Origin of the sequence: Mycolicibacterium parafortuitum (assembly GCF_002086815.1) — a bacterium.
GTDB classification, from domain to species: domain Bacteria; phylum Actinomycetota; class Actinomycetes; order Mycobacteriales; family Mycobacteriaceae; genus Mycobacterium; species Mycobacterium parafortuitum.
On record NZ_MVID01000002.1, the window covers coordinates 114,291 to 171,006 of the forward strand.

Below are 56,716 nucleotides of genomic sequence, written 5' to 3' on the forward strand. Positions count from 1 at the left end.
GAGCGGCGATCCGCCCGCCGCGCGGATGCGAGACTGAATGCATGGCCCGACCGGTGGGAAGAAACGAGATGCCGCGACCGACAGCAGCGCGTGTGGAGACGGTGCGGGCTGCGCTTCGCAAGTCGGCGCGGGGCAGCCATCGCACCGAGCAGGTCGCCCGCGCCGCGGCAGACCTGTTCCAGGAGTTCGGATATCAGAACGTCAGCATCGATCGCATCGGTGCAGCCGTCGGACTGACGGGCCCGGCGGTGTACCGGCACTTCAAGGGCAAGCACGAGATCCTGGTGCATGCGTTGATGAGTCAGGTCCGCCTCGTCGAAGAGCTGAGCACCGTCGTCGCCGACGAAGGAACCACGCCCGAAGAGCACCTGCAGCTGCTGCTCGCCGGGTTCGGGGAACTCACGGTCAACGGCAACGAAGCGACCCTGTGGCGACGCGAGCAGCGACACCTGGAGCCGTCGGAGCGCGACGTGTTCCGCCGCCATTTCGCAAACACCTACGAACGCATCGCGGTGCGGATCCTGGCCGTCAAGCCCGAACTCGGCCGTCAGAAGGCCGACCTCCTCGGCTTCGCCGTGCTGGCGATGTTCTCCAACACCCCCGACATCCGGGGCAACCTGGCCGCCGACAGGCTGCAGGAGATCCAGACCGCGGTGGCGTGGGCCCTCATCGAGTGCGAGCTGCCCGAGACCGATCCCGAGGCCACCGCGCCGGTGGCTTCGGTGCGTCGTCAACCCGCGGGACGGCGGGAGCGCATCATCGACGCCGCGGCGCGCCTATTCAACGAGCAGGGCTTCTACAACGTGCACATCGACGACATCGCCCGCGAGTCAGGGATGTCGACGGCCACGCTGTACCAGCATGTCACGGGCAAGACCGAGGTGCTGCGCGCCGTCCTCGAACGGGGCGCCGAAGGGCTGCTCTATGTCACCGCGGATGCGCTGGCCTACGCGACCACTCCGCAACAGACCCTCGACGCCCTGATCGAGACCTACATCCGGCAGGCGGTAGGACCCTACGGCCGCATCATGCAGATCCTCGCCGCCGACCTGCTGTACCTGCCCGAGGAGGAGCAGCAGGCGCTGCGCGGTGCCCAACGCGAGTACATGGCCGAATGGGTGGAGGCGATCGAGGAACTGTCCGGCGGATTCTCCAAGGCCGACGCCCGCGCGCTCACCCAGGCCGCCATCGGTGTCGTCACTGACGTCACCCAGGACCCGCAGCTGCGTCAGCGTCCCCAACTTGCCGAGGAACTCACCGCTGTGGTGCGCGCCATGGTCCTGCCGCCCGGCCTCAAGCCCGTCTGAACGAGACGGTCAGCCCGGCAGTCCGGGCAGCAGACCCCGGGAGATCTCGACACGGATGTCCGCTGCGCTGAACTGCGCGACCGCGCTGACGACGGACGGGTCGGCGCCCTCGGCGTAGGCCCCGGCCAGCTTCTCGGCGATGGCGCGACGCTCGGCGGCAAGCGCGTCGATGCCGTCACCGGCCACCGTCGACTCCGCGCCGACGGCTGCGGCGAGATCGCGGGTGCGCGACACCGATTCCGACACACCGGCGCTGTCCCAGGACAATCGCGGGCTGAGGTTGTCGAGCATCTCGATCACCGCATGCAGCTCACCGCGCGCCGGCTCGGTGGCTACCGCCGGCAGCACCTGCTCGACCAGAGCCGCCCTGATCGTCTGGTGCACCTTGTCCAGATCCAGTGTGTACACCGTCATTTCACACTCCCCATTCTCCGTCGCGTAGCATCTGGTCGAGCCATCCCAGGCTGTAGTACGCGCTGTGGGCCATATTCGCGTAGCGCAGTTCGGGACGGTCGCCCCGCTCGTAGATCGCCACTGCCTGAAGGCATCCGATGGCGCTCTTGGCCAGCGACTGCACCGCCCACCACGTCACGGCCTCCGGCGCCGGGCGCCAGCCCGCCGCCTCGGCGTACTCGTCGAGGAAGTCGTCGACAGCCAGGACCTTGCACGCCAGCGGCGAGCGGCCCCTGGAGGTGCGCTGGAAGAACCATGCCAGATCCGCCACGGGATCGCTGAAATGTGCCGTCTCCCAGTCGAGGATCCCCACCAGGCTGCCGTCGTCGGGTGCCACCACGAGGTTTCCCACCCGGAAGTCGTTGTGCACCAGCGACACCCGACCCGAGACGTGATCGGCTCTGTGGTCCAGCCAGGCCAGCGCCAGATCCAGGATCGGAATGCGTACCGTCGCGACCTCTTCGTAGGTCTGCCGCCACAGCCCGTTCTCGACGCGCCCGGTGTCAGCCGCCGCCGGCGGCGGACCCAGCTCGGGCAGCGTCAGCGTCTCCGGAGCCGCGGCATGCAGGGTCGCCATCTCGCGGGCCACCCGCCGTCCCAGGGCGGCCCGGTGGCCGGGATCGGGGATCATCCGGGTCACGCTGTGCGGCATCGGAACGACGCCGAGAAGGCGCTCCATCACGAAGAACCCGCGGTTGCCCGGTTCACCGACCCGGTACGCGACGACGCCGGGAACCGGCAGTCCCAGTCCGTGCGCCGCGCGCAGCAGCGCGACTTCGCGCGCCACGTCGTAACTGCCCACGATCCCGCTCAGCGGTTCACGTTTGACGGCCAGGGATGCGGTCTGGTCGCCCCACGCCGCGGTGACCAGATAGGTCTCCCAGGAATTGCCCTCGCCGCGCTGGTCGACATCGACCAGTTGCACCGGGTGCCCGTCGGCGAGTTGGGTGCCGAGGACCTCGGCCAACTCGGTGAGGAACGCCGATGTGCCGTCGCCCATCGCGGTCTCCTCCGTCACTGTCACCGTCATGACGCTCTTCCTTCCGCGCTCAGACGACGCTGACCGGCCGGCCACCGCCGTCGACGGTGATCCGCTGCCCTGTCACGTATTCGGCATCGGCCGACACCAGGAACGCGACCGCGCCCGCGACGTCGGCCGGGGTGCAGACCCGGCCGAACGGATAGCGGGCGGCGATGTCCTCGATCGACCCGCCGCCGGTTGCTGCCCGGACCAGCCGACGCCCCATCTCGGTCTCCACCAGCCCGGGAGCGACGATGTTCGCGCGGATGTTGTGGGCCCGCTCCTCCTGGGCGAGGGTGCGCACGCACATCTCCATCGCGGCCTTGGCCATCGTGTACGGCGCCGAGAGCGCGGGCGCTTCACCGACGGTGCTGCTGGAGATCATCACCAGGTCGCCGCGGCCCGCGGCGCGCATATCGGGCAGCACCCGCTGTACCAGATGGATCGGGCCCAGCGTGTGCACCCGCAGCAGCGACAGGTAATCCGAACCCGGGGTGTCCCCCACGGTCTGGCCCTTGCTCGCGGTGCCGGCGTTGCTCACCACGATGTCGACCGGGCCGAGCTCGCTGCGCACGGCGTCGACCATCGCGTCCACCGCGGCTTCGTCGTCGATGGCCGCTCCGTAGGCCTTCGCCCGGCCGCCCGCGGCGACGATCTGCGCCACCACCTCGTCGGCGGCCTCGGCATCGCGCCGGTAGTTCACCGCGACTGCCGCTCCGTCGGCGGCCAGGCGCAGCGCGATTCCGCGGCCCACCCCCCGGGAGCTGCCGGTCACCACTGCCACACGTCCGTCCAATGTGGACATCAACCCACCACCGCTCGTCCGACGAGATCCTTCATAACCTCGTTCGCTCCGCCATAGATCCGCTGGATGCGTGCATCTCGCCACATCCGGGCGATCGGATACTCCTCCATGTAGCCGTAGCCACCGAACAGCTGCAGCACCCTGTCGAGGACATCCCACTGCAGTTCTGTCGCCTTGTATTTCGCGCCGGCAGCCTCGGCCGCGGTCAGCTCGCCGTCGTTGAGCGCCAGCACACAGCGGTCGACGTACTCCTGCAGCACGACGATGTCGGTGTGCATCTCGGCGATCTGGGTCCGCACCGACTGCAGCTGCGCCAGCGGGCCGCCGAATGCGTTGCGCTGGCGCGCATGGTCGAGGCCCAGCTCCAGTCCGTGGCGTGCCGACGCGACCGCCGCGACCGCGATCGAAAGCCGCTCGCGGGGCAGGTTGGCGATGGCACAACCGAATCCACGCCCCGGCTCACCGATGATGTTGGACACCGGAACGCGGCAGTCGTCGAAGAAGAGCTCGGCGGTGTCCTGCGCCTTGCGGCCGATCTTGTGCATCGGCCGGCCCCGCTCGAAGCCGGGTGTGCCGTTCTCGACGGCGACGAACGTCGTTCCGCGGCCGTCGCGTTCGCCGGTGCGCACCAGCACGATCGCGAGGTCACACGTCGCGCCGCTGGTGATGAACGTCTTCTGCCCGTTGAGGACCAGATGGTCGCCGTCGCGGCGTGCACTGGTCTTGATCGCGGCCAGATCCGATCCGGCGCCCGGTTCGGTCAGCCCGAGCGCGGTGACGCATTCGCCGCGGGTGAACGCGGGCAGCCACCGCTGCTGTTGTTCTTCGGTGGCCAGGTCACGCAGATAGGGCACGATGATGTCGTTCTGCATCGAGAACAGATCGCCGGCCATACCCGAGGCGACGACCTCTTCGGTCATCACCGCGTTGTACCGGAAGTCCTCGATGCCCAGCCCACCGAATTCCGGACCGAATTCGAAACCGAGGAAGCCGTTCTCGCCGGCCGCCCGGATGAAGTCGCGGTCGACGGTGCCGTTGAGCTCCCACGCGTCCACGTGAGGTACCGCTGCGTGATCGATGAACGCCCGGAACGCTTTCCGGAACGCCTCGTGCTCCTCGGTGTACAGCGTCCTACGCACGGGCCACGTCCTTCCAATACTCATCACGCAGTTGGCGTTTGTACAGTTTTCCGGTAGGCAGCCGGGGCATCTCGTCGATGAAATCGAACGAGCGCGGGCACTTGAACCGGGCCAGGTGCTCGGCGCAGAACTCGCTCAGACGTTGCGCCAACTCGGGGGTGCCGCCGTTCGGATCCAGCGGCTGAATGACCGCCTTGACCGCCTCGCCCATGTCCTCGTGCGGGACCCCGAAGACCGCGGCGTCCATGACCTCGGGATGGGTGATGAGGAGGTTCTCGATCTCCTGCGGATAGATGTTCACACCACCGGAGATGATGACGAACGCCTGCCGGTCGGTCAGGAACAGGTACCCGTCCTCGTTGAGGTAGCCGATGTCCCCGATCTTGGACATGGTTCCACTGGGATCCTGTGCCTCGGCGGTCTTCTCGGGATCGTTGAGGTATTCGAACGAGCTGTTGCCGCCGCGGAACCAGATGGTGCCGGGAACGCCGGCGGGTAGGTCGTTGCCGTCGTCGTCACGGATCACGATCTCGCCGAAGAAAGCTCGACCCACCGTCCCGGGGTTGGCCAGCCATTCCTGTGGTGTACATCCACAGGTGCCGTTGGCCTCGGTGCCGCCGTAGTACTCGTAGATCACCGGGCCCCACCAGTCCAGCATGTCCTGCTTGACCTGGCGTGGGCACGGTGCGGCTCCGTGCACCACGGCCTCCAGCGACGTGTAGTCGTAGCTGTCGCGAATCTCGCTGGGCAGCTTGAGCACCCGGGAGAACATGGTCGGGACCACCATGGTGTGGGTGACGCGGAACTCCTCGATCAGGGCCAGGAAGCCCTCGGTGTCGAAGCGTTCCATCACGATGATGGTCGCGCCCAGCCGCAGTCCGATCGAGATGCTGGACTGTGGGCCCGAGTGGTAGAGCGGCGCGGTCGACAGGAACGTCATGCCCTCACGCATCCGGAACAGCCGCCGGCCCATCGCCTCGATCCCGAGTTGTTCGTCCGGGGCCACATCGGGAAGCTGCCGTTTCACCGCCTTCGGCCGCCCCGTCGTGCCGGAGGAGTAGAACATCGGTGTGCCCAGCCGCTCGTGCGGCACCGGTGCCGGCGGGTACTGCTCGATGACCGCGGAGAACCCCTCGAACGGCGCGGCGGGTGCCTCCGCGCCGATCACGAGCCAGTACTCGACCTTCGGGCAGCGCTCGGGGAAGCCTTGCGCGACATCCATTTTGGCAGCCGTGGTGACCAGGAGCTGTGCACCGCAGTCATCGACGATATAGGCGGCTTCCTCGACGGACAGGAAGGAGTTGATAGGCGTGTAGTACAGCCCGCACCGCTCGGCCGCGGCCATCGTGACCACCATGTCGAGGTGGTTCTCGGTGAAGATCGCGATGTGGTCGGCCCGGCGCAGCCCGATGGCACGGAAGTAGTTGGCGACGCGGTTGGCCCGCTCGTCGAGCTGACGATAGGTCAGGCTGTCACGGCTGCCCGCCATGATCAGCGCAATGCGGTCGGGGTGTTCGCCGACGCGACGTCCGGGATACATCGGGTGCGGTTCCTATTTTGCCGGGAAAGCGATGGGGCGCAGGAACTCTGCGATCCCCCACCCGCCACGGCCGCCGGCGTACCGGACCGACATCTGTCCCATCCGCGCGGCGCGGTCGGCGGTGCGCTGTGTCACCGGGACGAAGTGGTTGATCGTGCCGTCGAGCACCAGCGACGGCAGCCCGTCGGCGGTGATCACAGCGGTATTGCGGCCGGAGTACGTGGCCTCGCCGGCATAGTCGGTGTAGACGGTGTAGTCCCGGATCGCGTGGAACACACCGTCCGGGGTGACGACCGTGCCACCGGACACCCGTTCGCCGGTGGGTTCGAACTCGCCGTACGCCGTGATCGCCGTGCCGTCGATCAGCCAGGCGGCCAACCACTCTCCGGTGTAGGACGCCCACTCCCTCGGCCCCCACGAGTGGTCGCGGAACGAGGTGGCCTTCTCGACGTGCCACGTGGTCGACCCCAGCCGGACCGAGCCGGTCACGTGACCGAACTGCTCATAGTGGTCGGTCGCGATCTGCGAGCTGCCCGGTGTGCAGTCGCCGCCCTCGGCGATGGTGAACATCGGCACCGACGCCTCGAACGTCAGCGAGATCTCACACTCGACCGACGGCGAGTTCTTCAGTGCCTGCCTCCCGCGGTCGGCCAGCAGCGACGGGGTGGCGATGACTGCGACGGTGTTGCGGTAGCTCACGTCCCAGGTGCGGGTCGCATCCCTCGGGGCGATCCGCAGACCCTGGGTGGACCACTCGTCGTTGGTCTCGTTGGCCGCCCGCCCGGCCCGCAGCGCGACCTTGCCGCCGGGCAGCGTCAGCTGCACGGTTGCCTCCGAGTACCCCATCGTGGGCCGGTTCCCGATGCGCATCAGCGCGCTGACCTCGCTGACCGGGTCGACGAAGTTGACGTAGACGCTTTCGTTGTAGTTGGCGATTCCCGCAGGGTCATGCGTGAATTCGGCATCTGCACCGTATTGGCATGCGGTGAAGGGGGCTGAGCGGTCCACGTGGTCCTCCGGGTTGCTGTGCTGGGTCAGAAGTAGTCGGCGGGGTCGGCGTCCAGGGGCGGGAACACCGCGGGGCGCCGCTCCAGGAACGACACCACCCCTTCGCGCACGTCGGCCGTGCGCAACCTGCTGGCATACACCCGTGACTCGTCCTCGGCGGCCGAGCGGGGCGTGGCGTGGCCCCAGCTACGGCCGAGCAGCCGGCGCGCCAGCGCCACCGATGTCGGTGAGGTGTCGGTGACGAACTGCCGGGCATAGGCCATCGCCTCGTCGAGCACCGCGTCCGGATCGACGACCCGGGTCAGCAGACCGGCTTCGTAGGCCTCGGCCGCGCCGAACACCCGCCCGCTGAGCACCCAGTCAGTCGCGCGGGTCAGACCCACCAGACGCGGCAGGAACCAGGACGACGCACTTTCGGGAACGACCCCGCGCCGGGTGAACACGAACCCGAAACGGGAAGTCTCCCCGGCGATCCGGATGTCGGTGGCGGCCATGATGGAAGCCCCGCCGCCGACGGCGTCTCCGTTGACAGCCGCGACGACGGGGGTGCGCATGTCGAAGAGCCGCTCACTGACCCGGCCGCCCGGCTCGCGGTAACCGGTCGGGGTGTGCCCCGGCCGGTCCTCTTCGAGAGCCTCGATCAGGGTGTCGGGCCCGGTCAGTTCCGCGCCGACACAGAAGTGTTTCCCCGCGCCGGTCAGCACGACGGCACGGACCTGCGGGTCGCGATCGGCGATGTCGAGCGCATCCCACAGGTCGCGCAACATCTGATTGCGCAACGCGTTTCGGCGGTGCGGTGCGTTGAACGCGATGACCGCGACACCGTCGTCGAAGCGGTAGTCGACTTCTTCGTAGACCGGCTGGGCCGGCTTCTGCTCGCTCACAGCCCGCCGCTGACCACCAGCGTCTGCGCGGTGATGTAGCTCGACTCGGGGGCGCACAGCAGGTACACGCCGCCCGCGGCCTCTTCCACGCTGCCGCCACGACCCAGAGCGATCTGGGTGGTCGCCGCCTCGTAGACGGCGGGGTTCACGCCGACCTTGATCTCGCGCCCGTCGACGTCGATCGTCTTCTCTTCGGTGGTCACCGTGGTCAGCCGGGTGTTGATCACGCCGTAGGCGATCGCGTTGACGGTGACGTTGTAGCGGCCCCATTCCTTGGCCAGCGTCTTGGTCATGCCGAGCAGACCGGCCTTGGCGGTCGAGTAGTTGACCTGCCCCGGGTTGCCCTGCATGCCGGAGGTCGAGGACGTGTTGACGATGGCGCGGCGCGATGCCTGCCCGTTCTCGGCTTTCTCCTTCTTGGCCAGTCCGGCGATGACGGGCTGCGCGGCGCGCAGGATGCGGAACGGCGCGGTGAGGTGCACGTCGATGATGTCGTTCCACTGCTGGTCGGTCATCTTCTGGATCACGCTGTCCCAGGTGTAGCCGGCGTTGTTGACGATGATGTCGAGCCCGCCGTAGGTGTCGACCGCCGTCGCGACGAAGCGCTCGGCGAAATCGGGCGCGGTGACACTGCCGACGCAGGAGGTCGCCTGTCCGCCGGCCGCCTCGATCGCGGCGACGACCTCTTTGGCCGGTTCTGCGTCGAGATCGTTGACGACGACGCGGGCGCCCTCGGCGGCCAGCTTCTCAGCGACCGCACGTCCGATTCCCCGACCCGATCCGGAGATCAGTGCCACCTTGCCGTCAAGCTTGCCTGCGCCCACGTCGGCGTCCTCTCATGTCGATCATCACAATGTGAAGTGAAGATTAACTTCAATGAGCGGCAGGGTCAACTGTGCTTTTTGCTGGGCTTATGACGCTTTGGTGAATGGAAAATATGGATTACAGGCATGTTCGGGGCGAGCTGGTCATCAGCCGTTAGCCAGCACCGCGACAGATCCGGTGTCCCTGAGCCAACGGTTCTGCAGCTCGACCAACGTGCCGTCGGCGCGTAGCGAATCCACCGCCCAGGACACGCAGCGGGTCAGCGGACTGTCGCGCGCCAACACGATGCCGAACTGCTCAACCTCGCCACCGGCGGATGGGAGTTGACCCAGCAGGACGCCGTCGCGGAGGTCCCCGGCCACGGCCAGCGCCGTCGGCAGATCGAGGACGATCGCGTCGATCTGCCGGTCGAGCAGCGCCATCTTGGCATCGATGAGGGTGCGGTAGGTCTGTACCGAGCCGGATCCGATCAGGTCGGCTGCGGCGGTGTGTCCGGTGCTGCCGACCTGCGTCCCCAGCGTGAGCCGGCTCAGCCCGGCGAGGGTGGTGACCCCGGCGGCCCGGGAGCCGCGCACGGTCACCACCGCCTGCGTGACGTCGAAGTACGGGCTGGAGAAGTCCACCGCCGCGCGGCGCTGTTCGGTGATGGAGAACTGGGAGAGGTTGACGTCGAAGGCCTTCGGCCCGGGTGCGAGGGCCGTGTTGAACGGCACCCGCACCCAACGCACATCGTCGGGGCCGTACTGCAGTTCGGCGGCGACGGCGTAGGCCAGCGCGGATTCGAAGCCTTCGCCGTTGGCAGGTTGGTCACCCTTGTACCAGGGCGGATAAACGGGCTGATCGGCGCCGAACGTCAGGATTCCGGGATACAGGGTGGCGAGCACACCCTTGCGGCATTTCGCGCCGTCGAGGGTCGGTGCGGTATCGGCGGTCGTGGGCGCGCACGCGGCGAGCACGACGGCCAGCGCCGCGAGGGCCGCCGTCCATCCCGACACCCAGGACGCCCGCATAGCCGAATCATCGCAGACTTTGCTCTTCCTGCAGTCTGGCGGCGGTACGGCGCGCGCGGCCACGTTCTCCGCGGTGCGTCGACAGGGCTTTCGGCGTCGTGGGCGCCGTGCAGAAATGGAGCGGCCCCCGAGCCGTCATTCCTGGTCGGACAAGACCAAGAGGCTCGGGGGCCGGGTGACTGCGGGGAATTCGCCAGCGCGCACAGGTGCGACAAGCGTCTCCCAGCGCTGCTAGCTCGCAGCCACCTCACATGTCCATAAGTCAATCAATTTCTCGGACCACCTCCTTCCCTGTGTACCCGCGACCGTACTCCCGCTTCGGCAGTGCGACAAGCGATTTACGCGGTCAGCGATCACACAGGATTGCCGCGTCGACCAGCGCCGCCAGATCGCCGGCCAGGGGTGCCGCGGGCAGCGGCCGCCCGTCCAGGGTGTGCACCCGCGCCGCGAGGGTGATGCTGGATACCAGCCAAACGCCTTCGGCGGCAACCAGATCCGCAGGAGTGAGGGCCTGGTAGTCGCAGTCGTACCCGTGCTCGCGCGCCACCTCGAACAGTGCCTGCTGGGTGGTTCCGCGCAGGATCGGATACCAGGGCGGCGGGGTGAGCAGGCAGGTGCGGCCGTCGGGCGACGACGTCGCGATCACGACGGTCGACCGCGGGCCTTCCAGGATGTGGCCGTCGGTGCTGACGAAGATGACGTCGCCGGCGCCGTGCCGTTCGGCGTGCCGAAGGGCGGCCATGTTCACCGCATAGGACAGGGTCTTGGCCCCGGCCAGCAACCACGGCATCGCGTCGATGCCGTCGGCGGCCAGACCCCGGTCCAGGGTCAGGGCGGCCAGACCGTCACGGCGCACCGCGGCGACCCGGGCGGGCACCTGGCCGATCGTCGCGTAGGCCGTCGGCGCCGACCCGTGCTCACGGCCGCGCGAGTACACCAACCGCAGTACGCCCTCGTCGCCGCCGGAGGCCAGCCATGCCTCGACCGCGACCGCGACCGCGGCACGCCACCGCCCGGCATCGGGCGCCGGAAGGTCGACCTGCCGCGCGGAGTGCGCCAGCCGCTCGAGGTGGGCGCCGAGCAGGCACGGACTGCCCTGTCGGATCAACAGCGTCTCGAAGATCCCGTCCCCGCGAACAGCCGCGAGGTCGTCGGCGTGCAGCAGCGGAACCTCGGGATCGTGCAGCTGACCGTCGAGGGTGACGAGGACGCCCGGATGGTCAGCCATGGGGCATCAGCGTAGCGGCGGGCCGCGGGCGGCGGCTCGTAGAGTTGATCCATGGCCTGGCAGACGTCGAAAGTTCCCGCCCCCGCCGACGGACCCGACGCGGGTGCGGTCTGGCACTACGGCGACCCGCTCGGGGAGCAGCGGACCGCCGACACCGGCGCTGTGGTGATCGACCGTTCGCACCGCGCCGTGCTGGTCCTGACCGGCAGTGAGCGCAAGGCCTGGCTGCACACCATCTCCAGTCAGCACGTCAGCGATCTCGCCGACGGCGCGGTGACCGAGAACCTCAGTCTCGACGGCCAGGGCCGGGTGGAGGACCACTGGCTGCAGACCCAGTTGGACGGCCGCACCGTCATCGACACCGAGGGCGCGCGCGGGGAGGCTCTGCTGGCGTTCCTGCGCAAGATGGTCTTCTGGTCCGACGTCACGGTCGAGCCCGCCGATCTCGGTGTGCTGTCGTTGCTCGGCCCCGCCGTCGCCGACACCCCGGTGCTGGAGACCCTCGGTCTGGACGCGCTGCCCGCCGAAGGCACTGCCGTCGAGTTACCCGACGGCGGATTCGTGCGCCGGCTGCCCGGGTCGGGCGTCGAGGTCGATGTGGTGGTCCCCCGCTCGGAGGTGGCCGGGTGGTTGGACAGGCTTGTCGCGGCCGGGGTGCGCCCCGCCGGAGTGTGGACGCACGAAGCTCACCGCGTCGCGGCCCAGCGCCCGCGCCTCGGGGTGGACACCGACGAACGCACCATCCCGCACGAGGTCGGCTGGATCGGGGGTCCCGGGGTGGGCGCCGTGCACCTGGAGAAGGGCTGCTATCGCGGCCAGGAGACGGTCGCGCGGGTTCACAACCTGGGCAAGCCGCCGCGGATGCTGGTGCAATTGCACCTCGACGGGGCGTCCGACCGGCCGTCACCCGGGGATCCGCTGCTGGTGGGTGGGCGCACCGTCGGGCGGCTCGGCACGGTCGTCGACCACGTCGACGAGGGCCTCATCGCGCTGGCGCTGGTCAAGCGCGGTCTTCCCGCCGACATGGCGTTGACGACGGGCGGCGACGTAGAGGTGTCCGCGGCCATCGACCCGGACTCGGTGCCACCGACCGACGCGGTCGGGGCCGGACGGCTGGCGGTCGACCGATTACGGGCCGGCGGACGGGCGCAGCAGTAGAGAACCGGCAGGTATGGGCCGCCACTGCGGGAGCGCCATTGTGAGAAGCGGCGCTCCTACAGGGCCTGCCAGCATCACGGCTCGCGGCACGGTAAGCTGACCGCAGGACAATAAACACACTCAGATCGGAGCCGCCTAGTAATTAGGCCGCTCCGTTATTGCGCGAGGGGGTTCCCCCATGGGCCGCGGCCGGGCAAAGGCAAAGCAGACCAAGGTTGCACGTGAGCTGAAGTACAGCTCACCGCAGACCGACTTCGAGCGGCTTCAGCGCGAGCTGTCGAACGCTTCCGACGACGACCACCGCAACGGTAGCGATGCGCCGTTCGACGATGGTTGGGTCGACGAGGACGACTGGCGGCGCTGAGGCTGTGTCCTCCCGGGTGTGACCCACACCCGGGAGCACCCTTCAGACCGGCTCCTCGGACCTCAGAAGCGCGGATGCTGCCCTACGAGCACAGCTCGTGAGCCGTCCTTGCTCCCCTTCTCGATGGTCCCGAGAGTCCAGCAATCCAGGTGACGTGCGGTCAGCACGGCCAGCGCGCGATCGGTGTCCTCCGGCGCGACGACGGCCACCATGCCGACCCCCATGTTGAAGGTCTTCTCCATCTCGGCCCGCTCGATGCGGCCCCGCTGGGCGATCATCCCGAAAACCGGGGCGGGCGTCCACGTGCCGCGATCGAGTTCGGCGACCAGTCCGTGCGGGATGACGCGGTCCAGGTTTGCGGCCAGTCCGCCGCCGGTGACGTGGCAGAAGGTCCGCACCTGGGTCTCGGCGACCAGCGCCAGGCAGTCCTTGGCGTAGATGCGGGTCGGCTCAAGCAGTTCCTCGCCGAGGGTGCGGCCGAACTCCTCCACGTGGCCGGCCAGGTTCATGTGGTCGATCTCCAGCAGCACGTGGCGAGCCAGCGAGTAGCCGTTCGAGTGCAGCCCGGTCGAGGCCATCGCGATCACGACGTCGCCCGGCTTCACCCGGTCCGGGCCCAGCACGTCATCGGCTTCCACGACGCCGATCCCGGTCGCGGAGATGTCGTAGTGGTCGGGAGCCATCAGCCCGGGATGTTCGGCTGTCTCGCCGCCGAGCAGCGCACAGCCTGCCTGCACGCAGCCGTCGGCGATCCCAGACACCAGCTCGGCGACCCGTTCGGGGACGGTGCGCCCGACGGCGATGTAGTCCTGCAGGAACAGCGGCTCGGCCCCGCACACGACGAGGTCGTCGACGACCATCGCGACGAGGTCGATGCCGACGGTGTCGTGCTTGTCCATCGCCTGCGCGACCGCCAGTTTGGTGCCGACGCCGTCGGTGGACGAGGCCAGCAGCGGCTCGCGGTAGCCGCTGCGAAGGGCGAACAGCCCGGCGAAGCCGCCTAGGCCGCCCCTCACCTCGGGCCTGGTCGCCTTCTTGGCCAGTGGCTTGAAGAGTTCGACGGCGCGGTCACCGGCCTCGATGTCCACGCCTGCCGACGCATAGGAAATGCCGTGTTGTTCGGCGCGCTCGCTTTGTTCGAACCCTTTAGTCATCGGGTGCAAGGTTACCCGCGCATTCCCGCCGAATTGATGCCAGTGTCGGTTGTCGGTGACCGGCATGCCGCCCGCGGTGCCCGTCCCCGGCACTGGTCGAGGGTTTGCGCAGCCCCGGAAGTGGTCATCCCGCGGCCATGCCTGACGAGGATGTCCGCTGCCTGGTGACGGGTGCCACCGGTTACATCGGTGGCCGGTTGGTTCCCGAATTGCTCAGCCGCGGCGCCCGGGTGCGGGCGATGGCCCGCACCCCCGCCAAGCTGGACGGCGCACCGTGGCGCGACCGGGTCGAGGTGGTGCGCGGTGATCTCACCGATCCCGACTCGTTGACCTCGGCGTTCGACGGCATGGACGTCGTCTACTACCTGGTGCATTCGATGGGCACCTCTCGCGACTTCGTCGAGGAGGAGCGCCGGTCGGCGCGCAACGTCGCGGAGGCGGCCAAGAGGGCCGGCGTCCGCAGGATCGTCTACCTCAGCGGTCTGCATCCCGAAGGCACCGCGCTGTCGCGCCATCTCGCGTCGCGCGTCGAGGTCGGTGAGATCCTGCTGGAGTCCGGCATCGAGACCGTCGTGCTGCAGGCCGGCATCGTGATCGGGTCCGGATCGGCATCGTTCGAGATGGTCCGCCACCTGACCGACCGGCTGCCGGTGATGACCACACCGAAGTGGGTGCACAACAAGATCCAGCCGATCGCGATCGGCGACGTGCTGCACTACCTGTCCGAGGCGGCCACCGCGGAATTCGGCGAATCCCGCACCTGGGACGTCGGCGGCCCGGACGTGATGGAGTACGGCGACGCGATGCAGGGCTACGCGCAGGTGGCGGGGTTGCGGCAACGGCTGATGGTGGTGTTGCCGTTCCTGACCCCGACGATTGCGAGCTGGTGGGTGGGTCTGGTCACGCCGATCCCGTCAGGGCTGGCGCGACCGCTGGTCGAATCCCTGGAGTGCGACGCGATCTGCCACGAACACGACATCGACGCGGTGATCCCGCCCCCCGACGGCGGCCTGACCGGATACCTCGATGCGGTGCGCGCCGAGTTGCGCGCGGAGGGACGCTCCGCGGACCGGAAGCGTCAGCTGCTGCGGTTCAGTCCGACGGTGCAGTAGATCGCCCGGCGGTGCGGTGATCGCCGCGGTCCGGCGGTCAGGGCCTGCGCAGCGCGGAGGCGTTGTCGTTCTCGGCGGTCACCGGGATGCCGGTGCGCGCGGCCGTCGCGAGCATGTGCTCGATGACGTTCTTGCCCAGCGCGGTCTCCCCCGGCAGCTCGATCGGGTAATCGCCGTCGAAGCAGGCCGAGCACAGCCGCGTCGGGGGCTGCTCGGTGGCGGCGATCATGCCTTCGCGGCTGATGTAGCCGAGGGTGTCGGCCCCAATCGCGCGGCGCACGCCTTCGAGCACCTCGTGCTCGTCGGCGCTGTTGCTCGCGGCGTTGGCGATCAGTTCGGCGGGCGTGGCGAAGTCGATGCCGTAGAAGCACGGCCATTTCACCGGCGGCGACGCGATCCGCACGTGCACCTCGACCGCACCGGCCTCGCGCAGCATCCGGACCAGGGCGCGTTGGGTGTTGCCGCGCACGATGGAGTCGTCGACGACGATCAGCCGCTTACCGCGGATGACCTCTTTGAGCGGGTTGAGCTTGAGCCGGATACCGAGCTGACGGATCGTCTGGGACGGCTGGATGAAGGTGCGCCCGACATAGGCGTTCTTCATCAGACCCTGCCCGAACGGGATGCCGGACTCCTGCGCGTAGCCCACGGCCGCGGGCGTGCCGGATTCGGGCACCCCGATCACCAGGTCCGCGTCGACCGGCTTCTCGCGGGCCAGCCGGCGGCCGATGTCGACCCGGGTGGCGTGCACCGAGCGTCCGACGATCGTGCTGTCGGGGCGGGCGAGGTAGACGTACTCGAAGACACAGCCTTTGGGCGTCGGGTTGGCGAAGCGGGTGGACCGGACACCGTCGGCGTCGATGGCCAGCAGCTCGCCGGGTTCGATGTCGCGGACGAACGAGGCACCGACGATGTCGAGCGCCGCGGTCTCCGACGCGACCACCCAGCCGCGGTCCAGCCGGCCGAGCGACAGCGGGCGCACGCCGTACGGGTCGCGGGCCGCGTACAAGGTGTTCTCGTCCATGAACGTCAGGCAGAACGCGCCGCGCACCGTCGGCAGAAGTTTCAGGGCGGCCTGTTCGAGCGACGAATCGGCGGCACCGTGGGCGAGCAGTGCGCCCAGGATGTCGGAGTCGGTGGTGGCCGCAGGCCCGCCGTGGTCACTCATCAGGCCCTCGTCGCGGGCGAGGGCGGCCAGTTCGGCGGTGTTGACCAGGTTGCCGTTGTGCCCGAGCGCGACGCCGGTGCCCGCCGCGGTGTTACGGAAGACCGGTTGGGCGTTCTCCCATGTGGTGGAGCCGGTGGTCGAGTAGCGGCAGTGCCCGATGGCGACGTGGCCGTGCATCGCGGCCAGCGTCTGTTCGTCGAACACCTGGCTGACCAGACCGAGGTCTTTGAAGACCAGCACCTGGGATCCGTCGGCGACGGCGATGCCCGCAGCCTCCTGCCCTCTGTGCTGCAACGCATACAGGCCGTAGTAAGTGAGCTTCGCCACCTCCTCGCCCGGTGCCCATACGCCGAATACTCCGCACTCTTCCTTGGGCTCGTTGTCGAGCTGTTCGGCGGTCACAATCAGGCTGCTCCCTGGGGGCTGGGGGTGACGCGGCCCAGTCTACGGTCTGATTCCGCCGAAACGGGAATCGAGGACCGCCGTTTCGCCGACGGGTGAACGCCCATGCCACGCACACACTCCGGCGTGGGTCACGAAAGCCGTTGGAAGCCGGGCGAAACCGGTCAGCTCAGCGGGACCAGCGGCAGCGCCGCGGCGATCTCGCGGGCCCGTGATCCGGACAGCTGCAGCGCTCCGGTGGCGGCCGCATCGTCGACGGAGAGCAATCCGGTGGCCAGCAGCAGCCAGGTCCGCGGGTCGGTCTCGACGACGTTGGGCGGATTGCCCCGGGTGTGTGCCGGTCCGGCGATGCACTGCACCGCGACGAACGGCGGGACGCGGACCTCGACCGAGGAGCCGGGCGCGACCGCTGCCAGCGTGCGCGCCGTCGCACGCACCGCCTCGGCCAGTTGGGTTCGCGGCGGCGCGGCGAGGGTGTCATCGCGTAACCAGTCGGCGACCGTGGTCACGGCGGCGAGGGTCTTGAGCGGGTCGACGGTACGGCGAGCGGCCATGAACGTAGCTTCCCAAAGCCGGCACAGCCGCGGAAAGACCGCCTCGATGTATCCCGCAGTCCTGACCGGAACGTTAAAAATCGTATCGATCCGATTGATGGCGAACCGCAACGCGCTCCGGCATGGTGACGCGGCCATACCTGCTCTCCAGGACGGCTCACCGCTTGTGGCGGCACGCGACGCTCGATCGAGCGCGTGTCCACGGGCCGGGGAAGCCGCGTCGCCGTCCTCCGAATCGAAAGACACGAATGCCTCCCACCCACTCCTCGCCTCGCCGTGCCACTTTCGGCTCGATCTCCCTGACCGCCGCCCTTCTTCTGGCTGGCTGCGGGACGTCGGCGGACAGCGACTCCGCGGCCGGCGACGCAGGCACCCCGGTGAGCGGGGGTTCGATCGTCTACGCCACCGACCGCGAACCCACCTGCTTGGATCCGCACAATTTCGGCGACATGCCGCAGACCTACGTCGCGCGCCAGTATCTGGACAGCCTCGTCTCCGAACGCCCCGACGGCTCAGTGGTGCCGTGGCTGGCCGACTCCTGGGAGATCTCCCCCGACGGCCTGACCTACACGTTCACCATCAAAGAGGGCGTGAAGTTCCACGACGGCACCCCGCTGGACGCCGAGGCGGTGCACGCCAACTTCGTGCAGATCCTCGACCCGGCCACCGAGTCGGCCACCGACGCCGGCTACCTGCGGCCGTACTACGAATCTTCGCGTGCCATCGACACCCACACCTTCGAGCTGAAGCTCAAGACCCCGTATTCGGCTCTGCTGCCGGTCCTTTCGCAGGCGTTCTTCGGTATCGAGTCGCCGAAGGCCATGGCCCGCGGCCTCGAGGAGAACTGCCAATCCCCCGTCGGCACCGGTCCGTTTGTCGTCAAGGCCTGGAACCGCGGCCAGAGCGTGGAACTCGTGCGCAACGAGGACTACAACTCCGCACCGGCCGACGCCAAGCATCAGGGCCCGGCTTACCTGGAGAAGGTCACCTGGAAGTTCATCGAGGACGGCTCGGTGCGCGCCGCGGCGGTGCAGGGCCGCGACGCCGACATCATCTTCAACCCGCCCCCGCAGCAGGTCGCCGCGCTCAAGGCCGACCCGAACCTGGACACCCAGGAGTTCACCCACACCGGCCTTCCCAACGGCATCGCGCTGAACACCACCCGCGCCCCGTTCGACGACGCCTTGGTACGCCAGGCGTTCATCCACGGGTCCAACGCCGAGGCCGCGGTCAAGTCCGCCTACCTGGGCGTCTATGACTGGGAGCACGGCCCCATCTCGTCCACCACGCCGACCTACAAGGATCTGCGCAGGTTCTACTCCTACGACAAGGACAAGGCCGACAGGCTGCTCGACGAGGCCGGCTGGACCGAGCGCGACGCCGACGGCTTCCGCACCAAGGACGGCAAGCGCCTGACCGCCGAACTGGTGTACTCGGCCGACACCGGCGACACCCCGCCCGCGGATGTGACGCTGTTCCAGAACATCCAGGCCGCCCAGAAGGAGATCGGCTTCGAAGTCGTGCTCAAACCGCTGCCGCAGGATCAGTACTTCGCGGCGTTCAGCGACAAGAACGCCTACGACGGCCTCACCGGCGCGTACTGGAACAGCCCCACCCCGGCGGTGCTGTCCATCGTCTTCAGCAGCGATTCGCTCAAAGCCGCCCCCGGTAACAACATGAGCTGGGTCGAGAACCCGAAGCTCGACGAGTTGGTGCGCGCCGCCGCGGCGACCACCGATGTCGCGGAGCAGGAACGGCTTTACGGCCAGACCCAGGACATCGTCGCCGAGCAGGCCTACCAGCTGGGCCTGTATCCGGTGGTCACCCGCCTGGTCGCTAAGAAGAAGCTCAAGGATGTGTGGATCGAGCCGTCCGAGGGTGAGCCGGTACTGCACGACGCCTGGCTGGCCCCGTGAGCCTGACAGCACCCGCTGTCGCCCGCCGCACCCGTCTCGGAGTGCGGCGGGTGCTCGTCCGTATCGCAGGGGTCGTCGGCGTGCTATGGGGCGCAGCGACTTTGACGTTTGTCGCTCAGCAGTTGATGCCCGGCGACCCGGCGCAGACCATCCTCGGCGGCGCCGGCGCACGACCCACCCCGGAGCAGTTGGCCGCGGTGAGGCAGCAGTACGGATTCGACGAACCGGCCATCACCCAATACCTGAACTTCGTTGGTGGTCTGCTGCGCGGTGACCTCGGCACGTCCTACATCCTCAAACAGCCCGTGGCTGACATCATCGGCCACCATCTCGGCCCGACGTTGACGTTGACCTTGGTGTCACTGGTCACGGCCTGGGTGGTCGCGGTGACGGTCACACTGCTCACCGTGCACCGGCAGCGGTGGCTGGCGTCGATCGGTTCGGGCATCGAGACCTTCTTAGCGGCATTGCCCCAATACTGGCTGGGCATTGTGCTTTTGGTGCTCTTCGCGATCCAGCTGCGGCTGGTGCCGGTGATCGGCGACGACGGACCGATCGGACTCGTGCTGCCGGCGCTGACGCTGGCGCTGCCATTGGCCGGCTATTTGGGCCAGGTCACCCGAGACGAGTTCTCGTCGGCCATGGAACAACCGTTCGCGGTCTCAGCCCGCGCCCGTGGCATGACCGACTGGGGGGTGCGCTGGCGCCATGCCCTGCGGCACGCCGTCCTGCCGGGCCTGACCCTGTCGGGATGGGCGCTGGGATCACTGTTTTCGACCGCGGTGATCGTCGAGTCGGTATTCGTCCGCCCCGGGCTGGGCCGCGTCCTGGTAGACGCTGTCACCAGCAAGGACATGCCGGTCGTGATCGGGGTGACGCTGTTCGTCGCCGCGGTCTATGTGCTGGCCAACCTGCTCGTCGACACCGGCTTCGTGCGCATCGACCCGCGATTGCGGGCGGTCCGATGACGATCGACCTGTCTCCCTCCACCCGGGGTGCGACGAAGCGCCGGTTCCGTCCGGCGGTCATCCTGGCCGCGGCCTACCTTGCGCTGATGATGGCCTGGGCCGTCGCACCCGGTGTCTTCACCGACGGCACGCCGTACGACACCGATATCGAAACCCCGCTCAAACCACCGTCGTTGGAGCACTGGTTCGGCACCGACGCCTCCGGCCGCGACATTTTCACCCGCGTGGTCTACGGAACACAGAGCTCGCTGGCCATCGGTGTCGGCGCGACCGCGCTGGCGCTGATCGCCGCGATCATCCTGGGTTTCGGTGCCGGTCTCGGCGGCCGCTTCGCCGACGGCGCCATCAGTCGTTTCATCGAGGTGGTGCTGTCCATTCCGGGACTGCTGCTCGCGCTGCTGTTCATCGCGATGTTCGGCCCCGGCGTGGTCACGCAGATCCTGGCGGTCGCGATCGGTTCGGCCGTCGGATACGCCCGCATGGTCCGCGGCCAGGTGATCGCGGTCAAGGACTCCGGATATGTGCACGCCGCAACAGCTCTGGGACATTCGCGGCGAAAGATCGTGGTACACCACGTATTCCCGAACGCGATGCGACCGCTCGTGGTTCTCGGCACCATGGGCGTCGGCCAGTCGATCGTGTGGGCGTCGTCGCTGAGCTTCCTGGGTCTCGGTGTCGCACCGCCCGCGCCGGAATGGGGGGCGATGCTCAATGCCGGCCGCGATTTCGTGACCACCGCATGGTGGTTGGAACTGTTCCCCGGACTGGCCATCGTCGGCTGCACGCTGGCGGTCACCGTGGTCGGCCGCTACCTGCAGCAGCGACTCGAAGGACGATTGACATGAGCGAGTTGCTGCGAGTCGAGGACCTCACGGTCGCCTTCGGCGACCGTGAGGTCGTGCACGGTCTGTCGTTCAGCGTGGCGGCGGGGGAATGCTTTGCGATCGTCGGTGAATCCGGATCGGGTAAGAGCGTCACCGCTCGCACCATCCTCGGCCTGGCCGGACCGTCCGCACACGTCACCGCAACCCGCCTCGAACTCGACGGAAAATCGTTGCTGAGTATCCGCGATCGTACGTGGCGCCGCATCCGCGGCCGCGAGGTCGGCTTCGTCCTGCAGGACGCCCTGGTGTCACTGGATCCGCTGCGGACGGTCGGCGACGAGATCGCCGAGGTGTTGCGGCTGCACAAGTGGGGCGACAAGACCGCCCGCCGGCGCCGGGTCCTGGAGCTGCTTGAAGCGGTCGGGGTCCAGGATCCGCAACTGCGGGCCCGACAGCTCCCCGGGGAACTGTCGGGCGGACAACGCCAGCGCGCCTTGATCGCATCGGCGATCGCGCTGGACCCGCCACTGCTGATCGCCGACGAGCCCACCACTGCGCTCGACGTCACGATCCAGGCGCAGATCCTGGATCTGCTGGCAGCACGCAAGGAGCAGGGCACCGGCCTGATCCTGATCAGCCACGACCTCGCGGTGGTCAGCCGACTGGCCGACCGTGTCGCCGTGATGCGCAATGGCCTGCTGGCCGAGCAGGGCCCCGTCGCCGAGGTGCTGGCCGAACCGTCGCACCCGTACACCCGGGCCCTGTTGGACGCAGTCCCGGCCGCGCACCGCAAGGGCACGCGATTGTCGAGCCAGCCGGCACGGCCGGTGCACGGGTCGCGCCGCACCGATACCGACGGCGTGCTACTGGCGGCCCGCAATCTGGTGAAACGGTTCCGCGGCCCCGACGGTGTCGAGCGCACCGCGGTGTCGGATGTCTCGTTCGAGATCCGCGTCGGCGAAACGCTGGGCATCGTCGGGGAATCCGGCTCGGGGAAGACCACCACCGCGCGCATGGCACTGGCACTGGCCCAGCCCGACGAGGGCACGGTGCACCTGCTGGGTGAACCGTGGAGCGAGCTGACCGAGAGGGAACGCCGTGGCAGGCGGCGGCGGATCTCGGTGGTTTACCAGGATCCGCTCAGCTCCTTCGACCCGCGCTGGAGTGTGCGCCGCATCCTCACCGACGCGCTGCCCGACGACACCTACCCCGACGCCCAGACCCGTGACAGACGTGCCGAGGAACTGCTCGACGACGTCGGTCTTGGCACAGAGCATTTGGACCGCCGGCCGTTGCTGCTCTCGGGCGGGCAGCGGCAACGGGTGGCGATCGCCCGAGCGCTGGCATCGGAGCCGTCGCTGATCGTGTGTGACGAACCCGTCTCGGCGCTCGACGTCACGATCCAGGCGCAGGTGTTGGACCTGCTCACCGATCTGCAGCAGCAGCTCGGCCTGAGCTATCTGTTCATCTCGCACGACCTGGGTGTGATCCACCACGTCGCCGACCGCGTGCTGGTCATGCGCCAGGGCAAGGTCGTCGAATCCGGCACGGCGGACGAGATTTTCGACACCCCACACCATCCGTACACCAGAGAGCTGCTAGCGAGCCTGCCCGGCGGCACCCGAGCACCCATCCCCGGAGGCACACTGTGACATTCGCGAAACGCCAGATGATCCTCAACGGGTTCGACATGAACTGCGTCGCCCACATCGTCGCCGGCACCTGGCGCCATCCCGAATCCCAGGCCGCCAGGTACAAGGACATCGAGTACTGGACCGAGCTGGCACAGCTGTTGGAGCGCGGTCTGTTCGACGGTCTGTTCATCGCCGACGTGCTGGGCATCTACGACGTGTACGGCGGTGGTCCCGAGGCCGCGCTGCGCTCCGGCGCCCAGGTTCCGGTCAACGATCCGTTGCTGGTGGTTCCGGCCATGGCCGCGGCGACCCGACATCTCGGGTTCGGGGTCACGGCGGCAACATCTTTCGAGCACCCGTACTCTTTCGCCAGGCGCATGTCGACACTGGATCACCTGACCAAGGGCCGCGTCGGGTGGAACATCGTGACCGGTTACCTGGAGAGCGCGGCGCGCAACCACGGCCTGGACAGCATCACGCCGCACGCCGACCGCTATGACATCGCCGACGAGTACACCGAGGTTCTGTACAAGCTGTGGGAGGGCTCCTGGGAGGACGACGCCGTCGGTACCGAGCCGGGCCGCGACCACTACGCAGATCCGGCTAAGGTGCACCCGATCCGCCATGAGGGCAGGCACTTCCGCGTCCCGGGCATCCATCTGTGCGAACCGTCGCTTCAGCGCACACCGGTGCTGTATCAGGCCGGAGCGTCCAACCGCGGCCGCCAGTTCGGCGCCGAGAACGCCGAGGTGATCTTCATCGGCGCACCCACCAAGGAGGTCCTGCGCGAGGCCGTCGCCGACATCCGGGGTCGCGCGGCAGCCGCCGGGCGGGATCCGTACGACGTCAAGATCGTCAACGGCTTCGTGGTGGTCACCGGCGCCACCGAAGCGGCCGCGCAGGCGCGCTACGACGAGTTCCGCCGCTACACGGACCCCGAAGGCGCCCTCGCGCTGTGGTCCGGATGGCTGGGAACAGATCTTTCGCAGTTCGATCTCGATGATCCGGTCGCCGTGACCGACAACGAGTTCCTGAAATCGTCGGTGGAGATGTTCGGCCAGGGACAGTGGACCCTGCGCGATTTCATCGACGCAAAGGCGATCGACGCCGAGGGGGGCTTCACCGTCGGTTCACCCACCCAGGTGGCCGACGTCCTGCAGGAGTGGATGGAGGACACCGACGTCGACGGATTCAACCTGACCAACGTGATCACCCCGGGGTCGTTCGTGGACTTCATCGACCATGTCGTGCCCGAGTTGCAGCGCCGCGGCATCTACAAGACCGCTTACACCGAAGGCACGTTGCGGCACAAGCTCTTCGGGCAGGGAACCCGCCTGCCCGAGAGTCACCGTGCCGCCGGCCACCGCCGCATCACCGAGGAGGCAACCCGATGACATCCATCGCATCCGAGCCGATCACGTACGGCTCGCAACGGCTGGCCGAGCTGATCGACGAGATCGGTGAGGGTGCTCTGGACCGCGAGCGCACCGGCGAGCGACCGTTCGCGGTCATCGAGTCGATCAAGCAGTCCGGCCTGGGCGCGCTGCGGGTTCCGCGTGCAGAAGGCGGCGGCGGAGCGACGCTGCGGGAACTGTTCGCGACCGTGATCGCGATCGCCGAGGTGGACGTCAACGTCGCACACATCCTGCGTGGGCATTTCGCTCACATCGAGGAGCGGTTGCGCCTCGACGGCGAGGTGCGGCAGCAGGGCATCGACCTGGCGCTGAGCGGCAAGCTCATCGGCAACGCTTCGACAGAGATCGGCTCCACCCCGGCCGGCGGGTTCACCTGGCAGACCAGGCTCACCCGCGGCGGGTCGAACTACCTGCTCAACGGCAGGAAGTTCTTCACCACCGGAACCTTGTACTCCGACTACGCCGAGGTTCTGGCCAGTGATCCCGACGGGGCGTCGGTGATCGCGCTGGTGCCCACCGATCATCCGGGGGTGACCGTCCTCGACGACTGGGACGGGATGGGCCAGCGCGCCACCGGTACCGGCACCGCGATCTTCGAGAACGTCCCGGTTCCAGCCGACCAGGTGATGCAGTTCGCGCCGCCTGGCGCCGACGACGAGGAGCAGTCGCTGTACCTGTCGGGGGCGTTCTTCCAGCTGTATGTGACGGCGCTGGAGGCGGGTGTGGTGCGCGCGCTGCGCAACGATGCGGTGGCGCACGTGCATTCGCGGGCCCGCAGCTTCGCCTGGGCGCCGCATCCGGTGCCGGCCGATGATCCTCTGCTGCAGCGTGAGATCGGCGAGATCGCCGCCGCGGCGTACGCCGGCGAGGCCACGGTGCTCAGCGCGGCCGATGCGCTCGCGACCGCGTTCCAGGCCGATATCGACGGCACCGACCCCGGTCTTGCGCTGGCACATGACGCGTCCCTGCAGGCCGCGGCCGCCAAGGTGGTCGTCGACGCGTTGGCCCAGAAGTCGGCGTCACAGATCTTCGACGTCGGCGGCGCCTCGATCGTGCGGCAGGCGCATCTGCTGGACCGACACTGGCGCAACATCCGCACCCTGGCGTCGCACAATCCATCGTCGTACAAGGCACGGGCGATCGGCGCGTATCACGTGCGGGGCACCCGGCTGCCGGGCAGCGGCTACTTCTGAGCCACCCTTGACCTGAAGTGCCGTTCAGGTTTTACGGTGCGGTGCATGACGTTCACAGCGTTCGAGATCGACTACCTCAACCAGGCGGACCTCGGCAGGCTGGCCACCATCCAGCCGGACGGCACGCCGCAGAACAGCCCGGTCGGGTTCACCTACAACGCCGAGCTCGGCACCATCGACATCGCCGGCTACGAGATGACCAAGAGCCGCAAATACCGCAATGTCGCGACGAACAACCGGGTCGCATTCGTCGTCGACGACATCACGTCCCGGGATCCGTGGAGGGTGCGCTGCCTGGAGATCCGGGGCACGGCGGTACAGGCCGAATCCGGCGGGGCGCCGATCATCCGCGTCATCCCGCGGCGGGTGATCAGCTTCGGGATCGACGACCAGCGGACCGAGCCGCACGACCTGGTCGCGCACGTGCGGAACGTCGGCGTTGGATAGCCAGTGCCGCAACGGCACCCGCCTCGTTGAGGACCAGATGGACGATCATCGGAGCGGCGAGGCTGCCTGATCTGGCGTGCAGCCGGCCCAATCCCCAGCCCGCGGCGCCGGTCACCAGCACCGTGCCCAGCACCGGATCGCCCGCGGCGCGCGCATCGGGGATGTGCGACAGCCCGAACACGGTGGCCGCGAACAGGTTCCCGGCGTCGGGCCCCCACGCCTGTTCGGCTGCGGTGCGCAATGCGGCACGGAACGCGACCTCCTCGGACCACACCGTCGCGAGCGGGATGCGCAGCAACAGCCAGCGCGCCGGGCTCGCCGGCAACTCCCGTGCGGCCATCCCCGCGCGCACCGGCGGGAGCAGAGTGGTCGCGGCGACCGCGGCCGCGACCGGCACCGCGACCGCACTCCCCCACCGGACGCCGCGCCACAGCCGAGGCGGGCGCAGCCCGAGAGACCGTCGGGACAGCACCGCCAACGCTCCCCCGAATGCCATCTGCGGCAGAGGGTTCCATCGTTGCGGCAAGCGCGGCGCGAGGACGCTCCAGCCCAGTACCGTCAGCGCAAGCCCGCCGGCGCGCAGCCCGTCACGCATCAGGAGACACCACCTTCGGATTCGGTCTCGGCGAGTGCGGCGCGAATTCGCTCGGTATCCGCGCCGGTCCAGCCGTCCGGCGGCGCGACACCAACCCAGCCGTCGAGGATGAAATCCCCGTAGTTGTGCCCGTGCCCGCCCGGCACCGACGCAGCATTGGTCATATCGGCAGCCACCTGCCAGAACGTGACGATCGGATACCAGCGCATCGAGGCGGTGCGGTCCCGACCAGGAGGTTCGGAGAGCCAGTCGGGCCGGGTGAACAACAGATCCTCGGACCACCACACGATCGGATCCGAAGAATGTTGCAGGAACAGCACTCTGGGCTCTTCCCACGGGGTCGCGGAGTCGGCCGCGATCTGCGCGGCGTCGTTGCCCTGGGAGAACCGCACGGTTCGCCCGCCGTCGTAACGAGGCTGGACCTGCGGGGAGCCGGGGTCGCGCCGCACGGTGACGGCGCGCCACAGCGGGCTGGCGTGGGGCGGACCGACCCACAGCACCGACGAGAACCCCATTCGGGCGACGTCGGGCAGCCACTCGAACGCGGCCTGGCCCGCCATCGACCCGAGACTCTCGCCGTAGAGCAGCAGCCGGGGACGGCGTTCGGCCGGCAGCCTCGCCCAGCGCTCATGGACGGTGTCGATCAGCAGCCGGCCGGCCGCCATCGACTTCTGCTGGTCGCCCATGAACGAAATCCAGCTCGGCAGATACGAATACTGCGAGGCGACGATCGCAGTGTCGCCGTTGTACATCATCTCCACCGACCGTGCGGCGATCGGGTTGACCCATCCGGTGCCGGTGGTCGGCACGATGACGAGGACCTCGCGGTCGAACGCGCCGGTGCGTTCGAGTTCGCTGAGCAGCACCGCCATCCGCGCCTCATCGGTCTCGGCGGTCTGCAACCCGACGTACACCCGGATGGGCTGCTGGGCCGGGCGCCCGTTGACACGGGCGAGTTCGTCGGCGCGCGGGCCGGTGCCGACGAAGCTGCGGCCCTGATAGCCGAGGGTGTCCCAAGCTGCGAAAGACTCTGGGCTACCCGACCTTTCGGACTCCTCCGGCTGTGTCACACCTTCGGCGGTGACGGTGTTCTGCGGCTGGAACACCCGATTGGCACCGGCCAGGAAGCCCCGCAACAACACGCCGTTGACGAGGGCGATGACCAGCACGACGACGACGGCGGTGCCGATGAACAATGCCATCTCGTCGGAGAGCCGCCAGCGCCGGATGAGCAGGCGGGCCAGCGTCTTGATGGCGTCGAGCAGCAACCGCGCCGTCGCGATGCACAGGGCCGCGACCACGACCGCGATGATCAGCAGCCGCAGGTAGCCCGTGGTGGTCGGGCCCTCCATCCCCATCAGCGCGGACACCTGCCGTTGCCAGGCGGCGGCGGGGATGACCATCAGCACCGACGCGCCCAGCGCACCCACCACCACGATGGCTTTGAGTGTCAGCAGGATTCGGCGCGGCGGCGGCCACCACAGCCGGTCCCGCAGCACGAAGCGGCGCACCATGCGCTCGACGAATACCCCGATGCCGTAACCGATCGCGGCGTTCAGACCGCCGATGAGACCTTGGAACAACCAGTCGCGCGGCAGCAGCGACGGGGTCAGCGACACACAGAAGAGCAGCGCCCCCAGCGCGACACCGGTGAAGTCCAGGCGGAGCAGGTGCCACGCCCAGACGTACGGGGGGCTCTTCTCGGTGTCGCTCGCCGTCACCCGAACAACCCGGGCAGCACGCCTTCCGACGTGCGCCGCAACTCCTCGAGGGTCACGGTGAACTGGCCCTGGACCTCGACAGCGGGTTCGCCACCCTCGGGTCCGTGGTCGACGACGCCGATGCGGGTGGCGGGCAGCCCGCGCGCCTCGCACATCGCGGTGAAGCGGCTCTCCTCGGTGCGCGGCACCGCGACGAGCACCCGGCCCGACGACTCGGAGAACAGAAAGACGAACGGGCCTGTGCCTTCGTGGAACTCCTCGGGAAGCACCAGCCGCACGCCCGTCTCCCCGGCCAGCGCCGCCTCGACGACGGCCTGGATCAGGCCACCTTCGGACAGGTCGTGGGCGGCGGAGACCAGCCCGTCACGGGACGCGGCGGTCAGCACCTCGGCCAGCAGTTGCTCGCGCTGCAGGTCCACCTTGGGCGGGACCCCGCCGAGGTGCCCGGCGGTCACCTCGGCCCAGATCGAGCCGTCGAGCTCGTCGTGCGTGTCGCCGAGCAGGATCAGCGTCTCGCCCGGCTCGGTGCCCAGGCCCGTCGGGATACGGCGCTTCACGTCGTCGATCACACCGAGGACACCGACCACCGGGGTGGGCAGGATCGCCGTGGTGCCGGTCTGGTTGTAGAAGCTGACGTTGCCGCCGGTGACCGGAATCCCCAGCGCCGCAGCGCCATCGGCGAGACCACGGACGGCCTGGGAGAACTGCCACATCACCCCGGGGTCCTCGGGTGAGCCGAAGTTCAGGCAGTTGGTCACCGCGATCGGGGTGGCGCCGGTGACGGCGACGTTGCGGTAGGCCTCGGCGAGCGCGAGCTGCGCCCCGGCGTACGGGTCCAGCGCGGTGTAGCGCCCGGACGCGTCGGTGGAGATCGCGATGCCGCGGCCGGTCTGCTCGTCGACCCGCAGCACACCGCCGTCGGCGTGCTCGGCGAGCACGGTGTTGCCGCGCACGTAGCGGTCGTACTGCTCGGTGATGAACGCGCGGCTGCACAGATGCGGGCTGCCGAGCATCGCCAGCAGGGTCGCACGCAGTTCGTCGCCGGTCTGCGGGCGCTCGAGCGCCGCCGACGTGTCGGCGATCAGCGCGTCCTGGCTGTCCGGGCGCGCAACGGGCCGTTCGTAGACGGGGCCCTCATGGGCCACGGTGCGCGGGGGCACATCGACGACGGTCTCGCCGTGCCAGGTGATCTCCAGCCGACCGCTGTCGGTGACCTCACCGATCACCGTGGCGAGCACGTCCCACTTGCGGCACACCGCCATGAACGCGTCGACGTTCTCGGGCGTGACCACCGCGCACATGCGCTCCTGCGACTCGCTGGACAGGATCTCCGCCGGGGTCATGTTCGCCGCGCGCAGCGGCACCTGATCCAGTTCGACCTTCATCCCGCCATCGCCCGCAGACGCGAGTTCAGAAGTGGCACAGGACAATCCGGCGCCACCGAGATCCTGGATGCCGACCACCAGGTCGGCGGCGTAGAGCTCGAGGCAGCACTCGATGAGCACCTTCTCGGTGAACGGGTCCCCGACCTGGACGCTGGGCAGCTTCTTGCGGCCTGCACTGCCGCTCTCGTCGCCGCCGAACGTCTCCGACGCGAGCACCGACACTCCGCCGATACCGTCGAGGCCGGTGCGGGCGCCGAACAGGATGATCTTGTTGCCGGCACCGGAGGCGAAGGCCAGCTTCAGGTCCTCTTTGCGCAACACGCCGACGCACAGCGCGTTGACCAGTGGGTTGCCGGCGTAGCTGGCGTCGAAGATCGTCTCGCCGCCGATGTTCGGCAGCCCCAGCGAGTTTCCGTAGCCGCCGACACCGCGCACCACGCCGTCGAGGACGCGCCGGGTGTCGGGGGCGTCGGCCGCGCCGAAGCGCAGCTGGTCCATCACGGCCACCGGGCGTGCGCCCATCGCCATGATGTCGCGCACAATGCCGCCGACGCCGGTGGCCGCACCCTGGTACGGCTCGATGTAGGACGGGTGGTTGTGCGACTCGACCTTGAACGTCGCCGCCCAGCCGTCGCCGATGTCGACGACGCCGGCGTTCTCGCCGATGCCGGCGAGCATGGCCTGGCGCATCTTCTCGGTGGTGGTCTCGCCGAAGTAGCGCAGATGCACCTTCGACGACTTGTAGGAGCAGTGCTCGCTCCACATCACCGAGTACATCGCCAGCTCGGCATCGGTGGGACGACGGCCGAGGATCTCGCGGATCCGCTCGTACTCGTCGTCCTTGAGCCCGAGTTCCCGATAGGGCTGGGGCTGGCCGGGGGTGGCCGCGGCCCGCTCGACAGTGTCTACCTCTTGGGTCAACCCAGACGTCACCGCGCCAGTCTAGCCAGGACGCCGGTGCGACTCAGGACACACAGAACGCGTTGCCCTCGGGGTCGGCCATCACCACCCATTCGAACTCTGGGCCGAAGTTGTTGCGGCCGGTCTCCCGCGCGCCCAGCCCGACCAGCCGGGCCACCTCCGCTTCGCGGTCCTCGGCGTGGAAGTCCAGGTGCACCTTGTTCTTCCCCGGCGTCGGGTCGGGCACCCGCTGGAACCCCAGCGTGGGACGTCCCTCGGCGACGACCATCACGAATTCACCTGGAGCCACGGCGTTCACGTCTCCACCCGCCGCGCTGGCCCACCAGCCGGCGAGCGCGTCGGGATCCACACAGTCGAAAGTGATCATCTCGATCTTGAGTGCCATGGTCCGACCGTAGGTCACGCCGGCGACAAAAATGCCGCGAGCGCGGCGGAGTAGTCGGCGACATCGGCCGCGCCCATCACCTCGCGCGCCGAATGCATCGCCAGCTGCGCGGCACCGACGTCGACGGTCGGGATCCCGGTGTTTGCCGCGGTCATCGGCCCGATGGTGGATCCACAGGGCAGGTCGGCGCGGTGTTCGTAGCGCTGCAGGTTCACCCCGGCCTGCGCGCAGGCCAGCGCGAACGCCGCGGCGGTACGACCGTCGGTGGCGTAACGCAGGTTCGGCTGCACCTTGAGCACCGGCCCCGCGTTGACCTCGATCAGATGGCCGGGTTCGTGCCGGTCCGGGTAGTTCGGATGCGTCGCGTGCGCCATGTCCCCGGACGCGACGATCGAGTCGGGCAGCCGGCGCAGGAAGTCCTCGCGGTGCCCGCCGGCGGCCAGGGTGATGCGCTCCAGCACCGTCAGCAGCAGATCGGACTGGGCGCCGTGGTCGGACTGGGAGCCGACCTCCTCGTGGTCGAACAGCACCAGCACCGGCACCACGCCGCAGCCGGGCTCGGCGGCCAGGAACGCCTCCAGCCCGGCGTAGCAGGTCGCCTGGTTGTCCAACCGCGGCGCGCTGACCAGGGCGTCGTCGGCGCCGACCAGCCGAGACGGGGTCAGGTCATGGGTCATCAGGTCGAAGCCCAGCACGTCGTCCTCGTCGACGCCGGCCTCGTCGGCCACGAACCCGAGGAAGGAGCGGGACCGGTCACCGACCCCCCACACCGCGTTGACGTGCCGCTGCGGGTTCAGCTCCACCCCCTTGCGGTCCTCGGACAGATGGATCGCCAACTGCGGCACCCGCAGGATCGGTGCGTCGATGCGGACCAACAGATGACGGATCCCTGTGCCGGTCCCGGTGCCCTCCCGCACGGACAGGCGTCCGCTGACGCCGAGATCACGGTCCAGCCAGGAGTTCAGCCAGGCGCCACCGTACGGCTGCAGCGCGACGATCTGCCAGCCCGACAGGAACCGGTCGGGATGCTGTTTGACCCGCAGGTTGGGGCTGTCGGTGTGCGCGCCGACGATGCGGAACGGCAGCGCGCGCTCGTCCTCGCCGCACCGCCACGCGATCAGCGATCCGGCCCGCACCACGAAATGATCCCCGGCGCCCGGCCACGGGTCGCTCTCCGACAGTTCGGTGAACCCGGCCTCGACCAGCCGGTCGGCCGCGGTGCGGCAGGCGTGGAACGGCGACGGGGACGCGTCGATGAACTGGCAGAGACCCTGGGGGCTAGCAGGCATCTTTCCATCTTCGTCGATCAACGCCTGCGATCTTGATTTAGGGTCGAAGCCGTGCCCGATCCCCTGCCGCAGCCGGTTCTGGCTCCGCTGACCCCGGCAGCGATCTTCCTGGTGGCCACCATCGACGAGGGCGGCGAACAGTCCGTGCACGATGCGCTGCCCGACATCGCGGGCCTGGTGCGCGCGGTCGGATTCCGCGACCCGGCCAAACGGCTGTCGGTCGTGACGTCAATCGGCTCCGACGCCTGGGACCGGCTCTTCTCCGGGCCGCGCCCGGCCGAGCTGCACCCGTTCGTCGAGCTCGACGGCGGCCGCCACCATGCGCCGTCGACCCCGGGTGATCTGTTGTTCCACATCCGCGCCGAAACCATGGACGTGTGCTTCGAGCTGGCGACCAAACTGGTCGCGGCGATGGGGGCGATCACCGTCGTCGACGAGACCCACGGCTTCCGGTTCTTCGACAATCGCGATCTGCTCGGGTTCGTCGACGGCACCGAGAACCCGGACGGTCCGCTGGCCGACAGCGCCACCCGCATCGGTGACGAGGACCCCGACTTCGCCGGTGGCTGCTACGTGCACGTCCAGAAGTACGTTCACGACATGGCGTCGTGGAACGCGTTGTCGACCGAGGAGCAGGAGCGGGTGATAGGCCGCACCAAGCTCGACGACATCGAGCTCGACGACGCGGTCAAACCGGCCGACTCCCATGTCGCGCTGAACGTCATCGCCGACGAGGACGGCACCGAGCTGAAGATCGTGCGCCACAACATGCCGTTCGGCGAGGTGGGCAAGGGTGAGTTCGGGACGTACTTCATCGGATACTCGCGCACCGCCGCCGTCACCGAGCGGATGCTGCGCAACATGTTCCTCGGCGACCCACCCGGCAACACCGACCGGGTGCTGGACTTCTCGACGGCCGTGACCGGGTCGATGTTCTTCACCCCGATCAACGACTTCCTCGACGACCCGCCCCCGCTGCCCACCGACGCCACCGGTCCTACCGGCACCGTGGAATCGGTCGGCTATCACGGCTCTCTGGAGATCGGCAGCCTGAAAGTCCGCCGTGGTTGAAAGGATGAAGCGATGAACAACCTGTACCGGGACCTGGCCCCGATCACCGCGGCGGCGTGGGCCGAGATCGAACAGGAGGCCGCCCGCACGTTCAAGCGGCATATCGCGGGCCGCCGCGTGGTGGACGTCAGCGAGCCGGGCGGTCCGGTCACCGCCGCGGTCAGCACCGGCCACCTTCTCGACGTGACGTCCCCCGGCGACGGTGTGGTCGCCCATCTGCGCGAGGCCCGGCCGCTGGTGCGGCTGCGGGTTCCGTTCACCGTCAACCGAACCGACATCGACGACGTCGAGCGCGGTTCGCAGGACTCGGACTGGGATCCGGTCAAGGAGGCCGCCAAGAAGCTGGCGTTCGCCGAGGACCGGGCGATCTTCGAGGGCTACGAGGCCGCGCAGATCAGCGGTATCCGCAAGTCGAGCTCGTGCCCGAGCCTCGCGCTGCCCGAGGACCCGCGCGACATCCCCGACGTGATCAGCCAGGCGCTGTCGGAGCTGCGGCTCGCCGGCGTCGACGGGCCCTACAGCGTGCTGCTGTCGGCCGAGGTGTACACCAAGGTCAGTGAGACCACCGCGCACGGCTATCCGATCCGTGAGCATCTCAACCGGCTCGTCGACGGCGACATCATCTGGGCGCCCGCCATCGACGGGGCGTTCGTGTTATCCACGCGCGGAGGCGATTTCGACCTGCAGCTGGGCACCGACGTGTGCATCGGCTACCTGTCGCACGATGCGGCGACCGTGCAGCTGTACCTGGAGGAGACGCTGACGTTCCTGTGCTACACCGCGGAGGCCTCGGTCGCGCTCGGCGCGTGAGGACTCGGCACCGCGAGCGCGCGGGTCTGCACGCCGACACTCCGTGTCGGGGCGTGCACGACCGCGCGCTCGTCGCGCGTCAGACCGCCAGGACGGCGTCCAGCACGGAGTAGAAGATGCCGAGCCCATCGTCGGACGGGCCGGTCAGGGCCTCGGTGGCATGCTCGGGATGCGGCATCAGGCCGACGACCCGCCCGTTGGCCGAGCTGATACCGGCGATGCCGCGCATCGAGCCGTTGAGGTTCTCGCGGTAGCGGAACACCACGCGGCCCTCACCCTCGAGTTCGTCGAGCACGTTCTCGCTCGCGACGTAGCGGCCCTCGCCGGATTTCAGCGGCACCAGCAGGTCGGCGCCCTGCTCGTAGCGCGACGTCCACGCCGAGGTGTTCGACGCGACCTCCAGCCAGGTGTCCCGGCAGATGAAGTGCAGATTCTGGTTGCGGGTCAGGGCGCCGGGCAGCAGGCCCGCCTCGCAGAGCACCTGGAAGCCGTTGCAGATGCCCAGCACCGGCATGCCGCGGCCCGCGGCGGCGACCACCTCACCCATCAGCGGCGCGAAGCGCGCGATCGCGCCGGCACGCAGGTAGTCGCCGTAGGAGAAACCGCCGGGCACGATGACGGCGTCGACGTTCTTGAGGTCGGCGTCGGCGTGCCACAGGCTGACGGGCTCGGCGCCGGCAAGGCGCACCGCCCGCGCGGCGTCGATGTCGTCGAGCGTGCCCGGGAAGGTGATGACGCCCACACGAGCGGTCATGCGTCCTCCCGGCTGATGCTCCAGTCCTCGATCACGGTGTTCGCCAGCAGGCTCTCGGCGATCTCGGCGAGCTTGTCGTCATCGATGTCGCCGTCGATGTCGAGCTCGAATCGCTTGCCCTGCCGGACATCTGAGATTCCCTCAAACCCGAGACGGCCCAGCGCCCCGACGATCGCCTGACCCTGCGGGTCCAGGATCTCGGTCTTGGGCATGACGTTCACCACCACTTTTGCCACGGCGACACTCTACCTGCGGCGACGCGGGGTCCGCTTCATCGGCATGAGCCCAGGTACGCGGTACACAGCGGAGCCGCCATCGCATCGAACACCTCCCGGTCCGGCGCGACCCCGCGCCAGTCGACGGCCGCCGGGATCGTCGTCCACAGCACCATCTCGACCAGCGTGCTGCTGGCGGGGTCGACAACGAGGTACACGCGCATCACGCGCCGGCCGCCGTCGCTGATCACCGCGGCGAACTGCATCGCCTCGCTGGTGGTCAGCGACGGCGACACCTCAGGCGTGGTCGTCTGACAGGACGCCAGCGCCATCCGCGCCCACTCCAGGCTCTGCAGCGCGTCGCGGCCGCCGGTTACGGTGTCGCCGCGCCAGTGCACCACCAGGACCTGCAGGTTCCACTGACCCGGCGGGTTGCTGACCTCGGCGCGCGCGGCGACGGCGTAGTCGCGGGGGTCGTCGGTGCGGGGCGGGCTCGCGCACCACGACTCGAACTCGAAGCGCGGCGTACTGACCGCAACGGCCCGGTCGCCGAGAGCGGGCCAGCGGTACACCGACGCGAGCGGGACCGCGCCGGGATAGATCCACGCCGAGTCGGGGATACCGTCACAGCTCGGCGGGCAATAGCCGGGAGCGGCGCGCCCGACGGCGGGCATGGCGACCACGCCCCACCACGCGACAGCCAGCACGACCACCAATCGCACGTACACCTACCTGTACCCCCACCTGCCGTGTACCCCCACCTGCCGTGTGAGCGTCACACTATAGGGATGCAGCTCACACATTTCGGTCATTCATGCCTCCTAGCGAGCTTCCCGAACCCGTCCGGTCAGGACACCACCGTCCTGTTCGACCCCGGCAACTTCTCGCACGGATTCGAAGGGATCACCGGCCTCGACGCGATCCTGATCACCCACCAGCACCCCGACCACGCTGACACAGCACGGCTGCCCGCGCTCGTCGAGGCGAACCCGCAGGCCGCGCTGTACGCCGATCCGCAGACCGCCGCGCAGCTCGGCGGGCCCTGGCAGGCCGTCAACGTCGGCGACGAGCTGCCGATCGGGCATCTGACGGTGCGCGGGGCGGGCGGCACCCATGCGGTCATCCACCCGGAAATCCCTGTCATCGACAATATTTCGTATCTGGTCGGCGACGGGGAACACCCGGCCAGGCTGATGCATCCCGGCGACGCGCTGTTCGTGCCCGGCGAACCGGTCGACGTGCTGGCGACCCCGGCGGCGGCCCCGTGGCTGAAGATCTCCGAGGCGGTCGACTATCTGCGCGCCGTGGCGCCGACCCACGCGGTGCCGATCCACCAGGCGATCATCGACCCCGTCGGGCGGCCGATCTTCTACGGCCGGCTGACGGAGATGACCGACACCGACTTCCAGGTCCTCGAGCAGGAGACCGCCGTCACCTTCTGACCGCGAGCAGTCACAAACTCGGGCGTGTCCCCGGCGTGTCGCGCGAGTTCGCGTCTGCTCGCCAGCCGAAAGTGCGGCGCTACCCGATGGACAGCGCCGCGTGCCTGCCCGCGGCGCGGCCGGAGAACACGCAGCCGCCCAGGAACGTGCCCTCCAGCGAGCGGTACCCGTGCACCCCGCCACCGCCGAACCCGGCGGCCTCACCGGCGGCGTACAACCCCGGCAGCACGCTGCCGTCGCCGCGCAACGCGCGCGCGTCGAGGTCGGTTTCCAACCCGCCCAACGATTTTCGGGTCAAGATGTGCAGCTTGACCGCGATCATCGGGCCGGCCTTGGGGTCGGTGAGCCGGTGTGGGGCGACGACGCGCACCCTGTCACCGAGGTACTCCCGCGCGGCACGGATCGCGGTGATCTGCCCGTCCTTGGTGAACCGGTTGGCGACCTCACGGTCGCGCGCGGTCACCTCGTGTTCGACGACGTCGAAGTCCAGCGGCAGCACGTCGGGCACCACGTTCATCTTCGCCACGAGTTCGCGCAGCGTGGTCGCGGTGACGAAGTCGACGCCCTTGTCGACGAACGCGTGCACGGGCGCTGGCCCCTTGCGGCTGCGTTCGAGCACCGCGCGGATGCTGCGTTCGGTCAGGTCCGGGTTCTGCTCCTGTCCCGACAGGCCGAACTCCTTGGCGATGATGCGCGAGTTCAGCACGAACCACGTGTAGTCCTGGCCAGTCTGGGCGATGTACTCGAGCGTGCCGAGCGTGTCGAAGCCCGGGTACAGCGGCACGGGCAGGCGCTTGCCGTACGCGTCCAGCCACAGCGACGACGGCCCGGGCAGGATCCGGATGCCGTGCCGCGGCCAGATCGGGTCGTAATTGGTGATGCCCTCGGTGTAGTGCCACATGCGGTCGCTGTTGATCACGCTGGCGCCCGCGGTCGCCGAGATCTCCAGCATCCGGCCGTCGACGTGCGCGGGCACCCCGCTGAGCAGCTGTTCGGGCACCCGGCCCATGCGCTTGGGCCAGTACTTGCGGACCAGGTCGTGGTTGCCGCCGATGCCGCCACTGGCGACGATGACCGCCTGGGCCCGGAATTCGAACTCGCCGACGATGTTTCGCGACGACGGTGCGCCGCGCACCGCGTCGGACGGTTCGAGCACCGCACCGCGCACGCCGACGACGGCGCCGTCCTCGGCGATCAGTTCGTCGACGCGGTGCCGGTGGGCGAACCGGACCCGCGGGTTGCCGACCAGGCGCCGCACGAAGATGTCGACGAGCGCGGGCCCGGTGCCCCAGGTGATGTGGAACCGCGGCACGGAGTTGCCGTGCCCGTTCGCGTCGTAGCCGCCGCGTTCGGCCCAGCCGACCAGCGCGAAGGTCTGCAGCCCGCGGTCGCGCAGCCAGCTGCGCTTCTCCCCCGCGGCGAAGTCGACGTAGGCGTGCGCCCACTGCCGGGGCCAGTGGTCCTCGGGCCGGTCGAACCCGGCGGAGCCCAGCCAGTCCTGCAGGGCCAGTTCGTGGCTGTCGCGGATCCCCATCCGGCGCTGCTCGGGGCTGTCGACGAAGAACAGCCCGCCGAACGACCAGTACGCCTGCCCGCCGATGTTGGCCGCGTTCTCCTGGTCGACGATCAGGACGCGCCTGCCTCGTTCGGCGAGTTCACACGCGGCCACCAGGCCGGCGAGCCCGGCACCCACCACGATGACATCAGCGACATCAGCAGTCATGCGGCCAATCTAGCGAGCGTCGACCGCTACGCGGCGCCGGTCAGCGCGGATCGCGGTGTCCATTCATAGACCCGCGGTTCGCACGAGTGCAGCAGCGCCAGGTCGACGGCGTCGAGCATGGCCTGCCGCGGACCCGGACGCCGTAGGTGCCGGGCCGAGACCGCGACGCGCACGACCCCGCCGCGGCGCGCGGTGCGCTCGGCGGCCAGCACGACCGAGCGGCACCACCACGGTTCGGTGAGAAAGCCTTCGCCGATGCCCAGTACCCGTGCCCGCACGGTGTCGCGGCGCACCAGGTCGGTGATGCCCGACCACCCGGCAAGCACACGGAACCCGTTGCGCGGCAGCACTTTCAGCACACCGTCGGAGACGTTCCAGCCGGGCGCCGCGAACAGCCGGGTACGCAGGCCGAGGTGTTCGAGGATCCGGTCGGCGGCCATCAGCCGCAGGTTCGCCTCATGGGCGGGCAGTGTCGCGAACTCGCCCCGGCGGGCCTTGGTGGCCGCGGCGTCGAACCCGTGCAGTACCAGCGCATCGCCCGCATCGCGCTGCGCCGCGAGCCACTCGACGGTCGCGGCGTCACGGTCGAGCCGGTAACCCGCTTTCAGGCGCGGCGCGACCAGCAGCGACGCCGGGACCGCGCGCCGGGCGAGTTCGGCGCGGAACGCCGCGACGTCGTCGCGTGTGCGGTCCCCGATGCCGGAGACCGAGACGATCAGTTGTCCGGTCACCTCCGCAGTGTGGCGACCCCAGATGTCCGGCCGGTGGATGACACGGCACGCGCGGGTGACGAACGCAGGACTATCGCGGCAGCACGGCCTCGATCGCGGCGACCACCTCGGGAGCGTCCGGGGTGGTGCGCGGGCGGAACCGCTTGACCACCTCGCCGCCGGGGGCCAGCAGGAACTTCTCGAAGTTCCACTGCACGTCGCCGGCCTCGCCGGTGTCGTCGGCGGCCTTGGTCAGCTCGGCGTAGAGCGGATGCCGCTCGGCGCCGTTGACGTCGGTCTTGGCCAGCAGCGGGAACGTGACACCGTAGGTGGTGGAGCAGAACGTCTGGATCTCCTCCGCGGTGCCGGGCTCCTGCCCCATGAACTGGTTGCACGGCACCCCGATCACGGTCAGTCCGCGGGGGCCGTAGTCCTCGGCCAGTTGTTCGAGCGCGCTGTACTGGGGTGTCAGGCCGCATTTCGACGCGACGTTGACGACCAGCGCGGCGCCGTCGGCCAATTCGGCCAGCGTGGTGGCGCGGCCGTCGAGCGTGGTCAGCGGGATCTCGGTGAGCGCAGAAGTCATGGCGCCGACGCTACCCGCGCTCGCCGCCGCCGTCGGATCCCGGGGTGAACAGCATCCGGGCCACGCGTTGGACGGTGTCGACGGGGTCGGCGCGGGTGTCCGGAGCACCCGGGATGGCCTCGTTGAGCCACAGCATCGCGAACCCGTGCACCAGAGACCACGCCGCCAGGCCGGCGGCCTGGGGGTCCTCTTTGGCGCGCGCGTCGTCGAGTGTGCCGACCCCGGCGGCCAATTCGGTGCCCGCAGCGGTCTGGGCCGCGATCAGCTCCGGGTCCTCGGGGTTGACCAGCGAACGGTCGAACATCACCTCGTAGTGGCCCGGGTGTTCCACGGCGAACCGCACGTACTCCAGTGCCGCGTCCAGGAACTGCGGTCCTGACTGCGCCAGCGCCGCCGCCAGCATCCGCCATCCCTGCGCGGCCAGCGCGGTGAACAGGCCACGCCGGTCGGTGAAGTGGTGCGCGGGCGCGGCATGCGAAACGCCTGCGGCGCGGGCCAACTCACGCAGCGAGACGCCGTCCGCGCCACGCTCGGCGACCAGCGCGGCCGCGTGACCGAGGATGACGGCCTTGAGGTCGCCGTGGTGGTAACTGCCCCTGGTCATGCGCGGGCTAGCCGGAGTGTTCGGCCTTCGCGACATCGAGAAGCCACGCGTACTGGAACGCGGTCTCCTTCCATCGCTCGTAGCGCCCGCTGATACCGCCGTGGCCGGCGTTCATCTCCGTCTTGAGCAGCACCTTCGCCGCGTCAGCGCTCGGGTTGGCCTGCGAATAGCGCAGCGCGGCTACCCATTTGGCAGGTTCGACGTAGTACACCCTGGTGTCGTTCAGCGACGTCATCGCCAGGATCGCCGGATAGTTCTTCGTCTCGACGTTCTCGTACGGCGAGTAGGACTTCATGTACCGGTAGACCTCGGGGTCTTCCAGCGGGTTGCCCCATTCGTCCCACTCGGTGACGGTCAGCGGCAGCGACGGATCGAGGATCGTGGTCAGCGGATCCACGAACGGCACCGCGGCCAGGATGCCTGCGAACAGGTCCGGCGCCATGTTGGCCACCGCACCCATCAAGAGCCCGCCCGCGCTGCCGCCGTAGGCCACCAGGTTCTCCGGCCGGGTGATCCCGGTGTCGACGAGATGCTGGGCCACCGCGATGAAGTCGGTGAAGGTGTTGCGCTTCTCCAGCAACTTTCCGTGCTCGTACCAGGGCCTGCCGAGCTCGCCGCCGCCGCGCACGTGGGCGACCGCGAACACCATGCCGCGATCCAGCAGGGACAGCCGCGCGATGGAGAACCGCGGATCCTCACAGGATTCGTAAGCGCCGTATCCGTAGAGCAGCGCCGGCGCCGGGAACTGCAGCCCGGCCCGGTGGATGATCGAGATCGGCACCCGGGCACCGTCGGCCGCGACGGCCCAGTCGCGGCGCTCGACGTAGTCCTCGGGCCGGTAATCGCCCAGCACCGGCTGTTCGCGCAGCAGCGTGCGTTCCCCGGTGACGAGGTCCAGATCGTAGATGCGCACCGGTGTGACGAAGGACGTCGCGCCGATCCGCAGTTTCGGCGCGCTCCAGTTCGGGTTGGCCGACAGCCCCACCGACATCAGCTCTGAGTCGAACGAGACATCCTGCGCCGTCCCGTATCCGGTGTCGGTCAGCGGCCACAGCTGGATCCGCGGCAAGGCCTGGCTGCGGTAGCTCAACACCAGATGGCTGTCGAACGCGTCGACGGCATCCAGCCGGACGTCGTCGCGGTGTCCGATCAGGGTGCGCACATTTGCCGGGTCGGCGACGGGCGCCTCGACGAGGGTGAAGTTCTCGGCTCCGTCGTTGTGCAGGATCAGAAAGCGGTCCTCGCCGCCGACCACGGCGTGCTCGACCGAATACTCGACCGCGTCGCGTCGCGGCCACACGACGGTGAACTCGGCGTCGGGATCGCTGGCGTCGGCGTAACGCAGCTCCGAGGTCACCGCGCTGCCGGCGGCGATCATCAGGTACTTGTTGCTGCGGGTCCGGCCCACACCGATCCAGTACCGCTCGTCGGGTTCGTGGTAGACCTTCTCGTCCGGCGTTTCGGCACCCAGCCGATGCCGCCACACCGTGTCGGGCCGCCACGCATCGTCAACGGTGACGTAGTAGACGGTCTGGTTGTCGGCCGCCCAGGTGGCGCCCGCACCGATGCCTTCGATCTCGTCGCCGTAGCGCTGACCGGTCCGTAAGTCCTTGAACCGCAGCGTGTACCGCTCATCGCCCTTGACGTCGACCGAGTACGCCAGGATGTTCCCGTCGATGCTGACGGTGGCCGCGCCGAGGGAGAAGAATTCGTGGCCCTCGGCCTCGATGTTCTCGTCGAGCAACACCTGCTCGCCGGGGATCTCGGTGTTCTCGTCGAGTTCCGGCGGGGTCCAGTCGTCGGGATCGGTGACGGGGCAACGGCATTGCACGCCGTACTGCTTGCCCTGGAAGCTGCGGCCGTAATACCACCAGTCGCCGCGGCGGGTGGGTACCGACAGGTCGGTCTCCTTGGTCCTGGTCTTGATCTCGTCGAAGATCTTCTGCCGCAACGGCGCAAGGTCCTCGGTGACGTGTTCGACGAACGCGTTCTCGGCTTCCAGGTAGTCGATGACGTCCTTGCTGGACTTGTCCCGCAACCATTCGTACGGATCGACGAAGACGTCCCCGTGATGCTCCCGGCGGGTGTCGACCCGCTTGGCGATGGGTGGTGCGATGTCACCGCTCACGCGGTGCCTCCAATCCAGTCGTCGAACCGCAGTCCTGAGATGCGTTCGTAGGCTTCGATGTACCGCGCCCGGGTGGCGGCCACGATCTCGGCGGGCAGCGGCGGGGGCGGCTGATCGCCGGTGCGGTCCCAGCCCGACTCCGGGCCGGTGAGCCAGTTGCGCACGAACTGCTTGTCGAAGCTGTTCTGCACCTGCCCGACCACGTAGCCCTCGGCGGGCCAGTAGCGCGACGAGTCCGGGGTGAACACCTCGTCGGCCAGCGTCAGTGTGCCGTCGTCGTCGACGCCGAACTCGAACTTCGTGTCGGCGACGATGATGCCCTTGGTCAGCGCGTGCTCGGCGCCCCGGCGGTAGGTCGACAAGGTGAGGTCGCGCAGTTCTTCGGCGCGCTCGGCGCCGATCAGCGCGACGACGTCGTCGAACGAGATGTTCACGTCGTGTTCCCCGAGATCGGCCTTGGTCGCGGGGGTGAACAGTGGCTCGTCGAACCTGCTCGCCTCGACCAGCCCGGACGGCAGCGCGATACCGCACACCGAACCCGTCTTCTGATAGTCGACGAGTCCCGAGCCGGTCAGATAGCCGCGGGCCACCGCCTCGACGGGCAGCATGTCCAGCTGTTTGACCAGCAGCGCCCGGCCCAGCACCTCGGCTGGGATGCGCTCGTCGTCGGGCGGTCCGGCGAGATGGTTCGGCGAGTCGATCAGGCCGAAGAAGAACACGCTCATCGCGGTCAGCACACGGCCCTTGTCCGGGATCTCGCTGTCCAGGATGTGGTCGTAGGCCGAGATCCGGTCCGTCGCGACGAACAGCAGGTGCCGGTCGTCGACGCGGTAGAGCTCACGAACCTTGCCGCTGGCCAGATGCTGGTAGTCGGACAGAGCGGGACGCATCGGGCCAGCCTATCGGTCCGCCGAAGCGCGTCTGTGTGCTGTGATCGATCGCATGAAGTCACGGTGGGTCCCCTACGCGTCGACGCCCGGTCGGCTGCTGTGGCAAGTGGTCAGCGATGTCGTCGTGCTCACCTGGATCACGATCTGGGTCTGGGTCGGGGCGGCGGTCCATTCGGCCGTGTCCACCCTCGCCGAGTTCGGCTACCAGGTGGAAAGCGGCGCCAATGGCGTGGCGGGCAACCTCGACAACGCCGGTGACAGCGCCGACGGCGTGCCGCTGGTCGGCGGTGCGCTGGCGGGTCCGCTGCGCGGCGCGGGCGACGCCGCACGGGAGATCGCCGGCGCGGGCCAGTCGCTGGGTGTCACCGCCGGCTGGTTGTCGTGGTTGCTGGCGCTCGCGGTCGCGGCGCCGCCGATCCTGGCGTTGGTGATGCCGTGGCTGTTCCTGCGGCTGCGCTTCTACCGGCGCAAGTGGACGGCGGTGACGTTGTCCTCGACCTGGGCCGGCGAGGAATTGCTCGCGCTGCGGGCGCTGGCGAACCGGCCGCTGCCCAAGCTCGCCGCGGTCAGCCCCGACCCGGTCGGTGCGTGGCGCAACCAGGACCGGATCGCGATCCGCGGGCTCGCCGCGCTGGAACTGCGCGCATCGGGGATTCGCGCCGCGAACCTCAAACGCGCCGACTAGCCGGCAGGTTTCATCGCCCGGTGGCGCCGTCGATCTGTTCGCGCAGGATGTCGAGATGGCCGGCGTGGCGCGCCGTCTCCTCGATCATGTGGGCCAGGGCCCAGCGCATCGACGGCGCGGTGCCGCGGCGCGCCGGTCGCGCGCACGGTGTGCTCAGGTCGTCGCACGCTGCGATGACGGCGTTCACGCGCGCGATCGTGTCCTCGTAGTCGGAGATCACCGACGTGACGGTCTGGTCGGCGCCGGCGTGGAACGTCGCGGGCCAGTCCGCATCCTGCCCGAGGAACATGAACCGTTCCACGTGCGCGAGGTGGTTGACCAGCCCCAGGCAGTTCGTTCCCGACGGCACCCCGGGCGTGCGCACGGCGGGCTCGGGTGTGCCGCTCAGCTTGGCGATCACGCTCGCCCGCAGATAGTCGAGAAAGCCGACCAACACCTCTTTCTCGGATCCGCCCGGGTTCGGCGGCGGGGTGTCGCGTCTGCGTGCCGGCATCGGTGACCTACTTGAGCAGCCGCTTGAGCGCCGTGCCGAACGGGTGTTTGGCGGTCACCGACCCGAACCGGACCTTGCCGGTGACGACGACGTGCAGGGATCGCGACGGCGGACTGGAGGTCACCTTCACCGCGGTCGACGACGCGACGTTGCCGATGCCGTCCAGATCGGCGGTCGCCCCGTCCGGCAGGATCAGCTCGGTCGAGCTGAAGTAGTCGTCGATGTCGATGTGCACGACCGGGCTGTGCAGCACCGCGGACGTGAAATCCAGCGCGGTCGAGCACATCCGGGTCACCAGCTGCATCCGGGCGGGCACGGTCCACTGTCCCTTGCGCTGGATGCTCGACATCCAGCTTTTGAGCACCTCGGGCGGCGCGGGCGCGGGCTGACGCCGCACGTGGGGCAGGTCGGCGATGACGGTGTCCAATTCGCGCCGGGTGCGCGCGGCGAGGACGACGTCGATCCGCTCGGTGTACTCGTCGAGGGTCAGCATCCCCTGGCCTACCGCGTGCTCGAGGATCTGCGTCACCGCGGCGCGGTCGGCGTCCGAGGCCCTGATGTCAGGTTGTCGGGAATCCATCGCACCCAGACTAGGCGGAGCCGCTGCGGCCGACCAGCCAATGTCGTTCGCCCTCAGCGGCTCTCACAGAATCGCGCCAGAGGTGTACTTCGCCGCGTCGGGATAGCGGGCCACCAGGTCGTCGACCTGGGCGACCACGCGGTCGACCTGGTCGGCGGCGGCACCGGTGAAGACCTGCTTGTCGGCGAGCGCGGCGTCGAGCGCCTGGCGGTCCAGCGGCAGCCGCGGGTCGGCGGCCAGCCGGTCGAGCAGATCGGGTTCGGCGCCCTTCTCCCGCATCGCGAGCGCCACCGCGACGGCGTGCTCCTTGATCACCTCGTGGGCGGTCTCCCGCCCGACGCCGGCACGGACGGCGGCGATCAGCATCCGGGTGGTGGCCAGGAACGGCAGGTAGCGGTCGAGTTCCCGCTGGATCACCGCGGGATAGGCACCGAACTCGTCGAGCACGGTCAGGAACGTCTCGGTCTGCCCGTCGATGGCGAAGAACGCATCCGGCAGCGCGACGCGGCGCACCACCGAGCAGAACACGTCGCCCTCGTTCCACTGCGCGCCGGCCAGTTCGGCGGCCATCGAGCCGTAGCCGCGCAGCACCACCTGCAGGCCGTTGACCCGCTCGCAGGACCGGCTGTTCATCTTGTGCGGCATCGCCGAGCTACCGACCTGCCCGGGGGCGAACCCCTCGGTGACCAGTTCGTGGCCAGCCATCAGCCGGATGGTGTGTGCCAGCGACGACGGACCGGCGCCCAGCTGCACGAGCGCCGAGACGACGTCGTGGTCGAGCGACCGGGGATAGACCTGCCCGACGCTGGTGAACATGTCGGTGAAGCCGAGGAACTGGGCCACCCGGCGCTCCAGGTCGGCGAGGCGCTCGGTGTCACCGTCGAACAGGTCGAGCATGTCCTGGGCGGTTCCCATCGGGCCCTTGATCCCGCGCAGCGGGTAGCGGGCGATCAGTTCCTCGACGCGCCGCAGCCCGACCAGCATCTCCTCGGCCGCCGAGGCGAACCGTTTGCCGAGCGTCGTGGCCTGGGCGGCGACGTTGTGCGAGCGTCCGGCCATCACGAGGTCGCGGTACAGCGCGGCGCGTTCGGCCAGGCGGGCGACCACCGCGACACCGTGGGCGTGCACGAGTTCCAGCGAGCGCCGGATCTGTAGCTGCTCGACGTTCTCGGTGAGGTCGCGGCTGGTCATGCCCTTGTGCACATGCTCGTGGCCTGCGAGTGCGTTGAACTCCTCGATGCGGGCCTTCACGTCGTGGCGGGTGACCCGCTCACGTGCGGCGATCGAGGCCAGGTCGACGTTCTCCAGCACCCGTTCGTAGTCGGCGACGACACCGTCGGGGACGTCGACACCGAGCTCTGCCTGCGCCTTCAACACGGCCAGCCACAATCGCCGTTCGGCGACGATCTTGGCTTCCGGTGACCAGATGGCCACCATCTCCTCACTGGCGTAGCGGTTGGCCAGAACGTTCGGGATGCTCACGAACACACAGCTTACGAGCCCCGCCGCCGGGCGATCGGGCACAGTATGCCCATGAACTTCGTCGGACTCGACCTCGCGTGGGGTGAGAAGAACCAAACGGGCGTGGCCGTGGTCGACACCGACGGGCGTCTGTTGCATGTGGGAGCGGCGACCGACGACGACAGCATCGCCGCGGCCGTCGCCCCCTACACCGACTCCGAATGCCTGGTCGCCATCGACGCCCCGCTGATCGTGAAAAACGCGACCGGGCACCGCCCGGCGGAGGCGCAGTTCAACAGGGACTTCCAGCGGTTCGAGGCAGGCGCCCGGCCCGCCTTCACCGACCGGCCCGAGTTCAAGCACCCGCGCGCCGCGCGGATCGCCGAACGCCTCGGGCTGGACACGGATCCGAACTCGGCCTCGCCGCGTCGGGCGATCGAGGTGTATCCGCACCCGGCGACCATCGTGCTGTTCGGTCTGGAGAAGACGCTGAAGTACAAGCGCGGACCGTTCGAGAGCCGCCACCGCGCACTGCTGCAGTTGATGACGCTGATCGAGGGGCTCGACGATGCGACGCCGAGGTTGCGCGTGAACCGCAGCGTGTCATGGGTGGAACTGCGCAAGCGGGTCGAGGCCGCGACCAAGCCCAGCCACCTCGACCGGGACGAGGACCCCGTCGACGCGGTGCTCTGCGCGTATGTCGGGCTGTACTGGTATCACCGGCCGCAGGACGTCACCATCTACGGCGACCACGCGTGCGGCTACATCGTCACCCCGTCGCTGCCTTCGGACCGGTTGCCCGAGACCCCGCCGCCCGCGCCGAAGCCGCGGGTCCGGGCCCCCGAGTCCACAGGCCCGTCGGCGGCGGTCACCGAGTACGCCGCGCGCCGGCCTGCCCTGGTGGAGGCCACCGCCCAGTACCTCGAGTTGGTGACCGGGTTGCTCGACGACGCCGGCATCAACTACCTGTCGGTCGCGGCGCGCACCAAGAGCGTGGACTCGTTCGCCGCCAAGGCCGAACGTCGCGGCCCCGACGGGACGCCGCTGTTCACCGAGCCGCTGGTGGAGGTCACCGATCTGATCGGGTTGCGTGTCATCACCTATCTGCGGGAGGACGTCGACACGGTCGCCGAACTGCTCGCCGAGGAGATGCGCCTGCTCGACGACCGCGACATGGGGCAGGAGACCGCACGCGAGGGCCGCTGGGGTTACGCCAGCAGGCATCTGCTGGTCGGGGTCGAGGGCATTCAGCAGCCGGCGTCGATCCAGGTGCGCACCGTGCTGCAGCATGCCTGGGCCGAATTCGAACACGAGATCCGGTACAAGGGTTCGATTCCCGCCGCTCATGTTCCCGATCTGGACCGTCGCTTCACCCTCGCCGCGGGTCTGCTCGAACTCGCCGACCGGGAGTTCTCCGCGGTGCGCGAACGGCTACGGACCTCGCTGCCCGAGACGGCCACCCCGGAGGTCACCAGCGATCCTCGGATCCCGACCCCGGTGCTGGCCACCTATCTGGGCAACCGGTTCCCGGATGCGGGGTGGTCGCGCACCGACCACTACACGTGGATCGCGGGGCTGCTGCTCGACCTCGGCATCGACTCGATCGACGAGGTCGACACGGTGCTGGCCGGCATCGACACCGACGCTGTGAACGCGGCGATGGACTACCGCTACCCGGCCGGCGCGGTCCGCCGCCTCGACGACGCACTGCTGGCCATCTACGGCCCCGAATACATTGCCCTTGAGGGCAATTCGCACCGCATCAAGTTGTTGGAGACGCGACTCGGCCGCCTGCACCAGGAGCCCTAGTCGGACATCGATCCCAGGGTGGTCGGGTCGGTGATGTGCCCGTCCTTGATGCCGAGCTGCTTGTTGATCTGCTGGGTCAGGAAGAACAGCACGATCCCGATGACGACCAGGCCGCCGGCGACGATGTACTGCTGGGCGGGCCGGCCCGAGAACGGCAGCACGAGATACAGCGACACGATGAACCCGATCACCGGAAGCGCGGTCGGGGTCTTGAAGTGGCCGCCGGTCTCACGGACATCGCGGCGCAGCACCAGCACCGCGACGTTGACGACGGCGAACACCGCGAGCAACAGCAGGCTGGTCGTGCCGCCCAGGATGGCGATCGCGTTGCTGCTCGCGGAGGTCGACACGTAGATGATCAGGCCGAAAGCGATCACGGTGGTGAAGATGATGGCCACCCACGGCGACAGCCGCTTCGGGTGGACCAGGCCCAGCACCGGTGGCAGCACGTGCTGGCGGGCCATGCCGTAGATCAGGCGGCTCGCCATCAGCATGTTGATCAGCGCGGTGTTCGACACCGCGAACATCGTCAGGAACGGCAGGATGGTGTCGATCGGCAGCCCCGGAGCTCCGGCGCGGACCACCTCGACCAGCGGGGTGTCGCTCTCCTCCAGCTTGCCGATCGGCACCAGCGCCACCGCGACGATGGACACCAGGATGTAGACGACACCGGCGATCGACAGACCCGAGAGCAGGATCTTCGGGAACGTCTTGACCGGGTCCTTGGTCTCCTCGGCCATGTTGACCGAATCCTCGAAGCCGACCATCGCGAAGAACGCCAGCGAGGTCGCGGCGGTGACCGCCAGGAAGGTGTTCTTGTCCTCGGCCGTCTCGAACGCGACGATGCGGGAGAAGTCGACGTCTCCGCCGCCGGTGAACGCCCACAAGCCCACGGCGATGACCAGGATCAGGCCCGTGATCTCGACGATGGTCAGGACGACGTTGAGCTTCACGCTCTCGCCGACGCCGCGATAGTTGATCGCGGCGAGGGCGGCCATGAACAGCAGCGCCAGGATCAGCACTCCGGCTTTCGGTGCGTCCTCCACCCCGACACCGGTGAAGAAGTTCGCCGCGAACGCCCTGGAAGCCGTTGACGCCGAGGTGATTCCGGAGCACATCACGATGAACGCGACCAGGAAGGTGATGAAGTGGATGCCAAACGCCTTGTGCGCGTAGAGCGCAGCGCCTGCGGCCTGCGGGTACTTGGTCACCAGCTCCAGGTAGCTAAACGCGGTGATCGTCGCGACGGCGAACGCGATGAGGAACGGAAGCCACGCCGCGCCACCGACTTCGGCGGCGACGTCGCCGACGAGCGCGTATACGCCGGTGCCCAGGATGTCACCGACGACGAACAGCAGGAGCAGGCCGGGGCCCATCACCCGCTTGAGCTCGGGTTGTTTCTCGGAACCCTTCGGGCCGGCGGTTTGTTCTGACATCACGCCCTCCTCACCGACTCGCGCAGATCACTCATCATCGAACAGCGCGTCGGCATATGCGGCACCAACGCGATAAACCGTGCCTGTGACGTGTCCGCGGCGAAATACGTGAGGTCACGGCCACCCGTGTCGAAGGCAGCGCGCAGCGCCCCGGCGGTTTTCACCCCGACGGTTTAACCGGAGCCGCCGGAATGCAAACGCCCTAGTTGAACGGGGCCAGGACATCGATCACGTCGATGAGGGTGGCCCGGGCGGTCGCGCGTGGCCCGTCCCCGTCGCCGACGAGCGCCGCGACCACCGCGCCGTCGACGGCACAGACCAGTGCGGTGACCAGTTCGGCGCGCACGGACCGGCCGGAACGTTCGACGACCTCGACGACCGCGTCGCTACGCTGGCGCAGGATCCGGCGCTGGATGTCGCGCAGGCCGGGTTGGCGCGCGCAGGCGATATAGCGTTCGTAGCGCGAGATCACCTGTTCGGTCACCCGTTCGGGATTGTCGCCGATGAGCAGGTCGACGAGGATGTCGGCGGTCGCCTCCGCGCCGCGGCGGCGCCGGGACAGCGCCGAGATGCGGTCGCGCAACTGTTCCCCTTCGCGGAGCCCGACGTGCTCGACCGCGCACGCGATGAGATCTTCCAGCGAAGAGAAGTAGTACGTCGTCGAGGCGAGTGGCAGCCCGGCGCGGCGCGCGACGGCGCGGTGCCGCACCGCGTCGAAGCCCCCTTCGCAGAGAAGGTCCGCGGCTGCACTGACCAGCGCATACCGCCGACGTTCTCCCTTGGGAGTGACCGCTGCCGTCACTCGTAGCATGCTGCCAGCCGCGGGGGTATCGCCACCGGGGTTTCGGCGAATCCCAGGGCCCCGGCCGGCCACGCCGACCGGGGCGGCGGCACGGTGGCCGGTGGCAAGATGTCGCCCATGCCGATGATGAACCGCCGGGGCGTGCTCGCGCTCGGCCTGCGCGCCGGGCTGATCGCCGCGGCAGGCACGGCCGCCGTGGCCGCGGTCGACCCGGCACCGGCCGCGGCCGCCCCCGGCGCGGCCACCGATCCCGCCGGATACGCCACCGGCTCCTTCGTGTCCGCGGCACGCAACGGCACGACGGTGAACTGGGCCATCGCCCGCCCACCCGGCCAGACCGCGCCGCTGCGGCCGGTGATCCTGCTGCACGGCAAGGACTCCTCGGCCACCTCTGTGATGTCGATGGGCGTCGAACGGTTCCTCGCCGACGCGGTCAGCGCGGGGCTTCCTCCGTTCGCGATCGCCGCGGTGGACGGCGGTAACGGCTACTGGCACCGACGGGCCTCCGGAGACGACTCGGGGGCGATGGTGCTCGAGGAGTTCCTGCCGCTGCTGTCGGCCGAAGGGCTCGACACCTCCCGGGTCGCCTTCCTCGGATGGTCGATGGGCGGCTACGGTGCGATGCTGCTCGGATCGCGGCTCGGTCCCGCCCGCACCGCGGCGATCTGCGCGGTCAGTCCGGCGCTGTGGACCTCCCCGGGCGCCGCGGCCCCGGGCGCGTTCGACAGCGCCCAGGACTACGCCGCCAACAGTGTGTGGGGGCTGACCGGACTCGACGGGATCCCGTTGCGCATCGACTGTGGTTTCGACGATCCGTTCGCCGCGGCCACCCAGCAGTTCATCGCGCAGTTGCCGACGCCACCGGCCGGCGGGTTCTCCCCCGGCGGACACAACGCGGCGTTCTGGTCCTCGCAGCTCACCTCGGAGCTGACCTGGGCCGCGCCGCTGCTGACCGCGTGACCTGCTGACCGCTAGCCCGGCAGCGAGATCCTGCCCTCGGCCGCGGCCTGGCCGATGTCGTGACGGAAGTGGCTGCCCGGCAAGCGGATACCGGCGATGGTGTGGTACGCGGACTCCCGCGCCGCGGCCAGGTCGGCGCCGACCCCGACGACCGAGAGCACCCTGCCACCCGAGGACACCACGCTGCCGTCGTCGCGGCGCGCGGTGCCGGCGTGCAGCACCCCTGCCGCGTCCGAGCCGTGGATCACGTCACCGACCCGCGGCCGGCCCGGATAGTTCTCCGCGGCCACCACCACCGCGACCGCGGATCCGTCGCGCCACTGCAGCGGCGGCCGGCCGGCCAGATCTCCCGTGGCGGCGGCGCGCAGCAGCTGGCCGAGCGGGGAATCGAGCAGGGCGAGCACCGCCTGGGTCTCGGGATCGCCGAAGCGGCAGTTGAATTCGACGACCGCGGGACCGTTCGAGGTGATCGCCAGGCCGGCGTACAACAGTCCGGAGAATGCGCTGCCCCGCCGGACCATTTCGGCGGCAACAGGCTTGACGACTTCGTCGACGATCTGCCGGGTCACCTCGGCGGGCAGCCACGGCAGCGGGGTGTAGGCCCCCATCCCGCCGGTGTTGGGACCGGTATCCCCGTCGCCGACCCGCTTGAAATCCTGCGCGGGCAGCAACGGAACCACCGTCTCACCGTCGACCACGCAGAACAGCGACACCTCGGGACCGTCCAGGAACGACTCGAGCAGCACCGGATGACCCGCGTCGAGCAGGCTCGCGGCGTGCGCGCGGGCGGCGTCGCGGTCGGTCGTGACGACCACACCCTTGCCCGCGGCCAGGCCGTCGTCTTTGACCACCCAGGCCCGCTGGCCGGCCGGCGGGCCGAAGCGGTCCAGCGCCGCGTCGAGGTGGGCGGGATTGTCGACGATCTCGCTGCCCGCGGTACGCACCCCGGCGGCGGCCATCACGTCCTTGGCGAACGCCTTGGACCCCTCGATCCGAGCGGCGTCCTTCGTCGGGCCGAAGCAGGCGATACCCGCGGCACGCACGGCGTCGGCGACGCCGAGCACCAACGGCACCTCGGGCCCGATCACGACCAGATCGGCCCCGACCCGCTCGGCCAGCGCGACGACGGCGTCACCGGAGGTGACGTCGAGGTCGTACTGATCGGCGATCGAGGCGGTGCCGGCGTTGCCGGGCGCGACCGACAACCCGTCGACCTCCGGGTCTCGGCGCAGAGCAAGCAGCAGCGCGTGTTCACGGGCTCCGGATCCAACTACCAGGACGTGCACAGATGCCCACCCTAGTGGCAACGGGCCGGGCGACATCCACCCGATTCGGCCATACAATTCTCACGTCAGTGTATGGTCTTCTCCGAGTGCCGTACGTCACAGAGGAGGACACGCCGATGACCGTCGAGAATGCCGCGGCGCCGAGTTGCCCGTTTCTCCCCCACGGATACGACTTCACCGATCCGGATGTGCTGCTCAGAGGCATCCCGGTCACCGAGTTCGCCGAGCTGCGCAAGACCGCACCGGTGTGGTGGAACGCGCAGGAGGAGTCGATCTTCGACGACGGCGGCTACTGGGTGATCTCCCGCCACGAGGACATCAAGGCGATCTCCCGCAACGGCTCGGTGTGGTCCACCAACGCCAAGGGCGCGGTGATGCGGCTGCCCGACGGGGTCACCGCCGAACAACTCGACCTGACCAAGGCGCTGCTGATCAACCACGACGCCCCCGAACACACCCGGCTGCGCAAGATCATCTCGCGGCTGTTCACCCCGCGCGCCGTCGCCGGCATGGAGGCCAAGCTCGCCGACGCCGCCCGCGAGATCGTGCGCCGCGCCGCCGAGAAGGACCGCGGCAACTTCGTCGACGACGTCGCGATGATGCTGCCCCTGCAAGCGATCGCCGATCTGATCGGCGTGCCCGAAGGCGACCGCGAGAAGCTGTTCGGATGGTCCAACGCGATCATGAACACCGACGACCCGGACTTCGACGCCGACCCGACGATGGCCAACGCCGAGCTGATGGGTTACGCGTACACGATGGCCGAACAGCGGCGCCGCTGCCCGGCCGACGACATCGTGACCCGGCTGATCCAGGCCGATCTCGACGGCGACTCGCTCGGCGAGGTCGAATTCGCGTTCTTCGTGATCCTGCTCGCGGTGGCGGGCAACGAGACCACCCGCAACGCGATGACCCACGGCATGAACGCGTTCTTCGACAACCCCGAGCAGTGGGAGCTCTACAAGCGGGAGCGCCCGGAGACCGCGATCGACGAGATCATCCGGTGGGCCACCCCGGTGCACTGCTTCCAGCGCACCGCGCTGGAGGACGTCGAGGTCGGTGGGGTCACGATCGCCAAGGGGCAACGGGTCGGGTTGTTCTACAGTTCGGCGAACTTCGACGAAGAGGTGTTCGCCGATCCCTTCACCTTTGACATTCTGCGGAACCCGAACCCGCACTTGGCCTTCGGCGGCAACGGGGCCCACTTCTGCATCGGCGCGAATCTGGCGCGGATGGAGATCAAGCTGATGTTCGACGAGATCGCCGACCAGATCCCCGACATCTCGAAGCTCGCCGAGCCGCAACGGCTGCGGTCCGGCTGGATCAACGGGGTCAAGGACCTGCAGGTCGCCTACAGATAGCCGACCGCGGGATCGATTCCGGCAGGTGGCCTAGAGTTCGTTCGTGCGCACCCACGGTTGGTCAGGAGCCAAGCCGGCCTCCGACGAGGAGGCCGTCGCCCGGATCCTGGCGGCGGCGGGCAAGGTGATCGAGGACCGCGGCGCCGACTTCAGCATCTCGGACGTCGCGCGCACCGTCGGGGTGACCCGCCAGACGGTGTACCGGTACTTCCCGTCCACAGAGGCCCTGCTCGTGGCGGGGGCCGTGCACGCCGTCGACGGTTTCCTCGACCGCCTGACCGCGCACATGGCCGGTGTCACCGATCCCCGCGAGGCCGTCGCAGAGGCGGTGGCGACCGCGTTGGAATGGCTGCCCCGGGAGAAGTACATCGGCCTGATCATGGTGCCGGGCCGTTCGACGCACGTGCAGTCGGTGACGTCGGACATCGCGTTGCGTTTCGCCCGCGACATGGTCGGACGGCTGGATGTCGACTGGACGCAGGCCGGTTTCGACGAGGACGAACTGGGCCAACTCTCCGAGCACCTGCTGCGCATCATCCAGTCGTTCGTCCTCGATCCCGGCCGCCCACCGCGCCACGGCGACGAGCTGCGTGGCTATCTGCGGCGATGGGTCGGTAACGCGATACTCCCGCACTGAAATTGGTGCCCAAGGGGTCGCATCGCCCGTCCTAGACTCGAGAAATGAGCGTGCTGGGCGGCTTCTTGACGACATGGTCACAGGCCCGCGCGACCTTCGGTGCCGGAATTCCCCGACCGGGCAGCGGATTCGACGACAGCCCGACATTGCGCGCGCTGGAGACCGAAACCCGGTCGGCGAGCCCGGGCGCCGCCTGGAGTGGCACCGCAGCCGACGCCTATGACGCCAGGAACGCTTGGCACGCCCGCACCCTGGCCAGGTTGGCCGACCTCGACCGGCGCGTCGGGGCCGAGGTGGACCGCTCGGCCGCGGTGGTCGCTCACGGACGTGAGCGGCTCGACGCGATCCGGCAGTGGGTGCAGGACGCCGCGGCGGCGGTGCCGAAAAGCGCTGTCGGGGAACAGATGTTGTTGCCCATCGTCGGTAAGGGCTCCGGAGCGGTCGCCGAGATCGTCACGGCATCGAACAACGAGCTGGCTGTCATCGCCGAGCGGATCCGCGGGATCGGCGCCGAGTACGCCGACTTCGACGGGGCCGGCGGGGCCGACGGGGTCGACGCCCTCGGAGTCGGTGACGATGCCGAAGCCGACAGTGCCGTGCCGGAGACCACGCTGGATCTGACCGACATCGTGTATCGAGCCCCGGGCGAGCTCGGCAGGCCGTGGGAGATGGAACTTGTTGCGGGATCGGGGGTCTGGGTGCCGAACCCGAACGCACCCGGCTACCGGCCCAAGCCGCCCCGCGCGCCGCTGGATCTCGACGACATCGTCTACCTTCCTCCGGTTCCGGACGAGAACGGCAAGCTTCCGTTGGGGCCCGCGAATCACATGGAGCTGGTTCCCGGTTCGGGCGCCTGGGTTCCCGACCCGAACAGCCCTGCGTACCAGCCTTCGATACCCGAAGCGCCGGTCGACCTGTCGAAGATCCGAACGGGGGTCGACCCTAACGCGTTGATCCCGGCGGGCACCGTCGAGCTCTGGCCCCATGCCGGGATCATCATGCCGGATCCGGCGCTGGGCCGTCCGCGCTAGCGGCCCCGCACGGCCGCAACGGCTTTGACCAGAAGGTCCGGCACCAGCGGCTCGTACTCGGCGTCTCGGTCCAGGCGGGCCTGGACGCTGACGTACACATGACTTTCCAGACCCTCCGGGTCCTCCAGCAGCGCCCCGTAGTAGTAGTCGGCCAGCGCATTCTCGTCGACCTGGTTCTTCAACGCCACCAGGCCGGCATCATCGATCACCGGAGGAGTCAGCTGCTGCACCGTTCCCTCCACGTGCAGCTGCGGTGCGGAGTACCGGAACCGTTGGCAGGCCGGATTCATCAGCTCGCTGGTCTGCACGGTGTCGGTGTACGCGACGATCCGGATTCCACCGTCACCCCGCACGGGATCGCCGGAGACCCGCATGCCGCTCGACCCGGGCTGGACCTTCACCGGCTTCAACTGCAGCACGCACTCCTGCGGCTCCGCCTCGGCGGGTGTCCCGAAAAGAACGAAGTCCTCGGCGATCTCGGTGTTCTCCTCCGGATAACGGGTCAGCCTGCCGGTCTTGACGATGTAGTCGGCCTCGGGGAGCTCGGCGGCGACCTCGGAAAGCCGGGACACGTCGAGCCCGGTCTGCGCCGTCGACGCGTCGGGAGCCCCGCACGCGGTTGCTGCCGCCGCCGACAGCACGATCACCGACATCAGCCTCGCCGTCGCCACCATCGGTTCAGCCTAAGCGCCTCGGCCGACCCCGAGGCGCACCAATCGACGATGCACTAGACCACGGTGAGCGGCAGCGACTTCCGGTCCTCGAACACCCATGACGCGCCGCCGGACATCTTGCACACCTGCACTTCGGAGAACTCCTTCGCCGGGGTGTCTGTGTGGATCACCCGCACCGTCCAGTCCGATTCGGTGCCGTCGAGCTCGGCGCGCAGGTGCGGGTCGACGCCCTGCACGACAGCCTGCACGGGAGAGTCGGCCATCGGGGACACCAACGAGATCCAGGCGCCGTCGTCGTGGGCCGGCGATCTGCGCACGCGCAGATGGTCGCGGTCCACGTCGACCGACACGTAGGCCGCGGGGTTCAGCATCGGGTGCAGTTCCAGCACCCGCAACGCCCCGGCGGCATCGGCGGGAATCTTCAGCGCGTTGCGGATCCTCTCGGCGGCCACCCCCGCGATACCGATCAGGGACCTGTAGCGGACCGACTCCTCCAGCGCCGCATCGCCCTTCGTCCTCGCCCTGACCGCCAGGTTGAACGACAACGTGAGCAGGTGCATCTGCAGGCACACCTCGTCGGCGATCCGCACGAGCGCCGAATGCGAGAACGCACCGAAGTCGAAATCGGACACCAACGGCCCCGCGTAGTCGGCTTGCCCTTCGTCTGCCGGATCGATCGGATCGAGCTCGGTGTGATAGGCCCGGCTGGCGCCGACGATGTCGAGCTGCGGGATGAAATCCAC

General features: G+C 68.9%; 56 protein-coding genes (1 of these 56 running past the window's edge). 20 read left to right on the top strand and 36 right to left on the bottom strand.

Features of this window, described 5'->3' with window-relative positions; all coding sequences use genetic code 11:
- Positions 1-68: 68 nt before the first annotated feature.
- Entirely contained in the window at positions 69-1,307 is a 1,239-nt protein-coding gene (locus tag BST38_RS03165) for a TetR/AcrR family transcriptional regulator (RefSeq protein ID WP_083141804.1), read from the top strand.
- Between the two features lie 9 nt (positions 1,308-1,316).
- Here the strand turns inward: BST38_RS03165 and BST38_RS03170 are convergent, their stop codons facing one another.
- The 10 genes from BST38_RS03170 to BST38_RS03215 form a co-directional block, all read right to left on the bottom strand.
- A complete protein-coding gene (locus BST38_RS03170; RefSeq protein ID WP_083141805.1) occupies positions 1,317-1,721 on the bottom strand; it encodes a hypothetical protein in 405 nt (134 codons plus the stop codon).
- A gap of 1 nt (position 1,722) precedes the next feature.
- Positions 1,723-2,790 carry a phosphotransferase family protein gene (locus tag BST38_RS03175; protein ID WP_083141806.1) on the bottom strand — a complete coding sequence of 356 codons (1,068 nt, stop codon included), beginning with the start codon at positions 2,788-2,790 and terminating at the stop codon, positions 1,723-1,725.
- 19 nt (positions 2,791-2,809) lie between these two features.
- Positions 2,810-3,586, bottom strand: a complete 777-nt coding sequence (locus tag BST38_RS03180; RefSeq protein ID WP_083141807.1) for an SDR family NAD(P)-dependent oxidoreductase — start codon at positions 3,584-3,586, stop codon at positions 2,810-2,812.
- Positions 3,586-4,725 (bottom strand): acyl-CoA dehydrogenase family protein, encoded by a 1,140-nt coding sequence (locus BST38_RS03185; RefSeq protein ID WP_083141808.1) that lies wholly within the window; start codon positions 4,723-4,725, stop codon positions 3,586-3,588. Before BST38_RS03185 ends, BST38_RS03180 begins: the two co-directional genes overlap by 1 nt.
- Positions 4,718-6,265, bottom strand: a complete 1,548-nt coding sequence (locus BST38_RS03190; RefSeq protein WP_083141809.1) for an AMP-binding protein — start codon at positions 6,263-6,265, stop codon at positions 4,718-4,720. Before BST38_RS03190 ends, BST38_RS03185 begins: the two co-directional genes overlap by 8 nt.
- Positions 6,266-6,277: 12 nt before the next feature.
- Entirely contained in the window at positions 6,278-7,273 is a 996-nt protein-coding gene (locus tag BST38_RS03195) for a DUF7064 domain-containing protein (RefSeq protein ID WP_083141810.1), read from the bottom strand.
- A 26-nt stretch (positions 7,274-7,299) separates the two neighbouring features.
- Positions 7,300-8,157 (bottom strand): enoyl-CoA hydratase-related protein, encoded by an 858-nt coding sequence (locus BST38_RS03200; protein WP_083141811.1) that lies wholly within the window; start codon positions 8,155-8,157, stop codon positions 7,300-7,302.
- On the bottom strand, positions 8,154-8,981 hold the full coding sequence (locus BST38_RS03205; protein ID WP_083141812.1) for an SDR family NAD(P)-dependent oxidoreductase: 828 nt from the start codon (positions 8,979-8,981) through the stop codon (positions 8,154-8,156). The genes BST38_RS03200 and BST38_RS03205 overlap by 4 nt, the downstream gene beginning before the upstream one ends.
- A 147-nt stretch (positions 8,982-9,128) precedes the next feature.
- A complete protein-coding gene (locus tag BST38_RS03210; RefSeq protein WP_083141813.1) occupies positions 9,129-9,992 on the bottom strand; it encodes an ABC transporter substrate-binding protein in 864 nt (287 codons plus the stop codon).
- A gap of 346 nt (positions 9,993-10,338) precedes the next feature.
- On the bottom strand, positions 10,339-11,220 hold the full coding sequence (locus tag BST38_RS03215) for an aminodeoxychorismate lyase (RefSeq protein WP_083141814.1): 882 nt from the start codon (positions 11,218-11,220) through the stop codon (positions 10,339-10,341).
- A gap of 51 nt (positions 11,221-11,271) precedes the next feature.
- Between BST38_RS03215 and ygfZ the strand changes: the two genes are divergently transcribed.
- A complete protein-coding gene (ygfZ, locus tag BST38_RS03220) occupies positions 11,272-12,378 on the top strand; it encodes a CAF17-like 4Fe-4S cluster assembly/insertion protein YgfZ (RefSeq protein ID WP_083141815.1) in 1,107 nt (368 codons plus the stop codon).
- Positions 12,379-12,556: 178 nt separating this feature from the next.
- On the top strand, positions 12,557-12,742 hold the full coding sequence (locus BST38_RS03225) for a DUF3073 domain-containing protein (protein WP_083141816.1): 186 nt from the start codon (positions 12,557-12,559) through the stop codon (positions 12,740-12,742).
- A 62-nt stretch (positions 12,743-12,804) separates the two neighbouring features.
- Here BST38_RS03225 and purM read toward each other — a convergent pair whose 3' ends face one another.
- Positions 12,805-13,896 carry a phosphoribosylformylglycinamidine cyclo-ligase gene (purM, locus tag BST38_RS03230; protein ID WP_083142083.1) on the bottom strand — a complete coding sequence of 364 codons (1,092 nt, stop codon included), beginning with the start codon at positions 13,894-13,896 and terminating at the stop codon, positions 12,805-12,807.
- Between the two features lie 137 nt (positions 13,897-14,033).
- Here purM and BST38_RS03235 point away from each other — a divergent pair, with 137 nt between their 5' ends.
- A complete protein-coding gene (locus tag BST38_RS03235) occupies positions 14,034-15,008 on the top strand; it encodes an NAD(P)H-binding protein (RefSeq protein WP_083141817.1) in 975 nt (324 codons plus the stop codon).
- A 37-nt stretch (positions 15,009-15,045) separates the two neighbouring features.
- Here BST38_RS03235 and purF read toward each other — a convergent pair whose 3' ends face one another.
- Entirely contained in the window at positions 15,046-16,578 is a 1,533-nt protein-coding gene (gene purF, locus BST38_RS03240) for an amidophosphoribosyltransferase (RefSeq protein WP_083141818.1), read from the bottom strand.
- 164 nt (positions 16,579-16,742) lie between these two features.
- Positions 16,743-17,132: a sterol carrier family protein gene (locus BST38_RS03245; RefSeq protein WP_083141819.1), complete on the bottom strand. Its 390-nt coding sequence runs from the start codon at positions 17,130-17,132 to the stop codon at positions 16,743-16,745.
- A 377-nt stretch (positions 17,133-17,509) separates the two neighbouring features.
- Between BST38_RS03245 and BST38_RS03250 the strand changes: the two genes are divergently transcribed.
- The 7 genes from BST38_RS03250 to BST38_RS03280 are packed head-to-tail and all read left to right on the top strand — an operon-like array spanning position 17,510 to position 25,529.
- On the top strand, positions 17,510-19,048 hold the full coding sequence (locus BST38_RS03250) for an ABC transporter substrate-binding protein (RefSeq protein WP_237160651.1): 1,539 nt from the start codon (positions 17,510-17,512) through the stop codon (positions 19,046-19,048).
- Positions 19,045-20,016, top strand: a complete 972-nt coding sequence (locus BST38_RS03255; RefSeq protein WP_083141821.1) for an ABC transporter permease — start codon at positions 19,045-19,047, stop codon at positions 20,014-20,016. The genes BST38_RS03250 and BST38_RS03255 overlap by 4 nt, the downstream gene beginning before the upstream one ends.
- The gene (locus BST38_RS03260) at positions 20,013-20,861 is read left to right on the top strand and encodes an ABC transporter permease (protein WP_083141822.1); all 849 of its coding nucleotides are present in this window, start codon (positions 20,013-20,015) and stop codon (positions 20,859-20,861) included. Before BST38_RS03255 ends, BST38_RS03260 begins: the two co-directional genes overlap by 4 nt.
- A complete protein-coding gene (locus BST38_RS03265; protein ID WP_083141823.1) occupies positions 20,858-22,492 on the top strand; it encodes a dipeptide ABC transporter ATP-binding protein in 1,635 nt (544 codons plus the stop codon). The genes BST38_RS03260 and BST38_RS03265 overlap by 4 nt, the downstream gene beginning before the upstream one ends.
- Positions 22,493-22,509: 17 nt before the next feature.
- Entirely contained in the window at positions 22,510-23,868 is a 1,359-nt protein-coding gene (locus BST38_RS03270; protein WP_083142084.1) for an LLM class flavin-dependent oxidoreductase, read from the top strand.
- Complete coding sequence (locus BST38_RS03275) at positions 23,865-25,082, top strand: acyl-CoA dehydrogenase family protein (RefSeq protein ID WP_083141824.1); 1,218 nt, start codon at positions 23,865-23,867, stop codon at positions 25,080-25,082. The genes BST38_RS03270 and BST38_RS03275 overlap by 4 nt, the downstream gene beginning before the upstream one ends.
- 45 nt (positions 25,083-25,127) lie before the next feature.
- Positions 25,128-25,529 (top strand): PPOX class F420-dependent oxidoreductase, encoded by a 402-nt coding sequence (locus BST38_RS03280; RefSeq protein ID WP_083141825.1) that lies wholly within the window; start codon positions 25,128-25,130, stop codon positions 25,527-25,529.
- On the opposite strand, the gene BST38_RS03285 is transcribed toward BST38_RS03280, so the two are convergent.
- Genes BST38_RS03285 through BST38_RS03305 form a run of 5 tightly spaced genes read right to left on the bottom strand, consistent with a single transcriptional unit; the run spans position 25,453 to position 31,825 of the window.
- Positions 25,453-26,124 carry an Rv0804 family intramembrane glutamic endopeptidase gene (locus BST38_RS03285; protein ID WP_083141826.1) on the bottom strand — a complete coding sequence of 224 codons (672 nt, stop codon included), beginning with the start codon at positions 26,122-26,124 and terminating at the stop codon, positions 25,453-25,455. The genes BST38_RS03280 and BST38_RS03285 overlap by 77 nt on opposite strands.
- Positions 26,124-27,845, bottom strand: a complete 1,722-nt coding sequence (locus tag BST38_RS03290; RefSeq protein ID WP_083141827.1) for an alpha/beta hydrolase — start codon at positions 27,843-27,845, stop codon at positions 26,124-26,126. Before BST38_RS03290 ends, BST38_RS03285 begins: the two co-directional genes overlap by 1 nt.
- The gene (gene purL / locus BST38_RS03295; protein ID WP_083141828.1) at positions 27,842-30,163 is read right to left on the bottom strand and encodes a phosphoribosylformylglycinamidine synthase subunit PurL; all 2,322 of its coding nucleotides are present in this window, start codon (positions 30,161-30,163) and stop codon (positions 27,842-27,844) included. Before purL ends, BST38_RS03290 begins: the two co-directional genes overlap by 4 nt.
- A gap of 31 nt (positions 30,164-30,194) precedes the next feature.
- Positions 30,195-30,536, bottom strand: coding sequence for a VOC family protein (locus BST38_RS03300; protein ID WP_083142085.1), 342 nt, complete (start codon positions 30,534-30,536; stop codon positions 30,195-30,197).
- Positions 30,537-30,550: 14 nt separating this feature from the next.
- Entirely contained in the window at positions 30,551-31,825 is a 1,275-nt protein-coding gene (locus BST38_RS03305) for a M18 family aminopeptidase (protein ID WP_083142086.1), read from the bottom strand.
- 51 nt (positions 31,826-31,876) lie between these two features.
- Here BST38_RS03305 and BST38_RS03310 point away from each other — a divergent pair, with 51 nt between their 5' ends.
- Together BST38_RS03310 and BST38_RS03315 are read left to right on the top strand one after the other, a co-directional pair.
- Positions 31,877-32,896 (top strand): Dyp-type peroxidase, encoded by a 1,020-nt coding sequence (locus BST38_RS03310; protein ID WP_083141829.1) that lies wholly within the window; start codon positions 31,877-31,879, stop codon positions 32,894-32,896.
- Between the two features lie 12 nt (positions 32,897-32,908).
- Positions 32,909-33,706, top strand: a complete 798-nt coding sequence (locus BST38_RS03315; RefSeq protein WP_083141830.1) for a family 1 encapsulin nanocompartment shell protein — start codon at positions 32,909-32,911, stop codon at positions 33,704-33,706.
- A 79-nt stretch (positions 33,707-33,785) separates the two neighbouring features.
- Here BST38_RS03315 and purQ read toward each other — a convergent pair whose 3' ends face one another.
- The 3 genes from purQ to BST38_RS03330 are packed head-to-tail and all read right to left on the bottom strand — an operon-like array spanning position 33,786 to position 35,397.
- On the bottom strand, positions 33,786-34,460 hold the full coding sequence (purQ, locus tag BST38_RS03320) for a phosphoribosylformylglycinamidine synthase subunit PurQ (RefSeq protein ID WP_083141831.1): 675 nt from the start codon (positions 34,458-34,460) through the stop codon (positions 33,786-33,788).
- A complete protein-coding gene (gene purS, locus BST38_RS03325; protein ID WP_083141832.1) occupies positions 34,457-34,696 on the bottom strand; it encodes a phosphoribosylformylglycinamidine synthase subunit PurS in 240 nt (79 codons plus the stop codon). The genes purQ and purS overlap by 4 nt, the downstream gene beginning before the upstream one ends.
- A 35-nt stretch (positions 34,697-34,731) precedes the next feature.
- Positions 34,732-35,397 carry an ATPase gene (locus BST38_RS03330; RefSeq protein ID WP_181791953.1) on the bottom strand — a complete coding sequence of 222 codons (666 nt, stop codon included), beginning with the start codon at positions 35,395-35,397 and terminating at the stop codon, positions 34,732-34,734.
- A gap of 66 nt (positions 35,398-35,463) precedes the next feature.
- Between BST38_RS03330 and BST38_RS03335 the strand changes: the two genes are divergently transcribed.
- Positions 35,464-36,117 (top strand): MBL fold metallo-hydrolase, encoded by a 654-nt coding sequence (locus BST38_RS03335; protein WP_083141833.1) that lies wholly within the window; start codon positions 35,464-35,466, stop codon positions 36,115-36,117.
- A gap of 79 nt (positions 36,118-36,196) precedes the next feature.
- Here the strand turns inward: BST38_RS03335 and BST38_RS03340 are convergent, their stop codons facing one another.
- The 6 genes from BST38_RS03340 to BST38_RS03365 form a co-directional block, all read right to left on the bottom strand.
- Positions 36,197-37,840 carry an FAD-binding dehydrogenase gene (locus tag BST38_RS03340; protein ID WP_083141834.1) on the bottom strand — a complete coding sequence of 548 codons (1,644 nt, stop codon included), beginning with the start codon at positions 37,838-37,840 and terminating at the stop codon, positions 36,197-36,199.
- A gap of 26 nt (positions 37,841-37,866) precedes the next feature.
- Positions 37,867-38,571, bottom strand: coding sequence for a DUF2334 domain-containing protein (locus BST38_RS03345; RefSeq protein ID WP_083141835.1), 705 nt, complete (start codon positions 38,569-38,571; stop codon positions 37,867-37,869).
- Between the two features lie 70 nt (positions 38,572-38,641).
- Positions 38,642-39,136, bottom strand: coding sequence for a glutathione peroxidase (locus tag BST38_RS03350; RefSeq protein ID WP_083141836.1), 495 nt, complete (start codon positions 39,134-39,136; stop codon positions 38,642-38,644).
- A gap of 10 nt (positions 39,137-39,146) precedes the next feature.
- Positions 39,147-39,740 carry a TetR/AcrR family transcriptional regulator gene (locus BST38_RS03355; protein WP_083141837.1) on the bottom strand — a complete coding sequence of 198 codons (594 nt, stop codon included), beginning with the start codon at positions 39,738-39,740 and terminating at the stop codon, positions 39,147-39,149.
- A gap of 7 nt (positions 39,741-39,747) precedes the next feature.
- Positions 39,748-41,868 (bottom strand): S9 family peptidase, encoded by a 2,121-nt coding sequence (locus tag BST38_RS03360; protein ID WP_083141838.1) that lies wholly within the window; start codon positions 41,866-41,868, stop codon positions 39,748-39,750.
- The gene (locus BST38_RS03365) at positions 41,865-42,758 is read right to left on the bottom strand and encodes a phosphoribosylaminoimidazolesuccinocarboxamide synthase (RefSeq protein ID WP_083141839.1); all 894 of its coding nucleotides are present in this window, start codon (positions 42,756-42,758) and stop codon (positions 41,865-41,867) included. Before BST38_RS03365 ends, BST38_RS03360 begins: the two co-directional genes overlap by 4 nt.
- Positions 42,759-42,810: 52 nt before the next feature.
- Here BST38_RS03365 and BST38_RS03370 point away from each other — a divergent pair, with 52 nt between their 5' ends.
- Positions 42,811-43,443 carry a hypothetical protein gene (locus BST38_RS03370; RefSeq protein ID WP_083141840.1) on the top strand — a complete coding sequence of 211 codons (633 nt, stop codon included), beginning with the start codon at positions 42,811-42,813 and terminating at the stop codon, positions 43,441-43,443.
- Positions 43,444-43,453: 10 nt separating this feature from the next.
- Here the strand turns inward: BST38_RS03370 and BST38_RS03375 are convergent, their stop codons facing one another.
- From BST38_RS03375 to purB, 3 genes are all read right to left on the bottom strand, one after another.
- Positions 43,454-43,936 (bottom strand): DinB family protein, encoded by a 483-nt coding sequence (locus BST38_RS03375; RefSeq protein ID WP_083141841.1) that lies wholly within the window; start codon positions 43,934-43,936, stop codon positions 43,454-43,456.
- Positions 43,937-43,943: 7 nt separating this feature from the next.
- Positions 43,944-44,516, bottom strand: coding sequence for a DUF1707 SHOCT-like domain-containing protein (locus BST38_RS03380; protein ID WP_083141842.1), 573 nt, complete (start codon positions 44,514-44,516; stop codon positions 43,944-43,946).
- A gap of 63 nt (positions 44,517-44,579) precedes the next feature.
- Complete coding sequence (gene purB / locus BST38_RS03385) at positions 44,580-45,998, bottom strand: adenylosuccinate lyase (protein ID WP_083142088.1); 1,419 nt, start codon at positions 45,996-45,998, stop codon at positions 44,580-44,582.
- A 51-nt stretch (positions 45,999-46,049) separates the two neighbouring features.
- Between purB and relZ the strand changes: the two genes are divergently transcribed.
- The gene (relZ, locus tag BST38_RS03390) at positions 46,050-47,786 is read left to right on the top strand and encodes a bifunctional ribonuclease/(p)ppGpp synthase (protein WP_083141843.1); all 1,737 of its coding nucleotides are present in this window, start codon (positions 46,050-46,052) and stop codon (positions 47,784-47,786) included.
- Here the strand turns inward: relZ and BST38_RS03395 are convergent.
- The 3 genes from BST38_RS03395 to BST38_RS29740 form a co-directional block, all read right to left on the bottom strand.
- Positions 47,783-49,222, bottom strand: coding sequence for an APC family permease (locus BST38_RS03395; protein ID WP_083142089.1), 1,440 nt, complete (start codon positions 49,220-49,222; stop codon positions 47,783-47,785). The two genes, relZ and BST38_RS03395, sit on opposite strands and share 4 nt — an antisense overlap.
- A gap of 202 nt (positions 49,223-49,424) precedes the next feature.
- Complete coding sequence (locus BST38_RS03400) at positions 49,425-50,033, bottom strand: TetR/AcrR family transcriptional regulator (protein WP_083141844.1); 609 nt, start codon at positions 50,031-50,033, stop codon at positions 49,425-49,427.
- Complete coding sequence (locus BST38_RS29740) at positions 50,021-50,143, bottom strand: hypothetical protein (RefSeq protein ID WP_272818840.1); 123 nt, start codon at positions 50,141-50,143, stop codon at positions 50,021-50,023. Before BST38_RS29740 ends, BST38_RS03400 begins: the two co-directional genes overlap by 13 nt.
- Here BST38_RS29740 and BST38_RS03405 point away from each other — a divergent pair.
- A complete protein-coding gene (locus BST38_RS03405) occupies positions 50,133-50,984 on the top strand; it encodes an alpha/beta hydrolase (RefSeq protein ID WP_181791954.1) in 852 nt (283 codons plus the stop codon). The two genes, BST38_RS29740 and BST38_RS03405, sit on opposite strands and share 11 nt — an antisense overlap.
- 11 nt (positions 50,985-50,995) lie before the next feature.
- Here the strand turns inward: BST38_RS03405 and purD are convergent, their stop codons facing one another.
- Positions 50,996-52,270 (bottom strand): phosphoribosylamine--glycine ligase, encoded by a 1,275-nt coding sequence (gene purD, locus BST38_RS03410; RefSeq protein ID WP_083141845.1) that lies wholly within the window; start codon positions 52,268-52,270, stop codon positions 50,996-50,998.
- A 116-nt stretch (positions 52,271-52,386) separates the two neighbouring features.
- Between purD and BST38_RS03415 the strand changes: the two genes are divergently transcribed.
- The 3 genes from BST38_RS03415 to BST38_RS28935 are packed head-to-tail and all read left to right on the top strand — an operon-like array spanning position 52,387 to position 55,299.
- Entirely contained in the window at positions 52,387-53,631 is a 1,245-nt protein-coding gene (locus BST38_RS03415) for a cytochrome P450 (protein ID WP_083142091.1), read from the top strand.
- A 43-nt stretch (positions 53,632-53,674) separates the two neighbouring features.
- Positions 53,675-54,268: a TetR/AcrR family transcriptional regulator gene (locus BST38_RS03420; protein WP_083141846.1), complete on the top strand. Its 594-nt coding sequence runs from the start codon at positions 53,675-53,677 to the stop codon at positions 54,266-54,268.
- Between the two features lie 44 nt (positions 54,269-54,312).
- Positions 54,313-55,299 carry an EspA/EspE family type VII secretion system effector gene (locus BST38_RS28935; protein WP_110781480.1) on the top strand — a complete coding sequence of 329 codons (987 nt, stop codon included), beginning with the start codon at positions 54,313-54,315 and terminating at the stop codon, positions 55,297-55,299.
- Here the strand turns inward: BST38_RS28935 and BST38_RS03430 are convergent.
- Both BST38_RS03430 and BST38_RS03435 read right to left on the bottom strand, forming a co-directional pair.
- On the bottom strand, positions 55,296-55,973 hold the full coding sequence (locus BST38_RS03430) for a DUF5642 family protein (RefSeq protein ID WP_083141847.1): 678 nt from the start codon (positions 55,971-55,973) through the stop codon (positions 55,296-55,298). The two genes, BST38_RS28935 and BST38_RS03430, sit on opposite strands and share 4 nt — an antisense overlap.
- A 53-nt stretch (positions 55,974-56,026) precedes the next feature.
- On the bottom strand, positions 56,027-56,716 hold the 3' portion of the coding sequence (locus BST38_RS03435) for a hypothetical protein (RefSeq protein ID WP_083142092.1). The gene runs 537 nt beyond the window's last position; 690 of the gene's 1,227 nt are visible here — the last part of the coding sequence; the start codon falls outside the window, past its right edge; it ends in the stop codon at positions 56,027-56,029.

Coding starts and splice junctions, on each gene's coding strand:
- BST38_RS03165 (WP_083141804.1), top strand. CDS start 69: ATGCCGCGACCGACAGCAGCGCGTGTGGAGACGGTGCGGGCTGCGCTT.
- BST38_RS03170 (WP_083141805.1), bottom strand. CDS start 1,721: ATGACGGTGTACACACTGGATCTGGACAAGGTGCACCAGACGATCAGG.
- BST38_RS03175 (WP_083141806.1), bottom strand. CDS start 2,790: ATGACGGTGACAGTGACGGAGGAGACCGCGATGGGCGACGGCACATCG.
- BST38_RS03180 (WP_083141807.1), bottom strand. CDS start 3,586: ATGTCCACATTGGACGGACGTGTGGCAGTGGTGACCGGCAGCTCCCGG.
- BST38_RS03190 (WP_083141809.1), bottom strand. CDS start 6,265: ATGTATCCCGGACGTCGCGTCGGCGAACACCCCGACCGCATTGCGCTG.
- BST38_RS03210 (WP_083141813.1), bottom strand. CDS start 9,992: ATGCGGGCGTCCTGGGTGTCGGGATGGACGGCGGCCCTCGCGGCGCTG.
- BST38_RS03215 (WP_083141814.1), bottom strand. CDS start 11,220: ATGGCTGACCATCCGGGCGTCCTCGTCACCCTCGACGGTCAGCTGCAC.
- ygfZ (WP_083141815.1), top strand. CDS start 11,272: ATGGCCTGGCAGACGTCGAAAGTTCCCGCCCCCGCCGACGGACCCGAC.
- BST38_RS03225 (WP_083141816.1), top strand. CDS start 12,557: ATGGGCCGCGGCCGGGCAAAGGCAAAGCAGACCAAGGTTGCACGTGAG.
- purM (WP_083142083.1), bottom strand. CDS start 13,896: ATGACTAAAGGGTTCGAACAAAGCGAGCGCGCCGAACAACACGGCATT.
- BST38_RS03235 (WP_083141817.1), top strand. CDS start 14,034: ATGCCTGACGAGGATGTCCGCTGCCTGGTGACGGGTGCCACCGGTTAC.
- BST38_RS03245 (WP_083141819.1), bottom strand. CDS start 17,132: ATGGCCGCTCGCCGTACCGTCGACCCGCTCAAGACCCTCGCCGCCGTG.
- BST38_RS03260 (WP_083141822.1), top strand. CDS start 20,013: ATGACGATCGACCTGTCTCCCTCCACCCGGGGTGCGACGAAGCGCCGG.
- BST38_RS03265 (WP_083141823.1), top strand. CDS start 20,858: ATGAGCGAGTTGCTGCGAGTCGAGGACCTCACGGTCGCCTTCGGCGAC.
- BST38_RS03270 (WP_083142084.1), top strand. CDS start 22,510: ATGATCCTCAACGGGTTCGACATGAACTGCGTCGCCCACATCGTCGCC.
- BST38_RS03275 (WP_083141824.1), top strand. CDS start 23,865: ATGACATCCATCGCATCCGAGCCGATCACGTACGGCTCGCAACGGCTG.
- BST38_RS03280 (WP_083141825.1), top strand. CDS start 25,128: ATGACGTTCACAGCGTTCGAGATCGACTACCTCAACCAGGCGGACCTC.
- BST38_RS03285 (WP_083141826.1), bottom strand. CDS start 26,124: ATGCGTGACGGGCTGCGCGCCGGCGGGCTTGCGCTGACGGTACTGGGC.
- BST38_RS03300 (WP_083142085.1), bottom strand. CDS start 30,536: ATGGCACTCAAGATCGAGATGATCACTTTCGACTGTGTGGATCCCGAC.
- BST38_RS03305 (WP_083142086.1), bottom strand. CDS start 31,825: ATGCCTGCTAGCCCCCAGGGTCTCTGCCAGTTCATCGACGCGTCCCCG.
- BST38_RS03315 (WP_083141830.1), top strand. CDS start 32,909: ATGAACAACCTGTACCGGGACCTGGCCCCGATCACCGCGGCGGCGTGG.
- purQ (WP_083141831.1), bottom strand. CDS start 34,460: ATGACCGCTCGTGTGGGCGTCATCACCTTCCCGGGCACGCTCGACGAC.
- BST38_RS03335 (WP_083141833.1), top strand. CDS start 35,464: ATGCAGCTCACACATTTCGGTCATTCATGCCTCCTAGCGAGCTTCCCG.
- BST38_RS03340 (WP_083141834.1), bottom strand. CDS start 37,840: ATGACTGCTGATGTCGCTGATGTCATCGTGGTGGGTGCCGGGCTCGCC.
- BST38_RS03350 (WP_083141836.1), bottom strand. CDS start 39,136: ATGACTTCTGCGCTCACCGAGATCCCGCTGACCACGCTCGACGGCCGC.
- BST38_RS03355 (WP_083141837.1), bottom strand. CDS start 39,740: ATGACCAGGGGCAGTTACCACCACGGCGACCTCAAGGCCGTCATCCTC.
- BST38_RS03365 (WP_083141839.1), bottom strand. CDS start 42,758: ATGCGTCCCGCTCTGTCCGACTACCAGCATCTGGCCAGCGGCAAGGTT.
- BST38_RS03370 (WP_083141840.1), top strand. CDS start 42,811: ATGAAGTCACGGTGGGTCCCCTACGCGTCGACGCCCGGTCGGCTGCTG.
- BST38_RS03375 (WP_083141841.1), bottom strand. CDS start 43,936: ATGCCGGCACGCAGACGCGACACCCCGCCGCCGAACCCGGGCGGATCC.
- BST38_RS03380 (WP_083141842.1), bottom strand. CDS start 44,516: ATGGATTCCCGACAACCTGACATCAGGGCCTCGGACGCCGACCGCGCC.
- relZ (WP_083141843.1), top strand. CDS start 46,050: ATGAACTTCGTCGGACTCGACCTCGCGTGGGGTGAGAAGAACCAAACG.
- BST38_RS03395 (WP_083142089.1), bottom strand. CDS start 49,222: ATGTCAGAACAAACCGCCGGCCCGAAGGGTTCCGAGAAACAACCCGAG.
- BST38_RS03400 (WP_083141844.1), bottom strand. CDS start 50,033: ATGCTACGAGTGACGGCAGCGGTCACTCCCAAGGGAGAACGTCGGCGG.
- BST38_RS03405 (WP_181791954.1), top strand. CDS start 50,133: ATGTCGCCCATGCCGATGATGAACCGCCGGGGCGTGCTCGCGCTCGGC.
- BST38_RS29740 (WP_272818840.1), bottom strand. CDS start 50,143: ATGGGCGACATCTTGCCACCGGCCACCGTGCCGCCGCCCCGGTCGGCG.
- BST38_RS03415 (WP_083142091.1), top strand. CDS start 52,387: ATGACCGTCGAGAATGCCGCGGCGCCGAGTTGCCCGTTTCTCCCCCAC.
- BST38_RS28935 (WP_110781480.1), top strand. CDS start 54,313: ATGAGCGTGCTGGGCGGCTTCTTGACGACATGGTCACAGGCCCGCGCG.
- BST38_RS03430 (WP_083141847.1), bottom strand. CDS start 55,973: ATGGTGGCGACGGCGAGGCTGATGTCGGTGATCGTGCTGTCGGCGGCG.